This window comes from Eggerthella guodeyinii (assembly GCF_009834925.2).
GTDB lineage: Bacteria > Actinomycetota > Coriobacteriia > Coriobacteriales > Eggerthellaceae > Eggerthella > Eggerthella guodeyinii.
Genome location: NZ_CP063310.1, coordinates 1,895,113 through 1,952,783, shown reverse-complemented (window position 1 = coordinate 1,952,783; position 57,671 = coordinate 1,895,113). Strand labels below are relative to the sequence as shown.

Annotated in this window: 40 protein-coding genes (2 of these 40 only partly in view); 12 read left to right on the top strand and 28 right to left on the bottom strand. The window is 69.4% G+C overall.

Annotation, left to right across the window (positions count from 1 at the left end; translation table 11 throughout):
• Positions 1-2,224: the 3' portion of an oxidoreductase gene (locus GS424_RS08050; RefSeq protein WP_193666558.1), read on the top strand. Its footprint begins 5 nt before the window's first position; only the last 2,224 of its 2,229 coding nucleotides appear in the window; the start codon falls outside the window, past its left edge; it ends in the stop codon at positions 2,222-2,224.
• 58 nt (positions 2,225-2,282) lie between these two features.
• Here the strand turns inward: GS424_RS08050 and GS424_RS08045 are convergent, their stop codons facing one another.
• The 4 genes from GS424_RS08045 to GS424_RS08030 are packed head-to-tail and all read right to left on the bottom strand — an operon-like array spanning position 2,283 to position 7,536.
• Entirely contained in the window at positions 2,283-2,909 is a 627-nt protein-coding gene (locus GS424_RS08045; RefSeq protein ID WP_160941633.1) for a molecular chaperone TorD family protein, read from the bottom strand.
• A gap of 17 nt (positions 2,910-2,926) precedes the next feature.
• Positions 2,927-3,787, bottom strand: coding sequence for an NrfD/PsrC family molybdoenzyme membrane anchor subunit (gene nrfD / locus GS424_RS08040; protein WP_160941634.1), 861 nt, complete (start codon positions 3,785-3,787; stop codon positions 2,927-2,929).
• Positions 3,787-4,416, bottom strand: coding sequence for a 4Fe-4S dicluster domain-containing protein (locus GS424_RS08035; RefSeq protein ID WP_160941635.1), 630 nt, complete (start codon positions 4,414-4,416; stop codon positions 3,787-3,789). The genes nrfD and GS424_RS08035 overlap by 1 nt, the downstream gene beginning before the upstream one ends.
• A 12-nt stretch (positions 4,417-4,428) precedes the next feature.
• Positions 4,429-7,536, bottom strand: a complete 3,108-nt coding sequence (locus GS424_RS08030) for a molybdopterin dinucleotide binding domain-containing protein (RefSeq protein WP_160941636.1) — start codon at positions 7,534-7,536, stop codon at positions 4,429-4,431.
• A 235-nt stretch (positions 7,537-7,771) separates the two neighbouring features.
• On the opposite strand from GS424_RS08030, the gene GS424_RS08025 reads away from it, so the two are divergent.
• The 6 genes from GS424_RS08025 (at position 7,772) to GS424_RS08000 (ending at position 18,053) form a co-directional block, all read left to right on the top strand.
• A complete protein-coding gene (locus GS424_RS08025) occupies positions 7,772-9,313 on the top strand; it encodes a helix-turn-helix transcriptional regulator (protein WP_160941637.1) in 1,542 nt (513 codons plus the stop codon).
• A 214-nt stretch (positions 9,314-9,527) separates the two neighbouring features.
• Positions 9,528-11,777, top strand: coding sequence for a lectin like domain-containing protein (locus GS424_RS08020; RefSeq protein ID WP_218958892.1), 2,250 nt, complete (start codon positions 9,528-9,530; stop codon positions 11,775-11,777).
• Positions 11,778-11,826: 49 nt separating this feature from the next.
• On the top strand, positions 11,827-13,137 hold the full coding sequence (locus GS424_RS08015) for a sensor histidine kinase (protein ID WP_160941639.1): 1,311 nt from the start codon (positions 11,827-11,829) through the stop codon (positions 13,135-13,137).
• Positions 13,134-13,928 carry a response regulator gene (locus tag GS424_RS08010; RefSeq protein ID WP_160941640.1) on the top strand — a complete coding sequence of 265 codons (795 nt, stop codon included), beginning with the start codon at positions 13,134-13,136 and terminating at the stop codon, positions 13,926-13,928. Before GS424_RS08015 ends, GS424_RS08010 begins: the two co-directional genes overlap by 4 nt.
• A 100-nt stretch (positions 13,929-14,028) precedes the next feature.
• Entirely contained in the window at positions 14,029-17,460 is a 3,432-nt protein-coding gene (locus tag GS424_RS08005; RefSeq protein ID WP_160941641.1) for a S8 family serine peptidase, read from the top strand.
• A gap of 170 nt (positions 17,461-17,630) precedes the next feature.
• Positions 17,631-18,053, top strand: a complete 423-nt coding sequence (locus GS424_RS08000; RefSeq protein ID WP_160941642.1) for a C-GCAxxG-C-C family protein — start codon at positions 17,631-17,633, stop codon at positions 18,051-18,053.
• A 60-nt stretch (positions 18,054-18,113) separates the two neighbouring features.
• On the opposite strand, the gene GS424_RS07995 is transcribed toward GS424_RS08000, so the two are convergent.
• The 16 genes from GS424_RS07995 to GS424_RS07920 all read right to left on the bottom strand — a co-directional run bounded on the left by GS424_RS07995 (position 18,114) and on the right by GS424_RS07920 (position 41,534).
• Complete coding sequence (locus GS424_RS07995; RefSeq protein WP_160941643.1) at positions 18,114-19,406, bottom strand: dihydroorotase; 1,293 nt, start codon at positions 19,404-19,406, stop codon at positions 18,114-18,116.
• Positions 19,390-20,334, bottom strand: coding sequence for an aspartate carbamoyltransferase catalytic subunit (locus GS424_RS07990; protein WP_087189704.1), 945 nt, complete (start codon positions 20,332-20,334; stop codon positions 19,390-19,392). The genes GS424_RS07995 and GS424_RS07990 overlap by 17 nt, the downstream gene beginning before the upstream one ends.
• 3 nt (positions 20,335-20,337) lie before the next feature.
• Positions 20,338-20,925: a bifunctional pyr operon transcriptional regulator/uracil phosphoribosyltransferase PyrR gene (pyrR, locus tag GS424_RS07985; protein WP_154331851.1), complete on the bottom strand. Its 588-nt coding sequence runs from the start codon at positions 20,923-20,925 to the stop codon at positions 20,338-20,340.
• 431 nt (positions 20,926-21,356) lie between these two features.
• Complete coding sequence (locus GS424_RS07980) at positions 21,357-23,144, bottom strand: ABC transporter ATP-binding protein (protein WP_160941644.1); 1,788 nt, start codon at positions 23,142-23,144, stop codon at positions 21,357-21,359.
• 31 nt (positions 23,145-23,175) lie between these two features.
• Positions 23,176-25,362 (bottom strand): YhgE/Pip domain-containing protein, encoded by a 2,187-nt coding sequence (locus GS424_RS07975; protein WP_160941645.1) that lies wholly within the window; start codon positions 25,360-25,362, stop codon positions 23,176-23,178.
• The gene (locus tag GS424_RS07970; RefSeq protein ID WP_160941646.1) at positions 25,355-27,988 is read right to left on the bottom strand and encodes a YhgE/Pip domain-containing protein; all 2,634 of its coding nucleotides are present in this window, start codon (positions 27,986-27,988) and stop codon (positions 25,355-25,357) included. The genes GS424_RS07975 and GS424_RS07970 overlap by 8 nt, the downstream gene beginning before the upstream one ends.
• 230 nt (positions 27,989-28,218) lie before the next feature.
• Positions 28,219-29,421 carry an NADP-dependent isocitrate dehydrogenase gene (locus GS424_RS07965; RefSeq protein ID WP_160941647.1) on the bottom strand — a complete coding sequence of 401 codons (1,203 nt, stop codon included), beginning with the start codon at positions 29,419-29,421 and terminating at the stop codon, positions 28,219-28,221.
• Positions 29,422-29,607: 186 nt separating this feature from the next.
• A complete protein-coding gene (locus GS424_RS07960) occupies positions 29,608-30,555 on the bottom strand; it encodes an NAD-dependent epimerase/dehydratase family protein (RefSeq protein WP_160941648.1) in 948 nt (315 codons plus the stop codon).
• 275 nt (positions 30,556-30,830) lie between these two features.
• Positions 30,831-31,688: an ATP-binding cassette domain-containing protein gene (locus GS424_RS07955; RefSeq protein ID WP_154331845.1), complete on the bottom strand. Its 858-nt coding sequence runs from the start codon at positions 31,686-31,688 to the stop codon at positions 30,831-30,833.
• Between the two features lie 36 nt (positions 31,689-31,724).
• The gene (locus GS424_RS07950) at positions 31,725-32,501 is read right to left on the bottom strand and encodes a hypothetical protein (RefSeq protein ID WP_160941649.1); all 777 of its coding nucleotides are present in this window, start codon (positions 32,499-32,501) and stop codon (positions 31,725-31,727) included.
• Positions 32,498-33,172 carry a hypothetical protein gene (locus GS424_RS07945; RefSeq protein WP_160941650.1) on the bottom strand — a complete coding sequence of 225 codons (675 nt, stop codon included), beginning with the start codon at positions 33,170-33,172 and terminating at the stop codon, positions 32,498-32,500. The genes GS424_RS07950 and GS424_RS07945 overlap by 4 nt, the downstream gene beginning before the upstream one ends.
• Before the next feature lie 17 nt (positions 33,173-33,189).
• Complete coding sequence (locus GS424_RS07940) at positions 33,190-33,993, bottom strand: hypothetical protein (protein ID WP_160941651.1); 804 nt, start codon at positions 33,991-33,993, stop codon at positions 33,190-33,192.
• Entirely contained in the window at positions 33,990-34,550 is a 561-nt protein-coding gene (locus GS424_RS07935; protein ID WP_160941652.1) for an RNA polymerase sigma factor, read from the bottom strand. The genes GS424_RS07940 and GS424_RS07935 overlap by 4 nt, the downstream gene beginning before the upstream one ends.
• A gap of 219 nt (positions 34,551-34,769) precedes the next feature.
• On the bottom strand, positions 34,770-37,844 hold the full coding sequence (locus GS424_RS07930; RefSeq protein WP_160941653.1) for a mechanosensitive ion channel domain-containing protein: 3,075 nt from the start codon (positions 37,842-37,844) through the stop codon (positions 34,770-34,772).
• 10 nt (positions 37,845-37,854) lie between these two features.
• Positions 37,855-38,697: a transporter substrate-binding domain-containing protein gene (locus GS424_RS07925; protein ID WP_160941654.1), complete on the bottom strand. Its 843-nt coding sequence runs from the start codon at positions 38,695-38,697 to the stop codon at positions 37,855-37,857.
• Between the two features lie 215 nt (positions 38,698-38,912).
• Positions 38,913-41,534, bottom strand: a complete 2,622-nt coding sequence (locus GS424_RS07920; RefSeq protein ID WP_160941655.1) for a DEAD/DEAH box helicase — start codon at positions 41,532-41,534, stop codon at positions 38,913-38,915.
• A gap of 461 nt (positions 41,535-41,995) precedes the next feature.
• On the opposite strand from GS424_RS07920, the gene GS424_RS07915 reads away from it, so the two are divergent.
• Both GS424_RS07915 and GS424_RS07910 read left to right on the top strand, forming a co-directional pair.
• Positions 41,996-43,114: a putative NPN-dependent ornithine cyclodeaminase gene (locus GS424_RS07915; RefSeq protein ID WP_160941656.1), complete on the top strand. Its 1,119-nt coding sequence runs from the start codon at positions 41,996-41,998 to the stop codon at positions 43,112-43,114.
• A 130-nt stretch (positions 43,115-43,244) separates the two neighbouring features.
• Positions 43,245-44,075: an SDR family oxidoreductase gene (locus tag GS424_RS07910; protein ID WP_160941657.1), complete on the top strand. Its 831-nt coding sequence runs from the start codon at positions 43,245-43,247 to the stop codon at positions 44,073-44,075.
• A 107-nt stretch (positions 44,076-44,182) separates the two neighbouring features.
• Here GS424_RS07910 and GS424_RS07905 read toward each other — a convergent pair whose 3' ends face one another.
• From GS424_RS07905 to GS424_RS07895, 3 genes are all read right to left on the bottom strand, one after another.
• Entirely contained in the window at positions 44,183-45,745 is a 1,563-nt protein-coding gene (locus tag GS424_RS07905; protein ID WP_160941658.1) for an FAD-dependent oxidoreductase, read from the bottom strand.
• Positions 45,746-45,924: 179 nt separating this feature from the next.
• Positions 45,925-47,367: a helix-turn-helix transcriptional regulator gene (locus GS424_RS07900; protein ID WP_160941659.1), complete on the bottom strand. Its 1,443-nt coding sequence runs from the start codon at positions 47,365-47,367 to the stop codon at positions 45,925-45,927.
• Positions 47,368-47,455: 88 nt separating this feature from the next.
• A complete protein-coding gene (locus tag GS424_RS07895) occupies positions 47,456-48,910 on the bottom strand; it encodes a helix-turn-helix transcriptional regulator (protein WP_160941660.1) in 1,455 nt (484 codons plus the stop codon).
• A 259-nt stretch (positions 48,911-49,169) separates the two neighbouring features.
• Between GS424_RS07895 and GS424_RS07890 the strand changes: the two genes are divergently transcribed.
• Entirely contained in the window at positions 49,170-50,678 is a 1,509-nt protein-coding gene (locus GS424_RS07890) for an FAD-dependent oxidoreductase (RefSeq protein ID WP_160941661.1), read from the top strand.
• 3 nt (positions 50,679-50,681) lie between these two features.
• Here GS424_RS07890 and brnQ read toward each other — a convergent pair whose 3' ends face one another.
• From brnQ to GS424_RS07875, 3 genes are all read right to left on the bottom strand, one after another.
• Positions 50,682-52,037, bottom strand: a complete 1,356-nt coding sequence (gene brnQ / locus GS424_RS07885; protein ID WP_160941662.1) for a branched-chain amino acid transport system II carrier protein — start codon at positions 52,035-52,037, stop codon at positions 50,682-50,684.
• Complete coding sequence (locus GS424_RS07880; RefSeq protein ID WP_160941663.1) at positions 52,030-52,818, bottom strand: rhomboid family intramembrane serine protease; 789 nt, start codon at positions 52,816-52,818, stop codon at positions 52,030-52,032. The genes brnQ and GS424_RS07880 overlap by 8 nt, the downstream gene beginning before the upstream one ends.
• A gap of 175 nt (positions 52,819-52,993) precedes the next feature.
• Positions 52,994-54,262, bottom strand: coding sequence for a DUF3533 domain-containing protein (locus GS424_RS07875; protein ID WP_160941664.1), 1,269 nt, complete (start codon positions 54,260-54,262; stop codon positions 52,994-52,996).
• A gap of 140 nt (positions 54,263-54,402) precedes the next feature.
• Here GS424_RS07875 and GS424_RS07870 point away from each other — a divergent pair, with 140 nt between their 5' ends.
• A complete protein-coding gene (locus GS424_RS07870) occupies positions 54,403-55,044 on the top strand; it encodes a TetR/AcrR family transcriptional regulator (protein WP_160941665.1) in 642 nt (213 codons plus the stop codon).
• A 75-nt stretch (positions 55,045-55,119) separates the two neighbouring features.
• On the opposite strand, the gene thrH is transcribed toward GS424_RS07870, so the two are convergent.
• Positions 55,120-55,722, bottom strand: a complete 603-nt coding sequence (gene thrH, locus GS424_RS07865; protein WP_160941666.1) for a bifunctional phosphoserine phosphatase/homoserine phosphotransferase ThrH — start codon at positions 55,720-55,722, stop codon at positions 55,120-55,122.
• A gap of 170 nt (positions 55,723-55,892) precedes the next feature.
• On the opposite strand from thrH, the gene GS424_RS07860 reads away from it, so the two are divergent.
• Positions 55,893-56,336: a zinc ribbon domain-containing protein gene (locus GS424_RS07860; protein WP_160941667.1), complete on the top strand. Its 444-nt coding sequence runs from the start codon at positions 55,893-55,895 to the stop codon at positions 56,334-56,336.
• A 59-nt stretch (positions 56,337-56,395) separates the two neighbouring features.
• Here the strand turns inward: GS424_RS07860 and ettA are convergent, their stop codons facing one another.
• Positions 56,396-57,671, bottom strand: partial view of an energy-dependent translational throttle protein EttA gene (ettA, locus tag GS424_RS07855; protein ID WP_160941668.1) — the 3' portion only. The gene runs 404 nt beyond the window's last position; only the last 1,276 of its 1,680 coding nucleotides appear in the window; its start codon lies beyond the right edge, outside the window; its stop codon occupies positions 56,396-56,398.

Sequence of the window (57,671 nt, the reverse complement as noted above, 5' to 3'; positions counted from 1 at the left end):
AATCGAAGTATCGAGAAGGGGCTTTCTCGCAGGTCTCGGCGCGGCGGGCATCGCCGCCGCAGGCGCCGGGCTGGTCGGCTGCGCGCCGAGCGCGGGTTCCGGGGCGAAGGCCTCCGGCGACGCGGCGACGGCCGGCTCGGGCGCCGGGGCGGACGGCGCGGAGCTCATCGCGGCCGCGTACCTCAACCCGCAGGATTACGACTACCGGCAGAGCACGACCGACTTCTCGACGCTCTTCTCGCCCGTGAAGATCGGCGCCATGGAATCGAGCCATCGCATGATCAAGTCGGCGGCCGGCTCGGCGACGTACCTGGGCGGGCTCACCGACGAGTTCTTCCAGTACTACGTGAACCTCGCGAAGGGCGGCGTCGAGATCATCTGGGTCGAAGGCGAGCTCGTGTCGCTGATCACCGGGGACGCCGCCGCGCCCGACGCCGAGGAGTTCTGCAAGCGCCTCGTCGACGAATGCGCCCGGTACGGCGCCTCGCTCGGCCTGCAATGGGCCCAGTTCGCGCCCGACGTGGCCGAGCTCACCGTCGACGAGATCCTCGCCTTCGAGAACGTCGCCGCGGACCTCGCCCGAACCATCCAGGCCATGGGCTTCAAGGCGCTCGAGATCAACGCGGCGGGCTTCAACATCGGCGAGCACTTCCTCTCGCGCTTCCACAACACGCGCACGGACCAGTACGGCATCGGCAGCCTGGAGGACCGCGCCCGCTTCGCGACCGAGTGCATCGAGAAGATCAAGCAGGCGTGCGGCGACGACTTCGCCGTGCAGATGCTCATCGACTGCGTCGAGGAGAACGACAACCTCACCAACAACGCGACGCTCATGGACCTCGACAACACCCTGACCGCGCCGAGCAACCTCGTGATCACCATCGAGGAGGGCATCGAGTTCGCCAAGCTCTTCGAAGCCGCCGGATGCGACTCGCTGCACCTGCGCCTCGGGCCGCTCGGCAACCATCCCTGCCAGTTCGCGAGCGACCTGTACTTCATCCTGTACGGCATCGAGGGCGCGACGGGCTACGGGACGCAATGGGACTTCAGCCGCCACTTCCAGGGATCGCTCATCGCCGACCACAGCGGCGCGGGCATGCTGCTCGACGTCGTCGCGCGCTACAAGGAGGCCGTCGACATCCCCTGCGGCGCCGTCACCTACATGGACCCGGCGCACGCGCCCGACTTCTTCGAGCAGGCGCTCGCCGACGGCAAGGTCGACTTCTTCATGATGACCCGCCCTTTGACCGTGGACAACGAGTACGTCGCCAAGCTCCGCGACGGGCGGGCCGACGAGATCGCCCCCTGCACGCGCTGCCTGCACTGCCACATCGGGAGCAACGAGCTGAACCGCATGATGGGCTACTGCCGCGTGAACGCCCTCACGCAGCGCGTGATGACCGACAACGGGCCGGCCGCCTACGAGCTCGAGCCCGCGTCCTCGCCCAAGAAGGTCATGGTCGTCGGCGGCGGGCCGGCCGGCATGGAGGCGGCGCGCATCGCCGCGAAGCGCGGGCACGAGGTGTCGCTGTACGAGAAGAGCGGCACGCTCGGCGGCCTCTTGTCGTTCGCGAGCATGGTGAAGGGGCCCCACGAGAACCTCGACGACCTCGCCGCCTACCTCGAGCGCCAGCTCGAGCTCGCCAACGTGAACGTCACCACCGGCAAGGAGGTGGACCGGGCGTTCATCGAGTCCGAGGCTCCCGACGCCGTCATCTTGGCGGTAGGCGGAACGCGCGACAAAGCCGACATCGCCGGCGACGTGCCCGTCGTGGACTTCGACTCGTTCATGACGGCCGACCTGGGCGACGACGTCGTGGTATACGGCTCGAACGCCCAGGCCTTCGACTGCGCCCTGTGGCTGACCGTGCGCAAGAAGCGCGTCACCATCGTCACGCCCCACGCCAACGCGGACCTCGACATGCAGCAATCCCAGCACGCGATGCGCTTCATGACCACGGCGCTGTACTCGCTGGGCGTGAAGGTGTGGCCGGAAGCCTCGATCAAGGAGGCCACGGGCGGCAAGGCGGTCATCGCAACCGAGGTGGGGACCGAGGTGACCGTCGACTGCGACGCGATCGTCGACGGCGCCGAGATGGTGCCGAACACGTCTTTGCTCGACGGGCTGTCGGTTGCGGAAACCTACGCGATCGGCGACTGCGACGCCCCGTTCAACATCGCGCTCGCCATCCGCGCCGGCAACGACGTCGGCCGCGCCGTCTAAGCGCCGCGCGCACGAAAAGGGAGGGGCGCATCGCGCGCCCCTCCCGCATCCCGCTCGCTCAGGCGACGGCTTCCGCGGCCCGCGCTGCCAAGGCGCATACGCCGGCGTAGAAATCGTCGTCGGCGCGCGCGGCGCAGCGCGCCGCCGCGGCGAACCAGCCGACGGCGTGCTCGCGCGCGAACTGCCGCAGCAGGCAGGCCGACCGGCGCGCCGCGGCGGGGCCTTCGGCGCCGTTCGCGGCGGCCTCGGCGAGCGAGGCCATGAACGCCAGCTCGGCGACCATCGAGTCGGGCTTCAGCGTCCTGACGGCCAAATCGAAGCCGCCGACGCCGCGGTGCTCGAAGCCCGCGGCCCGATAGCACGCCAGCACGTGATCGGCCCGCGCGCCGCCGGCGGGCGCGTACCTCAGGCGCCCGCCCTCCTCCGCCGCGCCCCGCACGCTGCTCTCGCACAGCGGCAGGAAGAAGGGGCTCGCCGACACGAAGAACCGGTCGTAGTAGCGCTGCCGAAGAACCGCATCGGCCCTCGTCCCATCGAACCGCGCGTCGCCCACCGCCCGCGCCGCCCGGCGCACGCCGTCGACAACCTCCTCGTCAGGCTCGCTCGCCAGGGCCGCGGCGCACGCGCGGGCGATGACGGCGAACCCCCGGCACGCATCCGCCGCCAACGGCTTCTCCTCGTTCATCTTCGAACCCCCTTCCCTTAGGCGAACAGCGGCACGGCCGCCATCACGACGACGTAGCGGAACGCGAGGCCTCCGACGAGGATGCAGGCCCATTCGACCGGGCCCATCCAGCCGGGCGCCCCAACGCCCCGCCTGCCGCGCACGACGGCGAGCGCGCACGGCGCCGCCAATCCCACGGCCACGACGCCGCCCCAGAACGCCGTCGCGTACGCGCCCGTCAGCAGCTGGGCCACGGAAGCCGCCGCGGACGGGGCGGCGCTGCCCTGCGTCGCCGCCACCACGGCCAGGAGCGCGGCGACCAGCAGCGCCTCCGCCGCGGGGAGCACGATGCCCGCCTTGCCCATCCACGCGGGCGCAGCCTGGCCTTCCGCGCCCGCGAAGCGCGCGGCCAGGCCGTATGCCGCGTAGCCCGTGTAAGCGGCCGACACCACGAACGCGGCCGGCAGCACGGCGAGGTTCCACAGGGGGAACGCCGGGGCGGTGCTCAGCAGCACGCCCGTGTACAGCGACACGCCCACGCCCAGCGCCGACCCGACGAGCTCGAGGGCGCGCGGCGGATCCTCGCGCCGCGCCAGCAGCACGAGGCAGGCGAACGCCGTCGCCAGGAACAGGCTGATCAGCACCACGCCCCACGTCATCACCGACCCGAAGTTGCCCAGCAGGTTGAGGTAGCGCAGCGGGTTCAAAAGCCCGCCCCGCGCGTCCACCGCCAGGATGAGCGCGCCGAGCGCCACGGCGACGAACGCCGTCCCCATGCCGATCAGCTTCACCTTGCGCGCCGCCGCGCCCCTGCCGCCGGCCAGCACCGTGAACACGAACGCCCACGCGCCCAACCCGGCGAAGAACAGGTCGCAGGCGACGATACCGTCCCACACCATTACAGCCTCCCCTCGTACGGCGTTTTCACGTTGCCGCCCTTGTGCACGGCGGATACGCGCTCCATCGCCATCGTCTTGTCCAAGCCCAGGTAGTGCACCGACGGGCTCATGCCCATGTCGGCCAGTAGCACGCCCGCGTCGTCCGCCGCGGCCAGCCGCTTCGAGACGTCGCTGTCGGGGTCGTTCAGATCGCCGAACACGCGCGCATGGGTCACGCACGTCCCGGCGCAAGCCGGCAGCAGCCCGTTGGCCGTGCGGTGGTGGCAGAACGTGCACTTGTGCACGTCGCCCGTCTCCTCGTTGGCGTAGCGCACGCCGAAGGGACAGGCGGCCATGCAGTACTTGCAGCCGATGCACTTGCCGGCATCGACCTGCACCGAGCCGTCCGCGTCCACGTAGCTGGCGCCCGTCGGGCATACGTGCACGCACGCGGGGTTCGCGCAGTGGTTGCACAGCTTCGGCAGGTTGGCGCGGCGGATGCGCCCTCCGTCGTCCACGTCCCAGCTTTCCACCCACGTGTTGAATTTCGTCAGCGGCACGTCGTTCTCCTGCTTGCAGGCCACCGCGCATGCGTTGCAGCCGATGCAGAGCGCGAGGTCGACGACCATCCCCAATCTCCGTTCGCTCATGGGAGCTCCTCCTTACGCTTTCTCGATGTTGAACATGCCGCCGGAGCGCCCGGGGCATGAGGCGTCGTTGTCCGCGATGATGCCGAGCACGCCGTCGGCCGTGACGGTGGGATCGAGCATCGTCGTCACGTAGACGCCCGCGGCGATGGCGGGGTTGCCCTTCGCCAGCTTTCCGTCCACCTCGATGTCCTGCGCGCCGTAAGCGCGGTGCCCGTAGCCGAACGACGAGCTGAACGCGCCCTTCACCTGCCCGGCGCGCACCATGGCCTCGCCCGTGCTCACGTCGCCGATCGGGTTCGTGATCTTGACCTCGTCGCCGTCGGCGATGCCGAGGGCGGCGGCGTCCTCCTCGTTGATCTCGATGTAGTTGTGATCGCACAGGTCGCGCATGATAGGGCTGTTCGCCAGCATCGACACCGAGCGGAAGCGCGGCTTGTGCTCGGAAGCCGTGAACGGGAACTCGTCGATCGAGAACCGTTCGGTCATGGGCGACAGGTCGCTGAACGTCTGCGGCCGGTAGTGCAGCGTGCCGGGCAGCCGTTCGCCCGAGTAGCAGTTCTTCGCGAGCGCGCGCTTCTCGCTGTACACGAAGGCGCAGTAGTTGTCCTTGTACCACTTGCTGCGGCCGTCGTCCCCGAAGATGAACGACATGGGCCAGTAGCGCCCGCCGCGCGAGAGCACGCTCTGCACCTTCGGCCACTCCTCGGCCGACACCGCGTCGGCGAACGCGGGCGGAAGCTCGTCGAGGCCTTGCAGGCGCGCCTCCTCGGGCGCGATGTCCTCGACCGGCGTCTCGCCGTACGCGAGGTTCGCCACCGCCTTCAGGTAGTAGTCGACCGCGTCGTCGAGCGGCCACGCCTTGCCGTCAACGTCCTTGATGGCGCCCTCGCCCCAACCGGGCAGCTCGCACGCCTTCGCCACGTCCGCCAGGAACGCCTCCCAGCTCGCATGGCGGCCGTCGTCGAGCCGGATGCTCTCGGGCTCCTTCACCTGCCAGCGCACCGTGCTGCCGTAGCCCGTGAACGCGGTCCCCACCTGGGGGATGCCGAAGCTCTCGTACTGGCTGACGTCGGGCACGACGTAGTCGGCGTACTGGGTGCCCTCGCCGATGACGAGGTCGCAGGCGATATGCAGGGGCACGTACGCCGGATCCTTGAACCGGTCGATCACCTCGTCGCGCATCGCGCCCGGCGTGGCCTGCAGCACGTTGTTCATCCACGTGGTGAGGATCTTGGCCTGGTAGGGGTAGCGGTTGACGATGGACATGAGCGTCTGGGCGTCCGAAAGCGGCGCGTTGGGGTACCAGGGCAGCGCCGGCTTGGGATCCTTCTCACCGGCCGCGACGCGGTTGGCGTACTCGGCCGTGCCCTCCCATGCCTTGCCCGTGCGCGCGATGGCCGTGGCGTTCTTGGCCGACACGTCCGGCTTGCCCTCGATGTCGTTCAGCTTGTAGCGCGCGCCGTTGCCCATGGCCACGGGGGTCATGCTGTACGGCACGTTGCCGCCGGTCATCTGGTTCGACCCGATGAGGGCGCGCAGCACGACCGTGCCCATGGAGGCGTCCAGCCCGTTGACCGCGATGCAGGAACCGCCGTTGGCCCAGATGCACGCCTTGACGCCGTGGGAGGCGTACTCCTTCGCGATGCGCTCGAGCTCGTCGACGGAAACGCCCGTGATTTCGGCGTACTCGTCCATCGTGTAGGCGCTCACCGTCTCCTTGAGCAGGAGGAAGCCCGTGCGCACCTTGACGCCGTTCACCTCGCCCTCGTACTCGAGCGCGCCCTGAGAGCACTGGGAGTGCAAGGCCGGCTCCCCGGTGGCCGCGTCGACGACGACGTACTGCTCCACCGGCTTGCCGGCCTTGTCCTTGGCCTCGGGAGCGTCGATGCCGGCATCGGCCGCGCGCATGAGCTTGCGGTGGTTCGGATGCCCCTCGTCGACGATGACGAGGTAGGAGGCGTTGGTGTGCGAGGCATACCCGCCCGCGACGGCGGCCTCCTGGTTGGGGAACGCCAGGAACCGGGCGTTGTGGCGCTTGCCGTCGATGATGCTGCGCGTCAGGGCCGAAGCGAACGCGCCGTTCGTGGCCGGCTTGATGGGGACCCAGCTGATGCCCGGCATCGTGGGCGTCACGGCGCCGTTCGCCAGCGTGGGGTCGATGACGTCGATCTTGAGCTTGCCGGCGGCGAGGTTCTTCGTGGTGCGCTTGGCGGAGCTTTGGAAGTTGATCCCGCTCGCTCCGGGGAACCCGCCGAACCACAGCGCATACTCCGCCTCCTCGGGGTCGGGCATCATGGTGTTGACCGATTCCTGCAGAAGCGAGCCCGCGCCGTTGGCGCCGGCGCAGCTGGACACGTGCCCGTACTGGTTGAGCGTTCCGAACGAAGCGGCGAAGCGGCTGCTGAACGCGCCGCGCCCGTCGGCCCGGCCGCCCAGCATGACCAGCTGGTTCGACACGGGGCCCAGATCGGGCTGCTCGGCGTTCATCGGCGTCGACGCGTCGCAGAGCGCCTTGAACCCTTCGACGTCGCGATCCTCCCCGATGTCGGCGAACAGCTTGCCGCCCTCGGTCACCTCCTTGATAAGCTGGTCCCAGCCGATGGGCTTCCACTTCCCCTCGCCGCGCTTGCCGGCGCGCTTGAGCGGCACGGTGATGCGATCGGGCTGGCTGACGGCGTCGAGCGTGCCGTTGCCGCGCCCGCACACCGTGCCGTGCAGCAGGTTGCCCTTGCCGTTGGCGTAGCTCATCGAGCGGTACGCCTCCTCGAGCGGCTCCTCGTGGTTCAGGTACGGGTACGCGCACGCGGGGTTGTACGGGTTGCCGCCCACGCCCAGCACGCGCCCGGTTGCCCGGTCGAGCTTCACGCGGTTGCCGCACGAGCTGTAGCACCCCACGCAGCCCGAGTACCGCACGATCACGTCCTCGTTGACGGCGACGTCCCCTGTTTCGGGATCGATGCGCGCCTCGATGGGCTTGCCCGTCCCGGGTTCCGGGAAAGCGGTTTCGGCGGCGACGGCGACCGCCGGCTGCGCTCCCAGGCTCGCGCCTGCGAGCGACAGCGCGCCGAGCGCCCCCATCGCCTCGACGAACGTGCGTCGATCCATGTTCATGTCCCCCATTCGTTCTCCTCCTTCGACATTCGGGGTTCTCCGAGTGCGGAGTCTAGCGCCCCCGCAGCGGGCGCTTCATCACCTAGTCGAGGGATTTTTGGCGGGAAAATCGGGCGATCGAGCCTCACCTGATCAAGTGAGTTTTGCATCGTGCCTGGTCAGAGAATTACAACCGAGGTGGTGAGCTTTCCATCCCCGGGAGGCGCGGCCGCCCGATGCCCTATAATCGTGCGCGGGAGGAACCATGAGAGAATACTGCGCTCGCTACAAATCGCCATACCTGCGCGAAACCCTGGGATTCGCGCTCTTCCTCGCGTGGGTGTACTGCAGCCTGTTCGGCTGCGGCTTGGCCAGTTACGAGAACTCGCCGGTCGGCGTGACGACGGTGTACAACCTCGAGCACGTCTGGATGGTGAGCGGGCTCTTCGAAGCCCTGGGAGGCATCGCCGGCATCGTGGCCGCCCGCTTCGTCCCGATGCCCGACCGCCTGCTGAAAGGGCGCGTCCTGGGCGCGCTCGCGCTCGCGTGCGCGGTCGTGGGAAACTACGTCACCATGACCGCCTGGGCGGACTTCCCCGGCCTGTTCTGGCAGCTCTACCCGCTCGGCGGGGCGCTGACCGGCGCAGCCATCGCGCTGTTCATCATGCTGTGGGGCGTACGCCTCGGCTCCTACGACGAGGCGTACGCGGAATTCGCCATCCCGCTGTCGTTCACGCTGGCCTTCGCCCTGTACTTCGTGCTGCTGCTGACGAAGCAGGGTCACGTGCCCATGTTCGTCGCGCTCGCCCTCATGATCGCCGCTTCGACGTTCTTCGCCGTGCGCAGCAACGTCGCCGAGCGCGCGGAAGCCCCGAGGGCCGGGCGAGGCCGCCCGGAACGCGACGAGGGCGGTCGGCAGGGCCTGCTCTCGTTCGCCACGCTCATAGCGGTATCGTGGGTGCAGGTGGCGTTCTTCCGCATCATATCGACGCCGAGCCTCACCGGGGATCGCTTCACCCACTACCTGCTGCCGTTCTCGTGCGCCTGCGTGCTGTCGCTCGCCATGTTCCTGCTGTGCCTGCGCATGTCGCGCTACCTGAACATCTCGCTCGCCTACCGGTGGAGCCTGCCGCTGTTCATGCTCAGCTACCTGCCCATCTTCGCCGACTACGACAACGCCGAGCTGCGCATGCTGGCCTACGCCATCAACTTCCTCGGGATGTTCGGCGTGCAGTTCGGCAGCTGGGTGGGCATGTGCAAGCGCCTGCATCGCTCGCACGGCAACGCCCTGCGGCTGCTCGGCGCCTACGCGTTCGGCGAGGGGCTCGGCATCTTCGCCGGATGCGTCGTCGGCCTGTACGTGGTGGAGTCGATGGACGCGCACGGCATGATGGAAGTGTCCATCGCGCTCATGGCGGCCGTGATCTTCGCCGCCATGGTCACCGGGTTCAACCCCGCCTGGCTGTTCGACCGGCCGAGCGCCGCGCGCGACGGCGACCGCGACGGAATGCGCGCCGACGCGGCCGACGGCGGCGGCGAGGGCGGCATCGCCCTGCTGCACCGGCAGGAAGCGCAGGCCCTTCAGACGGCCTACGGCCTCACGAGCCGCGAAACCGACGTGGCCGCCCTCCTGCTGGCCGGTCGCAGCCGGCCCTTCATCCGCGACGAGCTCGTGGTGTCCATCAACACGGTGAGCACGCACGTGCGCAGCATCTTCTCGAAATGCAGCGTGCACTCGCAGCAGGAGCTCATGCTCCTCGCCCGCAACGGCTCGCCAGCGGCGAGCGAGGGCGACCGGCGCGCGTAAGGGGCCATCCGCGCCGGCAACGACGCCGCCCGCGCCGCCCAAGCGCCGCCGCCGCGCACGAGGGGGGGGGCTCCGCGCGGCCTCCGCTTCCAACCCGAACGCCGCCGGCCTCTCCTTCCCCGCCGGCGACGCTCCCCGTTTGTTGTACTTTTGTTGTTCGGCGGACGATATGGTGCGCTGGTCGCATCGAAAACAATCGCAATCGGAGGTTCACGTGACCGCAAGAACGCCCTTCCCGCGGCTGGCCCGCATCGTCTTGGCATGCGCGCTGGCGGCAGGGCTCGCCCCCGCCCTCGCCCATGCCGAGGAGGCGCCTCGCGAAAGCGACGTCGTCGACCGGTTCGCCGCCAAAAGCGAGCAGGCCTTGAACCGCTACGCCCTCACGGGCAACATCGACGACCTGCGCGACGTCACCGCCTACGCCAACGCGGACGCCGTCGTCGCGGCGCGCTCGAGCGAGGCGCTTCCCCCAACGTACGACCTGCGCGACGAGGGCTTGGTCACGCCCGTGAAACTCCAGAACCCGTGGGGCACGTGCTGGAGCTTCGGCGCCATCGCGGCGTGCGAGACGAGCATCATGTCCGAGCTGGGCTGGAACGCCGACGCCGGCCAGGTGCTGGATCTTTCCGAGCTGCATACGGCCTGGTTCGCCTACACGCCGCTGGCGGACGACGCGGGATCGCAGGCAGGCGAAGGGCGCCATTCCACGTCGAGCGACCCCAACGCCATCCTCAACGAGGGCGGCATGCTGTACACGGTCACCTCGGTGCTGTCTTCCGGCATCGGCCCCGTGCTGGAATCGGACGCCCCCTACCGGAACAAGGCGGGCGACGTCGAGTACGTCGAAAGGCCGACCGACGGGGCGAGGTTCCCCTACTGCTACTCCGCCGAAGGCGACTGGTCGGTTCCCGAAGACCAACGCTTCGCGCAGGTCATGGAACTGGAGGAGAGCTGCGTGCTCCCCTCGCCCGCCAGCAAGGACGCCGACGGCGCGTACCGGTACGACCCCGCCGGCACCGACGCCATCAAAGGCGAGCTCAAGGAGGGGCGCGCCGTCGAGATAGCCTTCGCCGCCGACCAATCGAAGCCGAACCAGGCCGATCCCGCGAAGTACATCAACGCGAACGACAACGCCTGGGCGCACTACACCTACGACGCCGATGCCGAGGCGACCCACGCGGTCGCCATCGTCGGCTGGGACGACGCGTACGGCGCAGACAACTTCCTCGAAGGCCACCAGCCCCCGGGCGACGGCGCCTGGATCGTCAAGAACAGCTGGGGATCGAGCTCCGAATCGTTCCCGAACGGCTTCGAGGGCACCCCGATCAACGGGTGGGGCGTCGACGGGGAGGGGTACTTCTACCTTTCCTATTACGACCGGAGCATATCAGTCCCCGAATCGTTCGACTTCTACACCGAGGGTTTCGAGCCCGACGCCGAGGCCGGCTACTACTTCGTCAACCAGTACGACTACATGCCCTCCGACGGCGTGGCGGCCATCCAGAAAGACGAGGAGGTGGCGATGGCCAACGTGTTCGAGGCCGAGGAGAACCAGCTCGTGCGCTCGCTGTCCTGCGAGACCGCGAGCCCGAACACGACGGCCACCTACGAGCTGTACCGTTTGAACGACGGGTTCGAGAACCCGACGGACGGCGAGCTCCTGACCGCGGAGAGCAGGACGTACGAGTACGGAGGCTACCACCGCATCCAGCTGGACGAAGGCGGTTTCCCCCTCGAGAAGGGGCAGCGCTTCTCGGTCGTGGTGACGCTTCGGCAAGCCGACGGCCAATACGCGGTGCTAACCGACCGGGCGCTCAACGAGGAGGGGCTGGAGAAGGTCAACGAGAACCTCCCCGAGGAGGATAAGGGCATCGTCTACTCCGTCGGCGTGGTGAACCCCGGCGAGAGCTGCCTTCTCGAGGACGGCGTTTGGACCGACTGGGCCGACGACGTCGCCGCCATCAAGGCGAAGGCCGTCGAAGAGACGGGGACCAGCACCTTCGACTACGACAACTTCGCCCTCAAAGCCTACGCCGACCCCATCGCCGAGCCGCCCATCCACGAGGCCGTCGCCGTCCCCGACCTGGTCGGGCTGACCGAAGCCGAAGCGTTGGCCGCGCTCGAGCGCGTCGGGCTGCGAGGAGAGGCGGGCGCCGCCGAGCATTCCGACGCCGTGGAGGCCGGGCGCGTCGCGCGCCAGGACACGGCGGCGGGCGCGGAAGCGGACAAGGGCTACCTCGTCACCTACTTCCTGTCGCTCGGGAAAGACCCCGCTGCCGCCCCTGGCGGGCCCGCGGGCGGCGGCGACGAGCAGGGCGCCGCCGCGCCCGTCGCGAAGCGCCTCGCCTCCACCGGCGACGAGGGATCGCCGAGCGCCGTCGCGCTGGCCGTCGTCGGCGCGATCGCGGCATGCTCCGCCGCCGCGGCCTTCGCGTTCGCCCGCAAGCGGAGACCGCGATGCTGAGCGGCGATCGCCGAGGGAAAGGTCGGCGATCGCCTGTAAGGAGGGCGTCTTGCACCAGCTCAACGTAGCGCTCGACGGGTACAGCGCCCTGCTCTGCGCAGTGCTGGGATCATACGTGCTGATCGGCGGCGATCGCCGCGATCAAGCGAACCGGTGCTTCGTCGGGATCTGCGCGTGCAACGCCGTCATGGCGCTCGGCGACCTGACGTCCTGGGCGTTCGCCGCGCCGCTGAACGGGACCGAGCACGCCGTCATGCTCGCGGGGACGTTCCTGTTCTACGCGGCTCCGGCGCCCCTCTTCCTGTGCTTCACCGGCTACATCGTCGCCTTCCTCTCGAAGCGCACCGCGCTGCCGCACAACTACCTCCGGCTGTCCGTCGTCCTGTTCTCGCTCTACATGGCGGGGTGCGTCGCCTCGCTGTTCAACGGGATGTTCTACTCGGTCGACCCCGCGACCGGCTACGCGCGCGGACCGCTGTTCTGGCTGGCGCAGACGGTGCCCGTCATCCTGCACCTGCGCAACGCCGCCATCGTGGTGCGCTACCGCTCCTGCCTCGAGCGCAAGGAGTTGCTGGGCTTCGCCGGCTACATCGCGCTGCCCATCGCGGCGGAGGCGATCCAGGTGGCGTGGTTCGGCATCGCGCTCATGAACACCGCCGTGGCCTTCGCCATCCTGCTCGTGTTCCTGAGCATCCAGTCCGAGCGCAAGGCGCTGCTCGCCCGGCGCGAGCAGGAGCTGGCCGAGGCGCGCTCCGACATCATGCTGAGCCAGATCCAGCCGCACTTCCTGTACAACACGCTGACCGGCATCCGCGAGCTGTGCTCGAGCGACCCCGCCGAGGCGGCGCGGGCGGTGAACGATTTCTCGCTGTTCCTGCGCGAGAACATGGCCTCGCTCACCAGCAAGGAGCCCATCCCCTTCGAGCGCGAGCTGCGCCACACGATGACGTACCTCAGCCTCGAGCAGCGCCGCTTCGGCACGAGGCTGCAGGTGGAGTTCGACATCGCCCATCGCGCCTTCAGGCTGCCGCCGCTCACCGTGCAGGCGCTGGCCGAGAACGCGGTGCGCCACGGCGTGTCCGCGCGGGAAGAGGGCGGGTGCGTGCGCATCGCCACCTGCGAGGACGGGGGCGTCAGCGTGGTGACGGTGAGCGACGACGGCGCGGGCTTCGACGCCGCGCGGGCCGCCGCGGGCGACGGGCGCGTGCATGTGGGCATCCAGAACGTGCGCGCGCGGCTGGCGGACGGGTGCCGGGGAACGCTCGAGGTGCGCAGCGAACCCGGCGCGGGCACGACGGCGACGATCCGCATCCCGCGCGCCGACGGCGATCGCGGCGGCGAGGAAGGAGGCCCCCGGTGAACATCATCGCCGTAGACGACGAGCCCCTCGCGCTCAAGGACCTGGTCCGCACCCTGCGACGCCTGCAGCCCGGCTGCGAGCCGCTCGAGTTCGCCACCTCCCGCGAGGCCCTCGAGCACGCGGAGGCCGATCGGGTGGACGTGGCGTTCCTCGACATCGAGATGCCGGGCATGGGCGGGCTCGCCCTGGCGAAGCGCCTCAAGGACCTGCAGCCCGACCTGCACGTCGTGTTCGTGACGAGCTACGAGCAGTACGCGGTGGACGCCTTCGCGCTGCACGCCACCGGCTACCTGCTCAAGCCGGTGCAGGCCGACGCCCTCGAGCGCGAGCTGACCTTCGTGTACGAGCATCGCACGCTCGACCGGCACGCCCGCGTGCGCATCCAGACGTTCGGGGGCTTCGAGGCGTTCGTCGACGGGAAGCCCCTCGCGTTCAAGCGCTCGAAGACGAAGGAGCTGCTGGCGCTGCTGGTGGATCGGCGCGGCGCGACCCTCACCGCGCGCGAGGCCTGCGCGGCGCTCTGGGAGGACAAGCCCTGCACCGCGTCGCAGCGCAGCTACTACCAGTCGCTCGTGGCCGACCTGCGCTCCACGCTCGCCGCCGCCCGCGCCGGCGACGTCATCGTGAAGGGCTGGAACAGCCTGGCCATCGACCCGGGCGCCGTCGACTGCGACAGCTACCGGTTCCTCGACGGCGACCCGGCGGCCGTCAACTCCTATCGCGGCACCTACCTCCCCTCGTATTCCTGGGCGGAGTTCTCCGCGGGCGCGCTCCGCTCCCGCTTGCGGTAGCGCCGTCGACGGGCGGCGCGGACGGCTCCCTGTTGCACTTTTGTTGCGCCCTTGCGCTTACAGTGATCGCGTACTCATCGATCGCGAGAAAGGACGCACCATGCGAGAGCTTCCGGGTTTGGCAAAGGCGGGCAACTTCCCAGCAGGGGCGCTCGGCGGCTTCGCGCGCCTCGCCTTGGCGCTCGCCCTGGCGCTGAGCCTCGCGCCTGCGGTGCCGGCATCGGCCGCGCAACCCGACGCCGGCTGGGCCGACGACATCCCGGCGATGCTCGCGTCCGGCCCCTACGCCGAAGGCGAGGCCGTGGCCTGCCTGGACGGCGCGGCCGTCGCGACCCTGTCCGACGAGGCCGGCGCCGAAGCCGTCATGGACCTCGACGCCGAAGCGATCGGCGCGGGGGCGGCGGACAGCCTGACGGTCGTGCGCAGCGACTCCCTGAGCACCGAGGAGCTGCTGAACGAGCTCGCGGACGACCCGTCGGTGCTATTCGCCGAGCCCAACTACACGGGCGCCCAGCCGGCCGACGGGGACGGGTCGGCCACGGCCGCCGTCGCGGCGAGCCTCGCCTCCGGAGGCGGCGCTGCCGCGACGGCCGCGTCCAAGGACATGACCGCCTACCAGTGGGGCTTCGGCAACGACGGCTCCACGCTGCAGACCCCCGGCGCCTCGGACGCGGCGAGCGCGAACCCGCCGAGCTGGAACGAGCCGGGCGGCAACATGGGCGGCGACGAGGCGGTCGTGGCCATCCTCGACGGCGGCATCGACGCGAGCCACCCCGACCTGGACGGGTCCATCTACCGCTTCTCGGCCGACCAGCAGCGCGCGCTCGGCTGCGGCGAGTACGGCTACAACGCCGAGGCGGCGGCCAACCCGGCGCTCGACGCGACCGACGTGACCGACAACGACAACCACGGCACCCACTGCGCCGGCATCATCGCCGCGGAATGGGACGGGGCCGGCACGAGCGGCATCGCCTCGAACGCCAAGCTCATGGTCATCAAGAACGGCGACGCCACCACGTCGCTCGTCGACCAGCTGAACGCCTACGCCTTCGTCAAGAAGGCCGTGCTGGAGCAGGGCATCGACGTGCGGGTGACGAGCAACTCCTGGGTGGTCGCGCAGGCCAGCCGCGCGCTCGACGCCGCCGTGCGCGATCTCGGCGAGAGCTGCGGCATCGTCTCGGTGTTCGGGGCGGGCAACTGGGCCCAGGACAACGACGAGAACCTCTACTCCGCGTCGACGCTCAAGGACAACCCCTACGCCGTGGTGGTCGCCGCGACGAATACGGCCGACGAGCTGTGGGATCGAAGCCATTACGGCGCGACCACCGTGGACCTCGGCGCCCCGGGCGGCGGCATCCTCTCCACCGTGCCGCTCTCGTGCTCCCGCTACCTGCCCGACGTCGTGGACGACGGCGCGAACCTGCTCTACGAAGGGTTCGACGGAGACGGCGCGTCGAGCGCCGTGACGTTGGCCGCCGTGACGGCGGAGGGCGGTACGGCCCCGCTGTCCGACGCCGACTACGGCGACGCGACCGCGTTCGCCACGGGCTCGGGCAGCTTCTCCGCGACGCTCGACCAACCGGTCGAAGTCCACGGAGCCAACGGCATGCACGTCGTGGAGTTCGCCGCGACCGACGTCGCGGCACCCGCGGAGGGAGCCGGCGCGTCCTTCGGCCTGTCGATGTACACCGAAGCGCTGGCAGCCCCCTACGCCGCCCAGGTGAAGCTCGCCGACGGCACCTGGGCTTCCATCGACGACTCCGAGCACGGGTCGGCAAAATGTCTCGGCCAGACCTGGGACGCGCTCGACCTCGACCTGCCCGCAGGCACCGATTTCTCCGACTTCCGCCTGCGCGTCACGTTCGTCGCGCCCCTCGGTACGCACATCTGGTTCGACTCCGTGGGCGTGGGCACCCAGAAGGTGCCCTACGATTACCTGAGCGGCACGTCCATGGCGACGCCGGCCGTCGCCGGCGCCTGCGCCGTCCTGGCCGCGCAGCACCCCGACGACACGGCCGCCCAGCTGGCCGCGCGCCTCATGGGCACCGTGCGGCCCAACGGCTCGCTGGCGGGCCGCACCACGACGGGCGGCGCGCTCGACCTGTCCGTCGTCGGCGACCCCTCCGCGCCCGAGACCGCGCTGAACCCGGTCATCGACTCGTTCGCGGCCGAGGGCGCGACGCTGTCCGTCGCGGGCACCGCGTTCGGCGCGAGGGCGGGCGCGGTCGAGGTGAGGCAGGCCGGGCTCGGCGACGACGGCGAAAGCCTCCCGGCGGCGATCGACGCCTGGGACGACTCGTCCGTCCTGCTCACGGCGGAGGAGCCGCTGTCGGGCATCGTGGACGTGCGCGTGACCACCGCGGCGGGGAAGACCTCGCATCGGTCGTTCTTCGTGAGCCAGGGCCGCACGGTGTACGAGCTCGCGTGCTCGCTGCCCGCCTCCGCGGGCGACGACTACGCGGTCGACGACTTCGTCGACTACGAGACCTCGGGCATCCTCCAGCCGTTGCAGGGCGGCCTGCTCGCCCTGCCCCAGACGGCGCTCATCGAAGGGTCGGCCTTCGTGCAGCGCATGTGGCGCTACGACGTCGCCGCCGACGCCTGGCAGGAGCTGGCCGCGCTGCCCGAGCCCCTCCAGGACGCCTCGGCGGCGCTTTGGGGCGGGAAGCTCCTGGTGAAGGGCACGTCCATGGAGCTCGTGGGCGACGGGGTGCCCCGCTCCTGGGGAGCGGTCGATCCGGCCGACGCCGACAAGGCCGAGACGCGCCTGTACGCCTACGACCCGGACGCCGGCCGCTGGGACGAGCTTCCTGCCGCAGGCGTGCCGCGCGGCTCGACGCTCGCGAACGCCGACGGCGCGCTGCTGCTCGTGGGCGGCGACGGCGGCGCGGCCTCCGCTTCGGCCATCCTGTCCTACGATGCGGAACGCGGCGCGCTCTCCCCCGCGGGCACGCTCGCCGTCGCGCGCACGAACCCGCAGGTGGTGGCCAGCGGCTCCACCGTGTACGTCTACGACGCGGAGAACGGCTCGCTCGAAGCGGTGCGCGACGGCGCGGGGACCGTGCTCGAGAACGCGTTCCCCGCCTTCAGCGAGGGCGCCGACGACGCCCGCTCGTTCGCCGCGGTCGACGGGGGCGTCGCCATGGTGGGACCGCTTTCCGCCGACGGCAAGGCCGACACGTACTTGCTGCTCGACGGCCGGTCCTCGTTCGAGCCGTACGCCAAGCGCTCATCTGACGGGAAGGCCCTCTCGCCCACGGCGGCGGCCTGCGACGGCAAGCTGTTCGTGCTGGCCTCCTCGTTCGTCGAGCCGAACGGCCGCTACTTCCGCGCAACCGCCCTCGCCGCCGACGAGCCGTCCGTCGCGCCCGGCGCAGGCGGCGCGACGGACGGCCGAACCGGCAGCAGCGCGCTCGCGAAGACGGGCGACGGGACGCTTCCGGCCGTCCCGCTCGCCGTCGCCGCCGCGGCGCTCGCCGCGAGCGCGCTCGGGGCGGCGGCCGCAAGGCGCCGGAGGGACGGCGCGGACTAGCCAGCGCGCCGCCCCGCGCTCCCGGCGCGTGGAAGGGCCCGGCAACCGGGCCCTTCCACGGTGCGCACGGTACGCGCAGCTGATCCTTCTGCCAGGTTTCTGTTGCGGTTTTCCGCCGCGATTCCTATCATGGGAGGCACAGACGGCAACGAGCCAAGCGAGGTGTTCCCGTGGGAGACAAGGCGAAGGAAGCGGTCAGGCTGTATGCGAAAGGATGCACGTGCGCCCAATCGGTGCTGGTGCCCTTCGCCGACGAGCTCGGCCTGGACGAGGATGCGGCCTTGAAGCTGGCCGAGGGGTACGGCGGCGGGTTCGCCGCCACCCAGGAAATGTGCGGGGCGATGGTTTCCGCCACCGCCATCGTCAGCCACCGGTACAGCACCGGCGTGCCCGGCGACCTGGAGGGTCGCGCGGTGGTGTTCGGCAAGGTGCGCGCGGCTTTGGGGGAGTTCGAGCAGAAGTACCACGGCGTCACGTGCTTCGACGTGCTCAAGGGCGAGCGCCCCGTGCCGTTCAAATGCGCCGAGAAGGTGAAGGATGCCGCCCTCATCGTGGAGAAGATGCAGAAGGAAAGCGACGCCGCAACAGCGTAACAGCCTGCGCCGGACGGTTCCGGCGCAGGCTGTCGTATCTGCGATGAGGCGCTCTTCGCGTTATTCGACGATCACGCCGTCCTCGAGGGTGGCGTAGCCGCCCACGTAGACGTCGGTGGCGCGGCCCGTGAGCTCGGCGCCGATGAAGCCCGAGTTCACGGCCTTCGAGAGGAAGTCGGCCGCGTCCACCGTCCAGGCGGCGTCCGGGTCGATGACCGTGAGGTCGGCCGTCGCGCCCGGCTCGAGGGCCACGCGCTCGACGCGCAGGATCTCGCGGGGCTTCGCGGCCATGAGCTCGATGGCGCGCTCCCAGCTGATGATGCCGGGCGCGACCAGGTTCGTGATGACGAGCGCGAGCGACGTCTCCAGGCCGATCATGCCGAAGGGCGCCAGCTCGAACTCGGCGTTCTTCTCGAAGTCGTTGTGCGGCGCGTGGTCGGTGACGATGGCGTCCACCGTGCCGTCCTTCACGCCCTCGACGAGCGCGGCGGCGTCGTCGGCCGTGCGCAGCGGCGGGTTCACCTTGAGGAAGGTGTTGTAGTCGTCGCCGATGGCGTCCTCGGTGAGGAACAGGTGGTGCGGCGTGACCTCGCAGGTGACTGCTAGGCCCTCGGCCTTCGCGGCGCGCACGAGCTCGAGCCCGCGGGCGGTGGTGAGGTGCTGCACGTGCAGCGGGCAGCCCGTGAGGCGGCAGATAGCGATGTCGCGGGCGATCTGGATCTCCTCGCCCTCCGCCGGCCAGCCCAGCATCCCGAGGCGCGTGGACACGACGCCTTCGTTCACCTGGCCGGCGCCGACGAGGTCCTCGTCCTGGCAATGGCTCATCACCACGCGGTCGAACTGCGCGGCGTAGTCCATGACGCGGCGCATCGTGCCCGCGCCCTGCACGCCGCGGCCGTCGTCGGTGAAGGCGACGGCGCCGTGGGCCACCATGTCGCCCATCTCGGACAGCGTGTCGCCCGCGAGGCCCTGCGAGCAGGAGCCGGCCACGTGCACGCGGCACTTGCCGACGGCCGCGGCGCGGGCCTTGACGTACTCGACGCCCACCGCGTTGTCGATGACGGGCTTCGTGTTCGGCATGCAGCACACCGCCGTGAAGCCGCCGTGGGCCGCGGCGCGCGTGCCGGAGGCGATGTCTTCCTTCGTCTCGTAGCCGGGCTCGCGCAGGTGCACGTGGATGTCCACGAGGCCGGGGACGACGATCTTGCCGCCCAGGTCGCGCTCGACGCCCTTCTCCATCGCGAGGTTCTGGCCGATCTCGACGATCTTGCCGTCGCGCACGAGGATGTCGGCCGTTTCGTTCAGACCGACCTGCGGGTCGATCACATGGGCGTTCTTAAGCAGTAAGGCCATCTTCGCTCCCTCCCAGAAGAAGATACATTTCCGCCATGCGCGTGAGGATGCCGGCGTAGACTTGATCGAGAATGACCGAGCGCTTCGGATGGTCGGCCATGTAGCTGTCCAGCTCGACGCCGCGGTTGATGGGGCCGGGATGGCAGATAAGGGCGTCGGGCTTCATGAGGGGCTCGCGCTCCTTCGTGAGGCCGTACAGCATGTTGTACTCGCGCAGCGACGGGTACGGCGCGCCTTCGAGGCGCTCGCGCTGGATGCGCAGCATGTACACCACGTCGAGGTCGGGCAGCACCTCGTCGAGCTTCGTGGTGACGTGGTCGGCGCCGAGGATGTCGGGACGCGCCGGCAGCAGCGTCGGCGGGGCAACCACCGTCACCTCGCAACCCATGATCTTGAGCGCGGGGATGAGCGAGCCGCACACGCGGGAGTGGCCGATGTCGCCCACGACGCCCACCTTGAGGCCGGCCAGGTCGCCCTTGACCTCCCAGATGGAGTACAGATCCAACAGCGCCTGCGTCGGGTGCTGGTGCTTGCCGTCGCCCGCGTCGATGACGTGCGCGCCGGAGACGTCGGCGATCTTGCGGGGCACGCCCGCGTGCTTGTCGCGGACGATGATCATGTCGATCTTGTAGGCGCACAGCGTCTCCACCGTGTCCACGAGGCTCTCGCCCTTCACCGTGGAGGTGGAGCTGCCGCCGAAGTTCAGGCTGTTGGCGCTCAGGCGCTTCTCGGCGATCTCGAACGAGGAGCGCGTGCGGGTGGACGGCTCGTTGAACATGTTCACGACCGTGACGCCCTTGAGCGTGGGGACCTGCTTGATGCGGCGCTCGTTGACTTCCTTGAAGCGCGTGGCCGTCTCGAGGACGGTCATGATATCCTCGGCGGAGTACTCCGTGATATCGATCAGATGCTTGTGATTGAAGGCCATGCCCTATTCACCTCCCAGCGGTGCCGAACCCGCGCGGGAGCCCGGTGCGATTTCCAGAATCTCGACCTCGGACTTGCCGTCCGTCTCCTCCAGGAAGAGGCGCACGTTCTCGTCCGCCGAGGACGGCACGTTCTTGCCCACGAAGTCGGCGCGGATGGGCAGCTGACGGTGCCCGCGGTCCACCAGCACGGCCAGCTGCACCGTGGCCGGGCGGCCGATGTCCATGAGCGCGTCGAGCGCGGCGCGGATGGTGCGGCCCGTGTACAGCACGTCGTCCACGAGGACGATGTCCTTGCCGTCGAGATCGAAGAAGATGTCGGTGGAGTGCACCTCGGGAGCGAGATGCGTCGCGAAGTCGTCGCGGTAGAAGCTGATGTCGAGCTTGCCGAGCGGCACCTTCGTGCCCTCGATCTGCTCGATCTTCTCGGCCAGGCGCTTGGCGAGCAGGTCGCCGCGCGTCACGATGCCGACGAGCGCGATGTTGTCCGCGCCCTTGTTCGCCTCGAGGATCTGATGCGCAATGCGCGTCAACGACCGCTCGATCTCGTCCGCGTCCATGCAGACGGTCTTGACTGTTGCTGCGTCGTTCATACACACCCTTTCTGTTCGAGTGCGTACAGACGGACCTGCGTACCGCCGGGTTCCGCGCCCGCTCCGGCAAGGCCGGGCGTCCGCGTCGCCCCCGAGTTGGCGGCGTCCGCGCGAGGGCATGAAAAAAGCCTCCGCGACAGACAAAGGCTTCGACTCGTTCGCGTTCTTGTTCAGCTGAACGCTTGGGGTGTTACCTTGTCGGTCTCTCTGTACCGCTTTTAAAGGACTGCTCGCAGTATATGCGGTTCGAACCGGATATGTAACCCCTTTTATGCAGAAACTTGTAAGAATTTGCATAGGAGGCGCGCCCGGAGCGCGGCGGAGGGCGCGAGGCGGAGGGCGACCGGGGACCCGAGGCGGCCGAGGCGCGGGGGCGCGCAGGACGGGCGGGCGCGACGCCCCCCGGTGCCCAAGCGCGCACCGGGCGGCCCCTACTCCAGGTACGCGCCCGTCTGGCGGCTCCACAGGTTCGCGTAGGCCCCGCCGGCCTCGATGAGCTCGGCGTGCGGGCCGTCCTCCACCACGCGGCCGCCGTCGAGCACCACGATGCGGTCGAGGCTGGCCACCGTCGACAGGCGGTGCGCCACCACGATGGCCGTGCGCCCGCGCATGAGCGTGGCCAGCGCGTCCTGCACAAGCTGCTCGCTCTCGGAGTCGAGCGCGCTCGTGGCCTCGTCCAGCACGAGCACCGGGCAGTCGGCCAGAAGCGCCCGCGCGATGGCGATGCGCTGGCGCTGCCCGCCCGACAGCTTCACGCCGCGCTCGCCCGTGACGGTGTCGAAGCCCTGCGGCAGCCGCTCGATGAACTCCAAGGCGTTCGCCTGGCGCGCCGCCTCGCGGATCTGCTCCATCGTGGCGTCGGGCCGCCCGTAGGCGATGTTCTCCGCGATGGAGCGGTGGAACAGCAGCGCCTCCTGCGGCACGTAGGCGATCTGGCGGCGCAGCGATTGCTGGGTGGTGTCGGCGATGTTCTGGCCGTCCACGAGGATGCGCCCCTCCTGGATGTCGGACAGGCGCAGCAGCAGCTTCGTCAGGGTGGTCTTCCCCGCCCCGCTCGATCCCACGAGGCCCACGCGCTGGCCGGCGGGGATGTGCAGGTCGAGGTCGTCGAACACCTGCGTGCGAGTGTCGCCGTCGGTGTACCAGAAGCCGATGTCCTCGAAGTCGATGGCGCCCTCGCGCACCTCGAGCTCGGGCGCGCCCGGCCTGTCGGCCACGAGCCGCGGCTCGTCGAGGATGACGGTCATGCCGCTGGCGTCCCCGAAGGCGCGGTTGAAGCGCTGCAGGCCGTTGTTGATGAAGTTGAACTGGTTCGTCACCGTGTAGGTGTACGTGAACATCACCACGAGCGTGCCCGGCGTGATGCCGTACCACGCGTTGCCGCCCGCGATGAACACGGCCACCACGCTCATGATGGCGATGGTGATGCACGCCGTCACGATGCCGCGCGTGAGCGACGCCCACATGCGCTTCGAGTCGCGCGCCACCACTTCGCGGTTCGCCTGGTCGAACAGCCCGCGCTCGTAGTCCTCGCGCCCGTAGGTCTTCACCGCCAGGATGTTGGCCACCGAGTCGGACAGCTCGCCCGACAGCTGGTTCTGCGCGCTGGCCGCCTGCTCGTTGAGGTGCAGGATGCGCTTGTACATGAAGTAGGACACGCCCGCGTACACCGCCAGCAGCACCATGAGGATGGCCACGTACACCGGCACCCGCGGCGCCAGGATGGCGCAGGTGAACACCACCGAGCAGACGACCGGCAGAAACGGGAACGTGAGGGTTTCCAGCAGCAGCTGGTAGGCGCTCATGAACTTGGTGGTCTGGCTGACCAGCGTGCCGCCGAAGCGGTTGGAATGGAACGACATCGACTGGTTGGACAGCGCGTCGAACGACATGGTGGCCAGGTCGTAGGAGGCGGCGATCTCCAGCCGGTACATCGTGTAGTCCTGCACCTTGCTGGCCGCCTGGCCGGCCACGTTGATGAGGACGAGCGCCGCGATGTACGGCCCGAACACGGCGAACACCTCGTCGGGAGCCACCGAGCCCGCGCTCACGCGGTCCACCACGAGGCTCATGACGTAGGGGTTGCCGTACGACAGCAGCGCGACGAACAGAAACGTCGCGGTCATGAGCGCGGCGAACAGCCCGAGGTGCTTTCGGGTGACCAACCAGAAGTAGTGGAGCGTGCGACGCGTCGTCGACGGTACGCCGGTTCGTGCCATGCGGAATTCCTCTCTCATCTCTTCCGCACGATTATCCCACAAGTTTGGAGGACTCCACCTGCTCGACGTACCACGTCATGAACTTGGCAAGCGGCCCCCGCAGCACGAGGCCGACGAGCGCGGCGGGGATCAGGAACAGCAGGAGCAGCCCGATCTCCGTCCAGAAGTCGCCCCCGTACGTGCCGAACATAGCCGCGCGCATGGCGTTCACCACGTGCGTCGCGGGCAGCCAGGGGCTCAGGGCTTGCACGAACGGCGGCAGCAGCTGCAGCGGGAACGAGCCGCCGCACCCCGTCACCTGGATGATGAGCAGCAGCACCGCCACGGCCTTGCCGAGGTTCGCGAACGCCGCCACCAGCGCGTAGATCAGGAACGTGAACACGAGCCCGGCGATCCAGAAGCACAGCATGAACAGCAGCGGCTCGGCCACCTGCACCTGCAGGAACAGCAGGTTCCCGAGGCCCATCACCGTCGTCTGCGCGAGCGACAGGAAGGCCAGCACGCCGAAGCGCCCCATGAACAGCTGGCGGGGCTGCGGGTCGTCCAGCTGCTCGCGCGTGCGCTCGGACACCGTGGGCTTCACCACCACGAGGATCAAGAGCGACCCGATGAACAGGGCGAGCGTCGTGTAGAGCGGGGCCATGGCCGAGCCGAAGTTCTCGGCCGGGAACACGGCCTCGCGCTCGATGCCCACCGGCGCCGCGAGCGCCCGCGACAGCAGCTGCGCGTCGGCGCCGAGCACCGCGCGCAGCGCGCCCGCGTCGCCGGCCGCCAGAGCCTCGTCCACCGCGGAGCCCAGCGCGTCCAGCTCGCGCGCCGTCTCGCGCAGCTTCTGCGCCGCCGCGTCCACCTCGGTCCTCGCGCCGCCCAGCACGTCGGCGGCCGAGCCGGCCGACGCGGACAGGTCGGCCCCTGCCGCGCGCAGGCTGTCCAGGCCGTCGCCCAGGGCGGCCGCGAGGACGCCCGCGCTGTCCGCGAGCTGCTGCAAGCTCGGCTTCAGCCCGCTGTCGAACGAGGTTGCGAGCGCCTCCGAGCCCTGCCGCGCCTCGTCCGCCAGGCGCTCGACCTCCGCGCGCTCGGCCTGCACGTCGGCGTTGCCCGCCTCCAGCTTGCCGGCGGCGGCCGCCAGGTTGTCGCGCATGCCCTCCATGAGCCCGGCGACGGCGTTCAGCCGCGCGACGACGGCGTCGAGCGCCGGCTGGCTTTCGGACGGCAGCGAACCGCGCAGCTCCTCGAGCTGGGCGGCGAGGTCGCGGTACCGCGCGATCTGCGCGTCGAGCGCCTCGGCCTGCCCGCGCAGCCCCGCCGCGCCCTGCTCGGCGCCCGCCGAGGCGGCGTCGAACAGTGCGCCGGACGCCGCAGACACCTCCGCGAACGCCTCGTCGCTCGCGCCGAGCGCCGCCGACAGGTCGTCGACCGACCCCTTCACGGCCGCCACCATGGCGGAGGCGGACGACGTTCCCTGCGACGCCGCGGCCCCGGCGTCGTCGGCCGCGCCCCGCGCGGACGCGATGAGCTTCCCCGAGTCGCTCACGAGCGCCTGCGACGCCCCGGCCAGCGACGAGTACAGCTCCAGCACCGACGCCATGCGGTCCGCCTGCGCGCCCATGTCGCGCACCTGCCCGGACACGGCGGCGATGCGGCCGTCCGCGTCGGCCTCGTCGGCAAAGCTCGACACCGACTCGGCGATGCCGAGCGCCACCTCGGACAGCGTTTGGGCGAACACTTCGTTCACCTGGTACGACACCGAGTCGGCACCCTTGTCGGTGATCTTCGGCGCGATGGCGCTCTTCTTCTCGTTGGCGTAGTAGACGATCTTCGCGTGTTGGACGTCGTCGGAGTAGAACGTCAGCATGTCCTTGCTGAAGCCCTCCGGGATGACCACGGCCGCGTAGTACCGGCCCGAGCGCGCGCCGTCCACCGCGTCCTCCTCGGTGGTGAACGTCCAGTCGATCTCGTCGTTGGCGCGCAGCGCCGACACCACGCGCTCGCCGACGTTCACGCGCAGGGGCACGAGCTCGCTCTCGTAGCCGTCGTCCACGTTCGCCACCGCCACGGTGAGGTTGCCCGTGTTGTCGAACACGTTCCAGCACGCAATGACGTTGTACCACGCGAAGATCGACGGCATCACCACGAGGCCGACGACGATGATCGTGCTCATGACGTTCGCGAACAGGCTCTTGAAGTCGCTGCGCACGATGCGCGCCGCGTTACCCATGCGCCACGCCCCCTTCCGCGTCCCGGACGTCGGGCGCGCCGGGCGCATCCGGCGCTCCGCCGTCGGCGCCGTCGTCGGACGAGCGCGCCATCCGGTTGCGCGCGCTGCCCAGCTGCAGCAGCCCCGCGTCGCTCATGCCGTCGAGCCTCATCTGGCGCGCGAGGCCCGCGCGCAGGCTCTCCACCACCACGAGGAACACGAACACCGCCACGAGCCACCCGAGCCACGCCGTGAGCAGCCACACCTTCTCGGCGGGCGTGAGGGCGAACACCACCGTGAGCGCGACGGGCACCGCGAGCCCGAGGGCAACCGCCCCGCGGATGAGGCGCGGGTACCAGCGCGCGAAGCGCATCGTGCGCGCCCGCAGCTCCTCGCGGTACTCCTCCTTGTCCGACAGCGCCCTGAACAGCTGCGACGCCCGGTACGGGCGCGCGGGTATCTCCACGTCCTCGCCGTTGAAGAGGCCGCTCTCCCGCACCTGGCAGGCCACCATCCGGTTGACGTTCGCCATGAGCGGCCGCACGAGGATGCCGAAGGCCATGGACAGCGCGAAGAACAGCGCCAGCATGCCCAGCGCGTCCGCGTACTGCGAGCCGTAGAAGCCGAAGATGGCCTCGCGCAGGGCGGAAATGCCGTAGGTGAAGGGGAAGAACGGGTAGACGGCCTGGAAGAAGCCCGAGGTCATCTCGATAGGGTACAGCCCCGTGGCGCCGGGGATCTGCGCGAACACGAGCACGATGCAGATGCCCTTGCCGATGTGCTGCAGCGTCACCGACAGCGCGTAGATGATGCTGAGGTAGGAAAGCGAGGCCACGGCGGCCGCGAAGAACAGGGCGGGCGCGTCGGCGGCCTGCACCCCGATGGCCAGCACGCCGGCGCAGCAGATCGCCGCCTGCAGCACGGCCATCACGGCCAGCAGCAGGAAGCGCCCGAGGTAGCGCTGCGTCACGGTGAGGTGGCGCACGCCCTCGCCGTCCACCTCCTGCTTCATGATGACCAGCAGCATGAACGCCCCGATCCAGAACGTCAGGTTCATGAACAGCGGGGCCATGGCCGAGCCGTACGCGTTCAGCTCGTAGAGCTGCTCGGTGACCAGCTCGGTGGGCGACCCCATGAAGTCGGCGATCTTGGCCGCGTCGAGGCCGCCCCCGCCGAACGCCTGCGCGAGCGCGCCCGATTCGCCGAGCGCCAGCACGTCGGTCTGCACGGTGCCGAGGCCCTGCTCGAGGTCGGCCAGGACGGCGTCCGTCTGGCCGAGCGCCTCGCGGGCGGTGGTCAGCGTGGAGGCCAGCTGATCGAGCACGAGCCCGGTCTGGTCGACCAGCAGGCGCTGGTTCGACACGGCGGCCGACAGCGACGCCGACGCGGCGCTCAGCTGCGCGAGGCTGCCGTTGACCGTGGGCACCGTCGTGGAGAACAGGCCGTCCGCGTACGCGCCTGCGGCGCCGGCCGCCCCCTGCGTCGCGGCGTCGAAGGATGCTCCCGCCCGCGAAACCTCCTGCGCGAGGTCGCCCGCCTGGGCGTTCGCCTCGGCGAGGCCGTCGAGCGTCGCCTGCGCGTCGTCCGCGCGCTGCTCGAGCGCGTCGGCGACGGCGACGAGCGGCTCCTTGGCCGGGTCGCCGTCGGACAGCGCTTGCGCCATCTGGCGCACCTGGGCGGCCAGCGCCCTGCTCTCGTCCACAGCGGCCTGCCCCTGCACGATGGTCGCGCCGATGCCCGCCTGGGTCTCGCCCACCGCCGCGGCCATGCTGCCGACGGCGCCGTTCGCCTTCGCCGACGCCTCCGACACCGCGCGGACGGTCCGGTTCACGGCGGGCATCGCCGCCGACGAGAGCTCCGCCGCGTCGCTTTGCAGCTGGGCGGCGATGCTCGCGATGGAGCCGAGGGCGTCGCTCGCGGCGGCGATCTCGGTGCGCGCGCGGCCGAGCGCCTCCTTCGAGCCGCCCACCTTGGCCTGGGCCTCGTCGGTGGCCGCGACGATGCACCCGAGCGAGGCGCGCGCGTCGGACACCACCTGCACGGCGCCCGCCACCTTCGCCGCGGCCCTGCTCCTCGACGCCTCCACGGCGTCGCCCGACGCGCCGATCGCCTGGTCGACGGCATCGGCGGCGACGTCGCTCACCGTGGAGACGAACGTGGAGTTGATGGTCTCGTCGAGCGTGCTCGCGCCCGTGTCGGTGATCTTCGGGGCCACGGGCCCCGTCTTCTCGTTCACGTAGTAGGAGAGCTCGGGCTGCTCGAAGCTTCCGGTGGTCAGCGACAGCAGCCGCTCGGTGAAGTCCTCGGGGATGACGAACGCGGCGTAGCTCGTGCCCGCGTCGAGCTCGTCCATGGCGGCGGCGCGGTCGACGAACGCCCAGTCGAGCTGGGTGTTCCCGTGCAGCTCCTCCACGATCATGTCGCCCACGCGCAGCTCGCCGGTCAGCTCGCTCGACCCGCCCGCGTCCTCGTTCACCACGCACACGCGCAGGTTGCCCGTGTTGTCGTAGGGATTCCAGAATCCGACGACGTTGTACCAGGTGTACACCGACGGCAGCACGAGCAGCGCGACCACCACCACGAGCGCCGGCGGCACCTTGAGCAGCCGCAGCACATCGCGCTTGAACACGCGCAGTACGTTTCCCATGCCCGCCGGCTCCTCTCATCGCTCGCCCGAAACAACCCGAGCAATGATACCCCCTCCGTTGACGCTCCGTCAGCCTCGATTGACGCTCGCGCAGGTTTCGTCAATCGAACGCGCGCAGCGAGGGGCGGGCGCGGTCGGGCTTCGCCGGTGCGCCGCGAAAACGCCGCTGGGGAAGCGCCTCCGCGCTTCCCCAGCTAGCGTACCGTATTTTGTTTGCCCGCAGGCGCGCGCTACGCCGCCAGGCGCTTGGCGATGGCGAGGATGAAGTCGCGGGTGCTGAGCTTCGTCGGGTTCGGCAGCGTGGTGATGAGCGCGAGGTCGCCCGTCATCTCGCCGGCCTCGATGGTGTCGAGCGTGGCGCGCTCCATCTTGTCGGCGAACGCCACGAGGTCGTCGAGGCCGTCCAGCTCGCCGCGCTTGCGCAGGGCGCCCGACCACGCGAAGATGGTGGCCACCGAGTTCGTGGACGTCTCCTCGCCCTTGAGGTGCTTGTAGTAGTGGCGCTGCACGGTGCCGTGCGCGGCCTCGTACTCGTAATAGCCCTGCGGCGACACGAGCACCGACGTCATCATGGCCAGCGATCCGAACGCGCTGGACACCATGTCGCTCATCACGTCGCCGTCGTAGTTCTTGCAGGCCCAGATGAAGCCGCCGTCGGCCTTCATCACGCGCGCCACGGCGTCGTCGATGAGCGTGTAGAAGTACTCGATGCCGGCTTCCTCGAAGCGCGCGGCGTACTCGGCGTCGTAGATCTCCTGGAAGATGTCCTTGAAGCGGTGGTCGTACTTCTTCGAGATGGTGTCCTTCGTGGCGAACCAGATGTCCTGCTTGATGTCGAGGGCGTACTCGAAGCAGCTGCGCGCGAAGCTCTCGATGGACGCGTCGAGGTTGTGCATGCCCTGGGCGATGCCGGGGCCGTCGAACTTCTGCACGAGCTCGCGCGTCTCGGCGCCGTCGGCCGCGGTGTACACGAGCTCCACCGTGCCGGGGCCGGGCACGACCAGCTCGGCGTTCTTGTACACGTCGCCGTAGGCGTGGCGCGCGATGGTGATGGGCTTCACCCAGTTGCGCACGCAGGGCTCGATGCCCTTCACCGTGATGGGCGTGCGGAACACGGTGCCGTCGAGCATGGCGCGGATGGTGCCGTTGGGGCTCTTCCACATGCTCTTGAGGTCGTACTCGTCCATGCGCGCAGCGTTCGGCGTGATGGTGGCGCACTTCACGGCCACGCCCAGGCGCTTGGTGGCCTCGGCGGAGTCCACGGTCACCTGGTCGTCGGTGGCGTTGCGGTGCTCGAGGCCCAGGTCGTAGTACTCGGTCTTCAGATCGATGTGCGGGAGCAGCAGCTCGTCCTTGATCATCTGCCAGATGATGCGCGTCATCTCGTCGCCGTCCATCTCCACGAGCGGCGTGGTCATCGCTAGTTTCGCCATAGTCAACCTTTCCGTGTCCAAAGAGCCTCACGCTCCCCCGTTTTCTCGTACGGGGATATGATACCGTTGCCGTGGCGCGGATGCCGCGCAACCCGCCGATTTCGCCCCGAAAACACGCCTCGGGAAACGCAGCGGGCGCAAGCGCGGCAACGACGCGGCGCGCAGGGACGCTTGGGAGGAAGCCCCTCACCGCTCCGAAAGGCGCAGGGCTTCCTCGATGCGGGCCATCTTGGGGTCGGAAAGGGCCGGGCGACGCTCGCGATACCAGGCGTACGTCCGCCCCATACCCTCCTCGAGGGCGGTCTGGGGAGACGGCAGCCCGAATCGCGCGGCCTTGCGCACGTCGAGCAGATACGTGCAGTCGCGAAACGGGAAGAACGAACGCGCCTCGAGCGCGTCGGAGCAGCCGACGTGCGCAATGCGCGGCTCGACGCCCGCCGCGCGGGCGGCCGCGCGAACGAGGGCGTCCCAACCGATCGCCTCGGGATGCGCGCAGTTGAACGCCTCGGCGCTCCAGCGGACGGGCTCGGCAAGCGCAGCCAGCATGCGCGCCGCGTCGTCGATGAGCGCGAACTGCGTTCGCGTGCCGCCGCTCGGCACCGGCACGGGCAACCCCCTTTCGAGCCGGTCGAACAGGTAGGCCTCGCGGAACAGGTTGTTGCCGGGCCCGTACAGATACGCAGGCCGCACGATGGAGAGCGCGTAGCCGCAGCGCGGCTGGCGATCGACGAGCAGGCGCTCCGCTTCGAGCTTCCCCAGCCCGTATGGGCCCCAGCGCTCGTTCTCGCCCGTCGGCGCGTTCTCGGCGAGCGGTCGATCGCTCGGCCGGTACACCGCTCCCGAGCTGACGAGCACGTAGCGCGCGCCGTCGTCGAAGCGCAGCGCGTCGAGCACCGGCTCCACGTCCGCCGCCGCGTAGGCGGACACGTCGACGACCGCGTCGAAGCGCTCGCCCGCGAGCGCGCCCCAACCCGACGCGTCGCGCCGATCGGCGCGGTACCAGCGGTTGATGCCCGCAGGCGCCGAAGGACGGATGCCGCGCGTGAGGATGGACACGTCCCAACCGCGCGCGACGAGCTCCTCGGTCACCGCCCTCCCGACGAACTGCGTCCCGCCCAACACGAGCACGCGCATGGCAGCTCCCTTCCCGACAGCGCTCACGCCCCCATGGTAGCGCATCGCGAACGCGAATGGTGCGCGCCGGACGCGTCCTTCGTGGCGGAAATTCGGAGAAATTCGTCGTCGGAGCTCCTTTGCGAGCGCGAAATCGGGAATCCGGCTTCAGGCCGACGGCATACGGCCTGGTCGGCAACGTGCATTCGCACGCCCGTCGGCCCGAAACGCGAAAACGCGGCGAATTTCTCCCAAAACCTGCCACGAACCGCAGTCCCGGCGAGGCGCCCGAAACCTCATCGGGTGCTCAGGGCCATGTAACCGTCTTCGAGGGTGGGTTCGACGGGCTCCGACCCTGCCGGCGGCGCGGCGGACACGATGCGGTAGCGCGTCCCCTGCGCCGTGGTGGCGGCGTTCACCACGACCGCCCCCTCCGGGGGCGCCATGAGCGGCGGCGTGAGCCACGTGCGGCCGTGCGCGCCGTCGATGAGGCCCGCGGTGGCGCCGTCGTAGCGCAGCCGCCCCGCGCGCAGCACGCATACGTAGGGACAGGTCTGCGCCACGTCGTCGAGGATGTGCGTGGACAGCACCACCGTGCGCTCGCCGCCGAGCGTGGCCAGCAGCGTGCGGAAGCGCATGCGCTCCTCGGGGTCGAGGCCGGCCGTGGGCTCGTCCACCACGAGCAGGCGCGGGTCGCCCATGAGCGCCTGGGCGATGCCCACGCGCCGCCGCATGCCGCCCGAGAAGCCGCCGATGCGCCGCCGGCGCACGTCGCCGAGCCCCACGCGCTCGATGAGCTCGTCGGCTTGGCGGCGCCGCGCGCGCCGGTCGTCCATGCCCTTGAGGACGCCCACGTAGTCGAGGAACTCGGGCGGCGTGAGGTTGGGATAGGGCTCGATGTCCTGCGGCAGGTAGCCGAGGGACTTCTTGAGCGCGCGGCGGTTGCGCGGCTCGGACAGGTCGCGCCCGTCCACGAGCACGCGCCCCGTCGTGGGCCCCACGATGCCGCAGAGGATGCGCATGAGCGTGGTCTTGCCGGCGCCGTTGGGGCCGATGAGCCCGATCATGCCGGAAGGCAGATCGAGCGTGAGGTCGTCGAGGGCGCGCGGCTTCTTCGGGAAGTCCTTGCCCAGGTGGTCGAGGGAGATGAACATGGAGATATCCTTTCTATGCGTCCGCCGGCGATGCGCTCAGCGGCGCCGGTAGGTGCGCCTGCGGGCGATGGCGCCGGCCACGGCCAGCAGCGCGACGGCGACGGCGAGCTTGAGCGCGAGCAGCGCGACGGCCTCGACGGGCGTGGCGGCGACGGCCGGGCCCTGGTAGTCGAGGAACGGGCTCGATCCGAAGAACGCCTGGCAGATCGGGTCGGCGACGACGTGGAACTGGACGCCGTTGACGCCCCCGTCCACCGGCACCCCGCGGAACGAGAACGCGAACAGCGCCGCGAACCACGCGACCACCGCCGCGATGCGCGCCAGCGCCCGCGGCAGCAGCGCGCCCGCCAGCGCCGACAGCGCCGCGGCGAGGGCGGCCGCCGGCAGCACCACGCCCGCGAGCAGCACGATCGCCTGGGGCAGCGCCCACGCGTTGCCGTGCAGCATCTGGCCGCCCGCGCACACCAACAGCACGGCGGCCGAGGGCAGCGCCATCACGGACAGCGCGCCCGCCACGCGCGCGGCGCTCAGCACGACGGGGCGCACGGGCGCCGAGGCCTCGACTTCCGAGACGCCGAGCCGCTCGGGCTCGGCGGCGAGGTCGGTGAAGGCCGCGGCGTACACGACGGGCGGCAGCATGGCCAGCACCTGCGCCAGGAACACGAGGTCGGCGACGTCGCCCGTCTCGAAGGGAAGCCCGTCGTTCACGGTGACCCCCAACGAGAGCAGCGCGAGCGCGAGCGACACGACCCACAGCGCCCGCTGCCGCGCCGCCATGCGGAAATGGGCGCGTGCCAGCGACAAGAACCTCATCGCGCGCCTCCCAACTTCCTCCACGCGTACTCGGGCGCGCCCAGCGCGCGCCAGACGCACGCGGCCGCCGCGAGCAGCGCCAGCAGCGGCAGCCCGCGCTGCAACGCGAGCAGCGGCACGTTCGGGTCCCATACGAGCGCGAAGAACAGCCAAACCGCCACGACCGCGAGCGAGGCGTTCCGGGAAGAGCCCGCGAGCGCCGCGGCGACGTACGCCGTCAGCACCATGAGCGCCGCGCCGCCCACCGGCGTGACGAGGCCCATCCACCCGACATCGCGGTACACAATGCCCAACGCTTGCAGTGGAACGAACATAACAAGGGCGCCTACGGCACCCGCCGCCAGCAAAATAACCGCGCGCAGCGTCTGCACCGCGCGGAACTCCACCGGCGAGGCCGCCTGCACCTCCACGAGCGGGTCGCCCGCGAGCACCGCGACGGTGCAGACGCCAACCGTCAGGGGGTAGACCTGCGTGAGCGCGAGCATCGCCATCGTCGCAGACGACGCTCCCGCCGCATGCGCCCAGCACACGCCGGCGGCCGCGATGCACGCGCCGGCGGCCACCGGCACGACGACGCCCACGGCGCGCACCCGCCGCGCCTGCGCGGCGACGAGCGCGCGCACCGCCGACCCCGTCAAGCGGCCGGAGCCGCTGCCATATCCTGCAATCATGCGAAACCTCCTCAGGTTCAAGCTGCCTGCATATGCGCGACCAGCGCCCGGCGCGCCGTGACCACCGCAGCCGCGAGCAGGAGGCATCCCGCCGCCGCCACTGCCTCGGGCGCGACGGCGCCCTGCAGCAGGGCGATCGCCGCGAACGCGCCGCCGTCCGCAGCCGCCTGCCCGGCCGGCACCACGAGCGGGACGAGGAGCGCCCCGGCCGCCGCGCCCGTCCACGACGCGTTCGACCACACGGCCACGAACGCCGAGGCGCCCGCGACGGCTGCGAGGGGGACGAGCCACGACGACACGAGCGCGCCCAGCTCCAGCGGCGCGCCCCACCAGGCGAAGGCCGCCGAGGCGGCGAGGCCCGCGAGCGCGTCGACGCCCAGCACCACCGCCAGGCGCGCGAGCAGCACCGTCTGCGGCCCCAGCGGCATGGCCAGCGCCAGCGCGTCGGCCGCGTCGGCGGAGAGCGCCGCCGTCACGGTGAGCGCCGCGCCCAGCAGCAGGAGCGCCGAGAACCACCAGGCGGCATCGGACGCTCCCCCGCCCGCGGCGACGAAGCACGCCGCGCCCGCCGCGAGCGCGGCCGTGACGAGCGCCGCCGGCAGCACCGCCCGCGGCATCGCGCGCACCTGCGCGGCCGCCAGGCTCGCCGCGAGCCGCGCGCTCTTGCGCGCCGGCCAGGCGGGCGCCTCGAAGACCGACGGCTCCTCCTCGATGCGCGCCGCGATGCGCGCGAACGGGGGCACGTCGGCCGCGCACGCCCGCTCCTGCCGTTCCATCGCCGCGCGCAACGCCGCGCGCGGCTCGGTTCCGTTCGTGCTCATATCCGCCTCCCCAAGGTCTTCTGCAACAGGGTTCGCGCGCGGGACACGCGCGACTTCACCGTGCCCACGGGCACGTCGGTCACCTGGGCGATCTCCGCGTAAGGAAGCTCGTGGAGCCAGGCGAGCCGCACCGTCTCGGCCAACGCGGGCTCGAGCGCGTCCAGCGCGGCCACGATCTCGTCCGCGCCCGCCTCGGCCAGGAGCGCGCCCGCGGGGTCGCCCGCCTCGTCGGCCAGCTGCCCCTCCACCTCGTCGAGCGCGCACTCGACGGGCCGGACGCGACGCATGCGCACGTACACCTGGCGCTTCGCGATGCCCAGCAGCCACGTGAGCACGCGGCTGTCGCCGCGGAACGCGGGGGCGGCGCGCCAGCAGCCCAGCCACACGTCGGCCGCCACCTCCTCGGCGAGCTGGCGATCGGGCAGGCGCGCCGCGGCGAACGCGAGCACGGCCGGCGCGTAGCGCCGGTACAGCTCCTCGAGCGCGCCTTCGTCGCCGCGCGCCATGCGCGCGATGGCGGCGCGCGCCCGCTCCTCGTCCGCTTCGCGCTCTCCCATGCCACCGCCTCTCGTTCCCGTCGTCCCGTTCAACCCCTTAGTAGCGCCGGCGAGGGCCGAGGTTCGCCGAAATCGATGGTTTCGCGCGAACCGCCCTGTTTCGCCGCAGCGGGGGCGTCGAGACCAGCGTACCGCAAGCCGCAGGCCTGCGGCCGCCGCCGCAACGAAAAGGGCCCGGAACGATCGTTCCGGGCCCCGATTCCGTGCGTTCGAGCGAGCTTAGCGCGACGCGTTCTCGTCGTCGTTGCCGAGATCCTTCGCCACTTCCTTCTGCTCCTCGTTGAAGCGGTCGGCGCGGAAGCGCTCGGCCGCCGTCGCCTTCTTGTACTCGCTCGCCTGGTTGATGACCACCTGCGGGTACGGGATGCTGATGTCGTACTTGTCGAACAGCATCTTCATCTCGCGGTTCAGGTCGCGCTCGAGCTGCGCGCGGTCCGACTCGTCGCATTGCACCACGATGCGGATGTTCACGCTGTTGTCGCCCAGCTCCACCACGCCCTTGTAGAAGGGACCGTCGATGGCCTTCGGCAGGCGCTTGCGGATGGCCGGCAGCTCCTTGGACAGGATGTTCTCCACGCGCTCGAGCGATTCGCCGTACTCGATGCCGACGTCGCACGAGGCGTAGGACACTTCCTTGGTCATGTTCACGACGTTGCTGATGTCGCTGTTGCGGATGACCTTGATGTTGCGGGAGCCGTCCTCCACCTTCGTGGTGCGCACGCCGATCTCCACCACAGTGCCGCGCCAGTCGCCCACCTTGATGATGTCGCCCACGCGGAACTCGCCTTCGAAGATGATGAACAGGCCGCTCAGGATATCGGAGACGAGCTCCTTCGCGCCGAAGCTGATGGCGATCGACAGGATGCCGGCGGAGGCCAGCAGCGTGGTGGTGTCGACGCCGACGAGCATGAGGCTGTAGTACAGCATGCCGATGATGGTGGCGTACTTGATGAAGCTGCTCAGCAGGCGGCACACCGTCTCGCCGCGCGCTCCCAGCACCGTGGACAGCAGGTTCAGCAGCTTCTGCACCACGGTGACCACGGTCATCGCCACGCAGATGAACATGATGCACGCCGTGAGCGCGAAGATGTTCAGGCCGCGCTCCCACTCGCCGCCCAGGATGTAGGAGAAGATGGACGCGCTGCCGAAGAAGCGGTCCTGGAACACCACGGCCACGCAGACCACGATCACCGAGGCGCCCAGGAGCCATTTGACCACGGCGGCCGTCTTCTGCTCCGCCGTGCGCTCGCTCCACTTGAACGACCGGTCGAGCCAGCGGCTGGCGGCGGATTCGGTCTTGATCTTGCGGCCGCTCGGCATGGTCACGTCGAACATGCGCGACTCGGCCTCCTCCTCGGGCCGCTTCGGCACGGAGAAGCCCCGCTTCGGCTCGAAGGCCAGCAGCAGGAAGATCACCGCGAGGCACACGAGCGCGATGCCGCCCGTCGTCAGCGTCAACGGCACCCGCTCGGCCATGAGCTCGCCTTCGGTGCCCGCGATGTAGAGGTAGTAGTCGTCGGTCTCGGCGGACGAGGCGTAGTACGTGACGCCCTCGATGGTGACGTAGTCGCAGTAGCCGCCCTTCAGCTGGTTCTCCGCCATGCCGTGCTCGAGCGCGGGCTTGCCCACGAGGCGCTGGTCGGGGAAGTACGCGAACGTGCCGTCGCCCTTGTTCACCGCGAAGGCGAACCCGTCGGCGCCCGACTTCATGCCGTCGAGCACGCTGTCGATCTGCACGCTGGACAGCAGGTTCTCCAGACGGGTGGCACGGATGCCGAGCTGCACGAGGCCGTTGGCGGTGCCGTCCGCATCGTGCAGCGCCACGCCGATGTACTGGCGCAGCTGGCCGGAGATCTCGTCGGCCTGCGGGTCCTGCACCACCGAGTCGGCGCCCTGGAGCAGCTTCCTGAACTCGGAGGACTGGTCGTCCGGGTTCTCGCTCAGCACGAAGTTCGCGTACGAGGAGTTCGTGGCCACCATGGTGCCGGTCTCGTCGTAGGTGAACACGTACTGGATCTGCAGCACGTCGGCCAGCTTCTGCAGGTCGGCCCTGTTCTCGAGCGCGGGGTTCTGGTCGATGATGTAGCCGGCCACGCGCGCCTTGCCGAGGTAGCGCTCGCTGTACTGGTCGTTGAGGTCCTCCATGCGGTCGGTGGAGCGCTGGATGGTCTCAACCACCTCGTCGACGCGCTCGTTGTTGGCCACCGATTCCGACGACAGCGCGAACAGCGTCTGCATGTAGAACGTCACCAGCAGGATGGCGAGGAAGCCCACGAACGACAGCACGGCCGCCTTCCGGCCGATGGCCTTGTTGTACAGCAGCGGCCCCACCGTGCGGAAATGCCCCTCGTCGTAGCCCTGCCGCTCGTCCTCGCGCATGACGAAGATGCCGTACATGATGACCACGGTCATCACCGCGAAGAAGATGAAGAGGATGACGCCCACCGTGATGTTGCGGGTGGCGGCCATGTCGCTCTCGGGCACGGCGGCGATGTAGTACAGGTCGCCGATCTTGCTCACGTTGCAGTACAGCGACTCGCCGTTCAGCTCCATCCAACCGACGTTGCCGTCCTCCAGCTCGGTCACGTCGATGCCGCCGTCGATGGCGTCGGTGCCGACGAGGTTCGAGTTCGGGTGGTACTCCACGAGGTAGTCCTGGGCGGACACCGCGAACATGTAGCCGTGCTGGCCGATGGCGACGTTCTCGAGCACGCTCTTCGTCGAGCCCGTCACCTCCACGAGGTCGCGCAGCTCGGCCGGGTTCTGCTCGACGACCACCATGGTGTCGGCGTCGATGGCGGCGGCGTAGTAGCGCTGCAGCCAGTTCTGCTCGGGCAGCTCGACCTCCACCGCCTGGGAGGGCTTGCCGTCGTCGAACACCGTGCGCAGCTGGTTGAAGCGCGGGTACGCGAAGTTGGCGAGGGTGTCCTGCGCCTTCGCGATGAGGCTGCCGTCGCGGCCGACCACCATGACGTTGTCCACGCCGAGGAGGTCCTTGTACTCGGCCATCTTCGCATCGGTGGCCTCGAAGCCCGCGTTGTTGTTCGCCATGAAGGCGACGCTCTCGGCCTTCGACTGGAATATCTCGTCGTAGGTGACCGTGTTCTGGTCGACGCTCTCCTGCGCCGATTCCAGCAGCTCGGGAAGCGCGTCGGCCTCGAGCTTCATCTCGCTCGTGTAGCCGTCGAGCGACAGGTCGTTCTGCATCGTGGACAGCACCACGCCCATGACGGCCATGCTGACGGCCGCCACCGCGATGAGGACGACGATCTTCACCTTGAGTTTCGTAGACATGCGGCCTCCCCTAGTCCCATTTATCCGTCAGCTGGGCGATGGTGCCATCGTCGAGCATGCCCTGGATAGCGGCGGAAACCGGCTGGCTGAGCGCGGAGTCCTTCTGCGTGGCGACGCCGTACTCCTGCGTGTCGATCGTGAAGTCGAGGATGCTGCGGTCGGCGTCCAGGTAGGTCTTGGCGATGCTGCCGTCCATGCAGGCGGCGTCGATCGCGCCCTCTTCGAGCGCCTTGCTGAGCTCCTGGTACGACGCCATCTGCACGAGATGGAACGTGTCGAACACGACGTCGGAGTTGTCCTCGTTGGCCGACAGGGCCTCGCCGGACGTGAAGCCCGCCTCCGTCAGCTTGATCACGAGCTGCGGGGCGGTGTTCGAGCCCGACATGGTGCCGAGGGTCTTGCCCTCGAGCGCGTCGACGCCGTCGATGAGCGCGCTGTTCTCGACCATGACGATGGAGTCGTCGGAATAGTACGCCGGCGAGAAGTCGAAGTTCTTCTGCCGCGATTCGGCGATGGAGTAGCACGCCACGAGGCAGTCGACCTCGCCGTTCTGCAGCATGTCCTTGCGGTTCTCGGGCAGCACGCTCACGAACTCCACCGCGCCGTAGCCCATGCGCTCGGCCATCTCGTTGGCGATGTCGATCTCGAGGCCGTAGTACTTGCCCGTGTCGTCGTTGAGGTAGCCGAAGCCCACCACGTCGCTTCGCACGCCCACGCGCAGCGTCTCGCCGTTCGACGCGGTCCCCTTATCGTCGCTCGCGCTCGCGCACCCCGCAAGGCCCGCCAACGCGCACGAAAGCAGCAGGACAGCGAGCAGCAACGTGGCGCGCGCTCCCCCTCTGATCTTCCTCATCCGTCTCCTCCTATCGCACAAAAAACCTCCGGTCGCCTCGCCCCGAGGCGAAGAGACACCGAAGTGTTAAGTATGGCAAAAAGTCAACGGAGCAAAGACCTGATCAATCGGTTCAAAATATAGTTGAGGACGGGGAGGAAGGGGCGCATGCGCCCGGGGAGACGCGCGCACCGGAAGACGCCCGGGGCGCGCACGAGGCGAGGCGGAGCCGCGCGTCAGGCGAGCCGCTCCTCCCCCAGGTCCTCCACGAAGCCCACGCGGAGGTTCTTGAACACGGCCTCCCCCTCCTCCTGGCTGGCGTCGAGGTCGACGTCGGCGACGAGGGCGAAATCGTGGTCGCCTTCGGGGTCGCTGAATATCTGGCGCACGTGCCACACGCGGTCGGTCGCCTCGTCCGCCTCGTCGATGGCGAGGTAGGCCGTCGAGCGGGCGTCGGCGTCGATCTGGACGGCCTCGTGCACCTCGAAGTAGGCGTCGAGCGCGCGCTGCCAGCGCGGCTCGCCGCAGCCCCATTCCTGGTCGAGCTTGCCCAGCTCGGCCGCGCGCCCCTGCGAGGCCAGCCGCACGCGCTGGAACAGCGCGTTGCGCACGAGCACGGTGAGGCCGCGGCGGTCGGCCACCACGACGTCGCCCGCCGACGGCGGCGCGGCGTCGGCCGCGGAGCCCGCGCTCTCCCATTCGTCCACGAGGCTCGAGTCCACCGAGCGCACGACGAAGCCGAGCCATGCGATGACGTCCACGAGCCGCTCGTCGCGCTTGTCCGCGGGCACCGTGCGGTCGAGCACGCGGTAGGCGTCGGACAGGTAGCGCAAGAGCGTGCCCTCCGAGCGCGCGATGCCGTAGCGCTGCACGTAGCCCTTGAAGTCGGACGCGCCCTCCAGCATGTCGCGCAGCACCGACTTCGGCTCCAGCTGGAAGTCGCGCGCCCAGGGCACGTCGGCGCAGTAGCGCTCGAACGCGGCGTCCAGCAGCTCCTCGAGCGGGCGCGGGTACGTGATCTCGGCGAGGCGCTCGAGGCGCTCCTCGTACTCGACGCCGTCGGCCTTCATGTCCTGCATGGCGCGGTCGCGCGCGGCGCGCTCCTGGGCGCGCAGCACCTGGCGCGGGTTCTCCAGCGTGGCCTCGGCCATGGAGATGACGTCGAGCGCGTACGTGTCGCTTTCCGGGTCGAGCAGCTCGAGCGCCGCCAGCAAAAACGGCGACAGCGGCTGGTCGAGCGCGAAGTCCTCGGGCAGGTCGACCGTGGTCACGTACGCGGTGCCCCCGTCCTCGCCCTCGACGCTCTCGATGACGTCGGCGTTCACGAGCGTCTCGAATATCTCGTCGGCGCGCACGACGAGCGCGGCCTTCTCCTCGGCGGTCTGCGCCGAGTCCTCGATGAGCCGGCGCACGCGGCTGTACGCGTCGCCGCCCTGCACCACCTCGGACAGCACCATGGAATGGGTGATCTTCATGCGCGGCTTCAACGTCTCGGGCACCGCCGCGATGAGGCGCTCGAAGGTCTGCTTGTTCCAGGTGACGAAGCCCTCGGGCGGCTGCTTCTTCTTGACCTTGCGGATCTTCTTCGGGTCGTCGCCCGCCTTCGCCATGAGCTTCGCGTTCTCGATGTCGTGCTCGGGGGCCTCGGCGATCACCATGCCCTCGGTGTCGAAGCCCGAGCGCCCCGCGCGGCCCACGATCTGATGAAACTCGCGGGCGCGCAGGCGGCGCATCTTGTAGCCGTCGAACTTCGTGAGCTGCGTGAGCACCACAGTGTGGATGGGCACGTTGATGCCCACGCCCAGCGTGTCGGTGCCGCAGATGACGGGCAGGAGGCCCTGCTGGGCCAGCTTCTCCACGAGCAGCCGGTAGCGCGGCAGCATGCCCGCGTGGTGCACGCCCACGCCGCTCGCCAGCAGGCGCTTGAGCGTCTTGCCGAACGCCGTGGTGAAGCGCGTGCCCTTCACGGCGTCCTTGACGAGCTCGCGCTGCTCCTTGGAGGCCACGCCGTAGCTCGACAGCGCCTGCGCTGTGGCCAGCGCCGCGTCCTGCGAGAAGTGCACGAGATACAGCGGTGCCTCGCCCTTGCGCAGGGCCAGCTCCACCGTGCCCTCGAGCGGCATCTCCACGTACTCGTACGACAGCGGCACCGGGCGCGGCGCGTCGGCGACGACGTCCACGTCCGTGCCCGTGCGCTCCTTGAGCGACGCCGCGATGGCGCTGACGTCGCCCAGCGTGGCGCTCATGAGGAGGAACTGCGTCTTCGGCAGCGTGAGCAGCGGCACCTGCCACGCCCAGCCGCGATCGGCGTCGCCGTAGAAGTGGAACTCGTCCATGGCCACGCAGCCCACGTCGGCGGCCTCGCCCTCGCGCAGCGCCTGGTTGGCCAGGATCTCGGCCGTGCAGCAGATGACGGGCGCCTCGGCGTTGATGTGCGCGTCGCCCGTGATCATGCCCACGTTCTCGCGGCCGAGCACCTCCACGAGGCTGAAGAACTTCTCGCTGACCAGCGCCTTGATGGGCGCCGTGTAGTACGAGCGCTTCCCCGTGGCCAGCGCCATGAACTGCATCCCCAGCGCCACGAGCGACTTGCCCGAGCCCGTGGGCGTGCCGAGGATCACGTGGTCGCCCACCATGAGGTCCATGAGCGCCTCCTCCTGGTGGGACCACAGCTCGATGCCGCGCGCGGTCGTCCAGTCGAGGAAGCGGTCGAGCGCCGCATCGGGCGAAAGCCACGGCTCCAGCGCCGGCTCGCCCTCGGCCGGCTCCCACCACGTCGGCGCGAGCCGGCCCAGCGAACCGGGAAGGTACGCCTCGTCGTCGGGCTCTGTCGTTGCATCCTGCGCGCGTTCAACCATGGGGGAAGGCCTCCGGGGATCTCGATCGATGTTCGAATGCGTATTCTACCCGCATGCGCCGCCTTGCGAGGTCCGGACGAGCAAAGTCCGTGAGTTTTGCACCCCTTTGGCACGCCTCTGAAAGCATACGACCAGAAAAATCGGAACCGTCCCACGCATCGCGCCTGATGGCGATTGTTTCGAGCCATGCATTTCGAAGCGAACCCGTCTTTCGAGGGTGCATTTCTCGGGAACCTTGCCTTTTCGAGGCGTATTCCGTGCCACGAGGGTGCATTTCTCGGGGACTATGCGAGACAGGGCGCAAAACGGTATGACCGCAAAACGCCGCTTCTCCAGGGATAAGAACGCGGCTCGCATCCGGAGGGGCGCGACCCGCCGCGCGAGCGTCTGCGCGGCGCGAGCGCCCCGTCTCCTGCTATAATCGCCCTCCGAGAGAGACGTACCCCGAAAGAAGGCCGCCCATGAGCTTCGCACTGAACCCCTACACCGCGCCCGACTTCGACCGCGAGCCGCTGGCCGGCGCGCCCGACGCCGTGCTGCTCCCCGCGCCGAAGGACGGCGTGGCGCCCGAGGGCTACCACGCCATGAGCATCTACCCCGAGTACTTCAAGATCGACGGCACGTGGCTGTTCGCGGAGGACAGCCGCATGGACTGCGTGCCCGTCTTCGAGGGCGGGCGCATCTTCGTGCGCGAGTTCCGCCACATCCGCGCGGGCGACGCCATCGTGTGCGGGCGCACCGAGTCGGGCGCGCAGGGCATCTACGTCCACACGAACGGGTTCGACGCCGCGCCGGACGACGAGGGCGAGCTGGCCGACGCCGGCAGGCATGCCGACAACTTCGCCTTCCGCCTGGGACGCTCGCGCGAGACCGCGTTCTCCCGCGAGTACGACGAGCTGTACGAGCTGCTGAAGCACGAGCGCGAGCACGGCTACATCGTGTGGGTCATGGGGCCGGCGTTCTCGTTCAACGGCTTCTCGCGCACGGCGTTCTCGAAGATCGTCGAGGCCGGCTACGCCGACGCGGTGTTCGCCGGCAACGCGCTGGCCACGCACGATTTGGAGGGCTCCTACTTCCACACGGCGCTCGGCCAGGACATCGAGACGCAGGAGAACCGCCCGCTCGGCCACTACAACCACCTCGACACCATCAACCGCGTGCGGCTGTACGGCTCCATCGGCCGGTTCATCGAGGAGGAGCAGGTGACGAGCGGCATCATGCACGCGCTCGAGAAGAAGGGCGTGCCCTACGTGCTGGCGGGCTCCATCCGCGACGACGGCCCGCTGCCGTGCGTGCTGGGCAACGCCTACGAGGCGCAGGACGCCATGCGCGCCCACCTGCGCAAAGCCACCACCGTCGTGTGCATGGCCACCATGCTGCACACCATCGCCACGGGCAACATGACGCCGTCGTACCGCGTGCTGGAGGACGGCACCGTGCGCCAGGTGTACTTCTACTGCGTCGACATCGCCGAGTTCGCCGTGAACAAGCTCATCGACCGCGGCTCGCTGGCCTCCCGCGGCATCGTGACGAACGTCCAGGACTTCATCGCCAACGTGGCGAAGGGCCTGGGGCTGTAGCGGGGCGCAGGAGCCCGCGCGCCCGCGCGCTCGCATGCGCGCGGGCTCCTAAAACGCCTCTTGACTTGGAGTCGGCTCCAAGCCGTATGCTCCTCGGCGACATCGAAGGACGAAACCTAAGGAGCACGGCATGAACGACGTGATGATACTCACCGGCGCGGGCCAGATCGGCTTGGCCATCGCGCGGCGCATGGGGTACGGCGCGACCATCGTGGTCGGCGACAAGCGGCTGGAGAACGCCCAGGCGGCGGCCCGCACCCTGAACGAGGCGGGGTTCGCCGCCGAAGCGTTCGAAACGGACATCTCCTCGCGCGATTCCGTGCGGGACCTCGTCGGCGAGGCGCGCGAGCGCGGCGAGGTGGCCATGTTCGTGAACGCGGCGGGCGTCTCGCCCAGCCAGGCGCCCGTCGAGGCCATCCTCGCGGTCGACCTCTACGGCACCGCCATGCTGCTGGAAGAGGTGGGCAAGGTCGTCAAGCGGGGCGGCGCCGGCGTCACCATCTCGAGCCAGTCGGGACACCGCATGCCCGCGCTCGGCGCCGAGGTCGACGAGCTGCTGGCCACCACGCCCGCCGACGAGCTGCTGGACCTGGACATCCTCCAACCGGAGAACATCGTCGACACGCTGCACGCCTACCAGCTGGCGAAGCGCTGCAACGAGAAGCGCGTGATGGCCGAGGCGGTGAAGTGGGGCATGCGCGGCGCGCGGCTCAACTCCATCTCGCCGGGCATCATCGTCACCCCGCTCGCCCTCGACGAGCTGGCCGGGCCGCGCGGCGACTTCTACCGCACCATGTTCGCCCAGTGCCCCGCAGGCCGCGCCGGCACGGCCGACGAGGTGGCGAACGTGGCCGAGCTGCTCATGCGCCCGCAGGGCGCCTTCATCACCGGGACGGACGTCCTCATAGACGGCGGCGCCACCGCCTCGTACTTCTACGGCCCCCTGAAGCCGCAGAGCTAGCGGCCGCCGCGCCCGCGGGGCGGGCCGACGCCCGAGGGAGTCGGCGCCGGCCCGCGTCCGGGAGGGGCCCTCGCAGGCGCGGATGCGCCCGGAGGATCGGGAGCCGATCAGCTCTTGCCCAGCGCGTGCCTCACCGCGGTGCGCGCGGAGTTGAGGTTGTGGCCGCCGATGGAGGCGGGCACCTCGATGGTGTACGTGCCGTCGTAGAGCATGCAGCTGTCGGTGCCGACGGCGTAGAGCCCGGGTATGGCTTCGCGCGCCGCGGTCACGGCCTGGTAATCGCGGTTGACCAGGATGCCGCCCATCGTGGTTCCCAGCATGATGACGTGCTTGAGCGCGTAGAACGGCCCGGTCTCGATGGCCGCGAGCAGCTCCGGCTCCTTGCCGAACGACCGGTCCTCGCCCAGCTCGCAGTAGCCGTTGTACTGCTCGACCGTCGCGGCGAACGCGGCCTTGTCGATGCCCATCGCGCCGGCAAGCCCCTCGACGGTGTCCGCCGAGTACAGCCCGTCGGCCCCCTGGGCCAGCGATTCCTCGAGCTCGGCCTTCAGATCGAACATGCTCTCGAACTTCTCGGCCAGCCGGTCGATGCCCGCCTGGTCGTACACCATGTACGATCCCGTCTGGGTCAGCACCGTGTTCGACGCGCAGATCATGGCCTTCGCGCCGCAGTTCTCGTTCGTGTAGCGCATGCCCTCGGAATTCACCCACAGGCCCGACCCGTCGATGGCCACTTGGAACGCGCTCATCGTCGGGATGCCGTTCAGGCACGCGTTGCTGAGGTAGGCGGTATGGTTGCGGTTGTCGAAGGCGCCCGCCTCGAGGGCCATCTCCAAACCGTCGCCGATGTTGGTGGGGTTGCCGGTCAGCGACACCGTGTCCAGCACGATGCCCTGCTTCTCCACCAGGTCGCGGTTGCTGCCGAATCCGCCCGATGCCAGGATGACAGCCCGGGCGTTCACCTGCAGGATCGACCCGTCGCCCTGCTCGGCGTAGAAACCGGTGACCGCCCCGTCGCCGTCCACGATGAGCTGGCGGGCGCGCGTCTGCGTGCGGATCTGTGCGCCGTACTCCTCGGCTTTCGCCTTCATCGGCGGGATGTAGCTCTCGGACGCCAGGCCCTTGTACCAGTGGAACGTGGGCACCTGGCCTACCCCGCCGTAGTCGTCGACGACGCCGGAGAACTCCACGCCCTTCTCGACGAGCCAGTTGAGGTTGTCGCCCGAGCGCTCCACCTGATCGCTCCAGAACGTCGCGTTGATCCGGTAGTTGAAGAAGTCTATCTCGTGGGCCACGATCTCCGCGAGCGTGATCTCGATGCCCTGCTCTTTCTGCATGTCGCTGTTCACGCCGAACATGCCTTCCGTTCCCGTGCCGTTGCCGCCCACGTCGCCGCCGACCTCCACCAGAACCGTGGACGCGCCGTACTCGGCCGCCTGCACCGTGGCCGCGAGACCCGAGATGCCGCCGCCGATGACGGCCACGTCGGCATCGATGGTTTCGGCAACCTGGTCGGCGTAGCCCGCCCCGTCGGCGGCGTCGGCCCCGTCGGCCTTCCGGCCGCCCGTGGACGAGCAGCCCGCCATCAGCCCCGCGAACGCCGTGGCGGCGCCCGCCGCGAGGGCTCCCGTGCAGAACCCTCGACGCGTCAATCCCTTCGTTTCGTTCATGGCAATTCCCTCCTGGGTAGCGCTGACTCCTGCCCGCGACGATCCGCGGGCGCCGTTCGCCTCCATGCGAACGACAAGGCGCAGCGTAGGCGACGCCCGTGCGGCCGCCTATCCCAGTTTTGGATGGAACCGGTGGATTCCGCCATCCCCCGATTGGATGGAGCGCGTTCTACCAGGCGTTACGCGTTCGGATTCTCGTCCGAAACATCCGCGCCGTCCACGACGTCGAGCAATTCCTGCCGCGTTGCCACGCCCACCTTGCGGTAGATGTTGTGGGTGTGGGTCTTCACCGTGCTCTCGGCGATGACGAGCTGCTTGGCGATTACGGGGCCGCTGCGCCCCTGCGCGATGAGCTCGAGCACGTCCATCTCGCGCGGGGACAGGCCGTAGCGCTGCCGCATGGACGCGCAGCGCGCACGGGCGTCGGCTTTGAGCGCGCCCCGGGAAAGGCCGCCTTTGCGCACGCGGAAGAACGAGCCGTCGAACGCGAAGCTACTGGCCAGGATCAGCACGTACACCACGACGAGCGCGACGGCCGCGAGGAACATGCCGTCGACGGAGAACGCGGCCGCGATGGTGGACACGAGCACGAACCCGACCGCCCTGCCGGCCTGGACGATCAGGCGCCCCCAGCTGAACACGGCGGCGGCCGAGTAGCGCGTCGACGCGGCGGCGATGTCGAGCATCACGATCCAGAGGACCATGTCGAACATCGTCTCACCCGCCTTCATGAGCCCGTACGCGAGCGAGTCGTTTCCCACGGGCAGCAGGATGAAACCGGCCGCCAGCAGGGGCAGGACCATCTTGGCAAGCGTTTCGAAGCGGAGGCGCTTGGGGAAGGCGAAGCTGCCGAGCGCGAAGGCGAGCGCCGTGGCGCCGGTGAACGCGAGCCCCACCCCGCTCGTGTCCAAGAACCCGTCGGCGTCGGAGAAGAAGAGTCCGGACATCAGGCCGAACACGGCGCCGTAGATGACGAGGCCCGCCATGAACGTCAGGGGGAGCGGGCAGCCGCGCTTGCCGATGGTCGGCGGCGCGTCCGCCGGGGAGCCGGCCGTCGTCGGCGCGCCCGCTTCGGGGCCCTCCCCTTCCGCGCGCTTTCTCGGGAGCGCGGCCAGCGACAGGCACGGCAGCGCCGCGGCGACGGCCAGGGCGGCGACGTGGGGAAGAGGGAGCGCGCCGAGCGCCATCGCGAGGCCCACGCCCAGCGCGATGGACAGCGACACGTAGCGCATCGCCTCCTGGGTGGGGTACTCGCTGTAGCGCTCGCTCCACATGATGAAGACGATGGAGTTCGCCACCGTCGAAAGGGCGACCCCCGCCAGGAACAGGGCGAGCCCCGCAGCCGAGCCGACGGTCGATCCCGCGAACACCGCGACCGTCCCCAGCGCGCCGCCAGCCGCCGCGATGCCGCAGGCGACCCTGCTCTCGCCGATGCGCCCGCGTCTGAACAGCAGGGCGAGCGCCAGCAAGCTGACGACGGAGACGCACGGCTGCGCGAACGAGGCGAGGCCCACGTCCTGCAAGGGGTCGGAGGCGTTCGCATACAGCACCGAGCTGTGCAGCGACAGGCATATCCACGCCCACTGCAGGCCGAACCCGAAATCGCGCCAAGAAATCCGCATGGTCTCCTCTCCCGTCGATCCTCCCATCGCCCTCTATTGTAAACGAGAACGCGCCGCCCCGGCCGCCGCGCCCGCGGGGCGGGCGCTCCTAATCGAGGAACAGGTCGATGAGCTCCTGCTTGCTGTGGATGTCCAGCTTCACGTATATCTTCTTGATATGGCCGCGCACGGTGTTCGGGGACAGCCAGAGCTGCTCCCCGATGTAGGTGGACGTGCGCCCGCGTGCGAGATGCGAGAGGATTCCCTGCTCGCGCTCGGTCAGACCGTACCGCTTCCCCAGCTCGGCGGCTTTTCGGCGGAACGCCTCGTCGTCGGTCGGCTCCGGCCGGGAACGCCGGCCCTTCCGCCCGTCACGCTCCGCCTTCCTGCCCCGCGACAGGTACAGCAGCACGAACGCCAGCGCGTACATGGCTATGGCGACGATCAGCATGGCCTTCGAGATCCAGTCGTAGGAGCGCGATGCCACGTCTCCGCCTATCAGCACGCCCGCCAGCACCGACAGCCTGATCATCACCGCCGAAGCGCCCATGAACACGTACGGGTTCAGCGAGCGGTCGTGCGACTCGCGCACGATCAGGTACATGACCCCCACCGACGCGAACTGGTAGCCCATGATGAACAGCACGCTGAACAGATAGCCGAACCGGAATCCCAAAAAGGGCCACGCGAGCAGAAGCGTAGCCAGCACGGGGAACAGGATGCGGTACGCGCGCTCCATGCCCAGCCGCCTCGGCATCGCATAGGCCACCACGAAGAACGCGCAGTAGCCCAGAACGACGCCGAGGCCGCCCGCCCTGTCCGAGCCCTCGAACGCGTACCCGTCGATCAGCATGAAGCTGTTCAGGATGCCCACCACGCACCCGAGCGCGAGCAGCACCGCCAGGCCGTTGCTGATGGACGCGAGCCCTTTCGCGTAGCGCCCCGCCGCCACCGGCGAAAACGAAGGCCGTCCCTCGCTCGCGAGCACGATCCGCTTCGCTTTCAGGTACAGCGCGACGCCCGCCAGGGACAGCGCGGCGACGCACACCATGACGGCCGACGGCGGCAAGCGCATGACGGCGTTGGAGAGCAGAGCGGAGAGCAGCGTGGCCGAAGCGAGCATCTGCATGCTCCTCACCACGTCCACCGACGCGAACACCTCCACCCAAGCCAAGGTGAGCAAGGCGGTGCCCACGCCGTACATCACGCACACGACGACGAGGTGGACGAACGGCTCGAGCGCATCGAAGACGCCGAACAGCGACAGCACGCCTCCCGACGCCAGGAGGAGGGCCGGCACGACGACCGGCAGCTTGAACGACGGCATCCACCCCTTGTAGGCGAGGACGACCGCGACGCAGTAGGCGACCACGATGGGAAACGAGGTCACGACGGCGAATGAAAGGTTCGACAGCATGATGAACGGGGTTCCGCCCGGAGACATGGCCGTCGCGTACGCCACGGATTGCGCGGACTTGAACGAGGCGAACCCCGCCACGACGCACGCCAAAAAGACCCACGACCCGGTGGAGCACGCAGATCCGTGCGCGCGTTGCGCTTTCATAGGCCCCCTCTCCCTCACCTTTCCACTTTCTCCTAAGGGAAGGCCGAAAGCAATCCTCATTTTGCCCCGAAACCCAAACAACCCATTTTGGGTCGCGCCGCATTCAACCCATTTTGGAAGAAGACGCCGCGAATCGGCGCCTCTATGCTGGTCGACGACGACCGGGGGCGGGTGCGCGAGCACCGGCAGCCCGACCGGCCGAAGGGGACGAAGCGGCACGCCGGCGAGGCGGCGCCGCACGCAAGGAAAGGGAGGGAACATGCACGAGCTATCACGACGCACTTTCTTGGGAGGCCTCGCTTTGGGAGGAGGGGCCCTCGCGCTCGCGGGGATCGCCGGCTGCTCGCCCCAATCAGGGCAGGAGGCGGCCACCTCGACGGCGGCAGGGACATGGGACGAGGAGGTCGATCTGCTCGTTTGCGGGTGCGGCGGCTCCGGCATGGCGTGCGCCATCGAAGCGAAGGACAGCGGCATCGAGAACGTCATGATCATCGAAAAGCGTTCGAACGTAGGCGGAACCACCACCACGTCGCAAGGCATGATCGCCGGGTTCGACACCGCCATCCAGAAGAAGCAGGGCATCGAGCTCACCTACGACGAGATGTACGCCAACCTCATGAACAACGCCTCGTACCGCCTCGATCCCGCCCTGACGAAGATCACGGTGGAGAACTGCGGCAAGACCATCGACTGGCTCGCCGAGCGCGTGCACGTCCCGTTCATCGACGACGTGGCCGTCTACTACGGGCCGCTGCAGATGATGCACACGGTCGACGGCGGAGGAGCCGGCTTCGCCGATGCTTTCACGGCGCGCCTCGACGAGCTGGAGGTCGAGATCAAGAAGGACACGAAGCTGACGGACGTTCTCCTGGACGGCGAGGGAAAGGTCGAGGGCGTCGTCGCCGAAAGCGGGTCGAAGACGCTGCGCATCAAGGCGAAGGCCGTCATGATCGCCACCGGCGGCTATGCGCAGAACCCCGAGCTCACCGCCCGGCTCGATCCGGAGAAGGCGGGAACCTTCGGAATAGGCTACCTGGGCTGCGAAGGCGACGGGCTGATAGCGGCTTCGAATGCCGGGGCGGGGCTCACGCACACCAACGACATGATGTGCGTGCTGAAGGACCACACCATCATGAGCGAGCACGACGGCACCTCCGCCTCGGCGAACGTCAAGGGCTTCACCAACCTCGCCAACATGATCCTCGTCGGCGCGGCGGGCACGCGCTTCTGCAACGAGGACGACAAGGGCTACATGTCGCAGAACCTCAACGGCCCCGTATTCGACCAGATGCACCGCGACGGGAAGGGCTTCGTCTGGATGGTGTCCGACCAGGCGACCATCGACGCGACCGACGGCAAGACCGCGCGCGGCGAAAACCTCGCCTACGCGACGGGAGCCGACGTTTCCGAATTCGCGCGGAGCCTCGGAGTGGATGAGGTCGGCCTGCAAGCAACCCTCGACGCCTACAACGCGGCGGTCGATTCAGGCGTCGACCAGGAGTTCGGGTGCTTCCCCACGGCGAAGATCAACCCGCCCTACGCGGCCCTGCCCGTCGTGCCCTGCGAGATCATCACGTACGGCGGCATCGCGCGAAACGAGGCGGGCGAGGTCGTGAAAGCGGACGGCACGCCCATCCCCGGCCTTTTCGTAGGCGGCGAGGCCGGCGGCAACTCCGCCTACATGGGCTTCACGCTGTCGAACTGCTTCACCTGGGGACGCATCGGCGGCAAGAGCGCGGCCCAGTACATCCAAAGCGCCACGGCGTAGACGCTACCCCGCATCCCCTCCCCGTGCGGGCCCGGCGTTTCGCCGGGCCCGCATCGACTGCGCCGCGCCGATCGCGGCGCCAGCGAGCGCGGGCAGCAGCCAGCCGAGGCCGGCGTCGGCGAGCGGGAGCGCGTCGAGGGGCAGCCAGAGCCCCGGGGCGAACGCGTCGCGCAGCGCCACGGCAACGCTGCAGGCGGCAGTGACCAGCACGGCCCAGGGCCACATGCGCGGCAGCCTATCGCAGCGCTTGTGCGCGAGGCCCATCGCCACGAGCACGATGGCCGGCGGGTACAGCGCGCCGAGCAGCGGCGCCGAGAACGCGAGGATGGCGTCGAGGCCCACGAGCGACACCGCGCAGCTGAACGCGGCGAACGCCGCCGCCCACGCCGCGAGCGGGATGCGCGGGAAGGCCTCGGAGAAGTACTCGGAGCAGCACGAGATGAGCCCCGTGCACACGTTGAGGCACGCGAGCAGGAAGATGGCCGCCACGATGACGGTGCCCGCGGCGCCGAAGTGCGCGCTCGCCGACGCCGTGAGGATGGACGCGCCGTTGGCCGCGTCGGACATCGAGGACGCCATCGCCGCGCCCACGAACGCCAGCCCGCAGTAGATCGCCATCATGAGCGCGCCGGCGATGAGGCCCGCGCCCGAGACGGAGCCCGCCACGCGCTTCGGGTCGCTCACGCCCAGCTCGCGCACGTTCGCGGCCACCACGATGCCGAAGCACAGCGCCGCCAGCAGGTCCATGGTCTGGTACCCCGTGAGGAAGCCGTGCGACACGGGGCTCGCGTCGTAGGGGGCGTGCGGCTGCGTCGGGGAGCCCGAGCCGCCCAGCAGCGAGGCGCCCACCACGAGCACGATGAGCGCGATGAGGGCCGGCGCGGAGAAGCGCCCGAGCACGCGCGACAGCAAACCGGGCCGCAGCGCCAGCGCGAACGCCACGCCGAAGAACGCCACGGAGAACACGGCCGCCGCGACGCCGAGGCCGGCCGCGTCCGTTGCGGGCAGCAGGGGCTTCAGCATCTCGAAGGCGGTCGAGGAAGTGCGCGGGATGGCGAGGAACGGCCCGATGGTGAGATACATGAGCCCGATGAACACCGAGGCGAACAGCGGGCTCACGCGCCCGGCCAGCTCGCGCACGCCGCCGCACACGGCCACCGCCACGATGCCGAGCACCGGCAGCCCGATGCCCGCCGCGAGGAAGCCCGCCATCGCGGGGATCGCCGCGTCGCCCGCCTGCAGGCCCAGCAGCGGCGGCAGGATGAGGTTGCCCGCGCCGAAGAACATCGAGAACAGCATGCCGCCCACCGCCAGCAGCTGAGCCGGCCGCAGGCCGGCGGCGCGGCGCTCGCTAGACACCGAGCACTCCCTGCGAGACGAGCAGGTAGACGAGCGCCGCCACCCACAGCACGGCCACGACGATGCGCACGGGCGTCGGCACGCGCAGGTTCTTCGCGGGGATCATGAACATGGCGATGAGGCCGCCCAGCGCGCCGCCGAGGTGCCCGCTCACGGAGATGCTGGGCACGAGCAGCGTGTAGGCCACGTTGACGCCGATCACGGCGAGCATGCTCTTGCTGTACTGCGCGAAGAACGAGCGGTTCCCCCTGTGCAGCAACCCCAGCAGCGCCACAGCCACGAACAGGCCGAACACGCTGGTCGAAGCGCCGGCGCTCACGGTGGGCCCGCCGCCCAGCAGCACGTCGGCGGCGTAGGACACCGCGTTGCCCGTGATGCCGGCGATGAAGTACAGCGCGAGGTAGTTCCCCTTGCCCAGCACGCGCTCGAGCACCTCGCCGACGCTGAACAGCGCCACCATGTTGAAGCCGAGGTGCATGAGGTCCATGTGCAGGAACATGGGCGTGACGAAGCGGTACAGGTCGACGGGCGATTGGACGAGCGGCGCGTACATCGCGCCCATGTCGACGAGGGTGCGCGTGGATACGTCGACGCGCATGCCCGACAGCAGCACCTCGACCGCGAACACCAGCACGTTGATCGCGATGAGCGCGAGCGTGACGAGGCGGTAGCGGTTGCGCTCGAAGAAGCTCGGCTGGTTGTTCGCCATCATCCGCTTCAGCCGCTCGTCGTCGATGACCCGCCTCGGCTCTCCCACCGGCTCGTTCACCTTGTATGGCACGTCTGTCTCCTCGATCGTGTGTTGGTTCGCTTGAACCGGAACATACTACCACGAGGAGCCGGGCGGTCACCGTTTTGAAGCATTCCGCCCCGCCGGTCGTTCGCCGAATCGACACACACGAGGAAGGGGGCGCGCCGAAGCCCGCCCCCTTCCTCGCGGCCCCCGAAGCGCGCGCCTAGGCGGCGGCTCCCCCCTTCGCGGCCTTCCCGCCCGGCACGAGGGCGGCGATGCAGGCCAACACGGCACCCACCGCGCCTATGACCAGCAGCGGCAGGCTGCCCGCATTCCAAGCCCCCTCCTCGAGGAACAGGACGGCGCGCACGCCCTCGCCTATGAAGCGCTGCGGGGCCCACGGGTACACCCAGTCCTGCCAGAACGCCGGCAGGACCTCGAAGGGCAGCGTCCCCGTCATCATGCCGAAGGCGAATCCCGCGATCACCACCAGCCCGCCGAGCGCCGTGGAGACGTTGAACGCTCCGATGAACAGCAGCATCACGCAGAAGCTGGCGAGCCACAGGAACAGCACGAAGTCCATCATGGGAGCCTCGATTCCCTCGATCCACAGCAGGATGCAGTACACGCACAGGCTCGCGACGAGCGATGCCGCGACAGCGTAGGCCGCCTGCAGCCCGACGGACTTCCACCGCTCGGAGCGCGGCGCGCCGGGCCGCTTCTTGAACACGCGGCTCAAGACGAGGGCCGTCAGCACCGAGACCATGAACAGGGGCATGATGGAAAGCTGGAGCGACATCATGCCGGCCATGGGGTTGGCCGCGGCGGCACCGTCGCCTGCGGAAGCCGTGGCTCCCGTATGAATCGTCTCGGTTTCAACCTCGACGCCCAGCTGTTGGAACATCGAGGAGATGCTCGTCCCCATCTGACCTGCCACGAGCGGGCTCTTCGCCTTGTCGAGGATCACCTTGAGCGCGGGGGCCTCGACCCCTTCGGCCTCGGCGGCGGCACCCTGGGCGGCGGCCGGGGACGCGGCCGACGCCGCGGCCTCGCCCGGGACGGCGGCGCCCCTTCCCTGCGCCTGCGCGGCCATGAGCGCCTGGGCCTGGGCCATCAGCTCCTGCGTCTCGGCCTGCTTCGCCGCGGCCTGGCGGGCGCTGAAATCGGCCGGCACGACGAGCGCGCCGTAGAACTCCCCGTTCTCGAGCGCCTCGTCCAGCTCCTCCTGGCTTCCCACCCGCGTCCAGGCGATGGGCGAATCCTCCCCGTCACCCGCCGCCGTCGCGGACACGATGCTCTCGACGATCGCGTCGCCGGCGCTCACCGTGCCCTGCGGCGTCTCCACGCCCTCGTCGAGCGAGAGCACGGCGAACGGCAGCTCCTTCATCTCCATGTTTGCCATGGGAAAGAACATGATCGACATGACGCACGACACCACGATGCCGATCGCCAACGGCACCGCGTACTTCTTGTTCCCGAGCTTCTCGAGCATCGGAAGCCTCCTTTCGAATGCGCTGCGGACGCTTGACCGGACCCGCAGCATCGCTTATCCTCAGGATGCTATTTTATTGGTTGCTGTGTCTAATAAAAATGGTTGATATTGTACTCATTGGCTAGTTTTGAGGTGAAGGAATGCCGCGTCCGCGCAAAGACCAGGAGGGGCCCAGCGCCGTCGAGCGCATGGAAGAGGCGTTTTGGGACGCCCTCGCCGAAAAACCGTACGATCAGATCACCGTTGGGGACATCGCGAAGCGCGCGCAGGTCAACAAGAACGCGTTCTACTACCACTTCGAGGGATTGCACGCTCTGGCGGCCCAGGCCATCGACCACACGCTCCTGCGCGAGATGGCCCGCATGCTCCTGCTGAGCGGCGAGATGGAGAACGGGCCGAGCAGCGCCCAGCTGGCCGCCCTGGCAAGCAGGCCGGACTTTTCGAAACGAACGTACCGAATCGGGCTCGTAGCCGGAAAGCACGGCTCGCGAAAGCTCACGGTCGTCCTCAAGCACCTGATCCTGGACGCCTGGTTCGATCTGTTCGACATCGAGGCATCGGACTTGAGCGCCGAGACGATGGCGACGGTCCGCTTCGCCTTGGGCGGCATGCTGGAACTCATGGGCGACGACGGTTACCTTCCCGACAACGCCAATCTCGTCCAGACCCTCCTCGCCTCCGGCATAGCGGAAACCGTCGCGGCGAGCGTCGTCGCCGCGTTGCGCTCGGCCGCCCGCGAGCGCCCGCACGGCACGGCGCTCCCCCGGCAACCGGAGCGCTAGCCTGTAGCCGACATCATTCCAGGGCCCCACCTGGGGCCCATAGATTCCCTCGGCCGAAGATCGTCGGCCCGTTCGCTACGCCAGGGCCCCTGCGATGGCGGCCATGAGCTCGTCGTACTCCTCGTAGGCCGGCAGGTCGGGGTTGTCCTGCTTGATGGAGTCGGGGCTCTTGAACAGGAAGCCCGCCTTGCTGGCGCGGATCATCCCCAGGTCGTTGTGGCTGTCGCCCGCCGCCACGGTGTCGAAGCCGCACGACTGCAGCGCGCGCACCGTGGTGAGCTTCGACTCCGGGCAGCGCATGCGGAACCCGCTGATGGACCCGTCGTCGGCCACCTCCAGCTCGTTGCAGAAGATGGTCGGCCAGCCCAGCTTCTCCATGAGGGGCTGGGCGAACTGGGTGAACGTGTCGCTGATGATGATGGCCTGCGTCGTGGCGCGCAGCTCGTCGAGAAACTCCTTCGCGCCCGGCAGCGGGTCGATGCGCGCGATGGTCTGCTGGATCTCCTCGAGGCCCAGGCCATGCTGCCTGAGGATGTCCAGGCGGTAGTTCATGAGCTTGCCGTAATCGGGCTCGTCGCGCGTCGTGCGCTTGAGCTCGGGGATGCCGGCCTCCTCCGCGAACGCGATCCAGATCTCCGGCACCAGCACGCCTTCCAAATCCAGGCAGACTACGTACATCTCTCATCTCCTTCTCGGCCGCGCGGCCGTCCGACAGGCTCCACCGTCTCGTCGTGACATCATACCTGCAAACGCCCGCGAGCGGGCGACGCAACGCTTTGTTTCTTTACGGCAGGCGCGCTCGCATGGTTCAATGGTCGCACCGCATCAGCCCGACGAAAGGAGCCCCCGTGGCCATCGGAGACGCCCTCATCCGCATCCGCAAGGAGCGGAACCTCACCCAAGAGGAGCTTGCGCGCAAGCTCTTCGTCACCCGCCAGGCCGTCTCGCGCTGGGAGAACGGCGAGACCTCGCCCGGCATCGACATGTGCAAGCTCATCGCCGCCACCTGCGACGTGCCCGTCACCCTGCTGCTGGAGATGCCCGACGGCGACTTCTGCCAAAGCTGCGGCATGCCGTTCTTCCAGGAGAAGGACCACGGCACCGAAGCGGACGGCTCGCCGTCGGGCGAGTTCTGCTCGTGGTGCTACGCGGACGGCTCGTTCATCCGGGACGAGACGCTCGAGGAGCTCATCGAGCGCTGCGCCCCGGGCATGGCCGAGACGTGCCACATCACGCGCGACGAGGCCGTGTCGTTCATGGGCGCGCTGCTGCCCACGCTCAAGCGCTGGTAGCGCGCCCGCCCCGAAACGCAGCGAGGCCCCGGGATCCCGGGGCCTCGCTGCGCGATGCGCTAGTTGCGGGTGAGCTTGCGGTGGACGCGGTGGGGCTTGGCGGCCTCCTCGCCGAGGCGCTCGATGCGGTTCTTCTGGTAGGACTCGAAGTTGCCCTCGAACCAGTGCCAGGTGCCCGGGTTCTCGTCGGTGCCCTCCCACGCCAGGATGTGCGTGGCGATGCGGTCGAGGAACCAGCGGTCGTGGCTGACCACCACGGCGCAGCCCGAGAACGCCAGCAGCGCCTCCTCCAGGCTCTCGAGCGTCTCCACGTCGAGGTCGTTCGTGGGCTCGTCGAGCAGCAGGAGGTTGCCGCCCTGCTTGAGCGTGAGCGCCAGGTTCAGGCGGTTGCGCTCGCCGCCCGACAGCACGCCGGCCGGCTTCTGCTGGTCGGGGCCCTTGAAGCCGAAGCTGGCCACGTAGGCGCGGCTGGGGATCTCCTGGTCGCCCACCTTCATGAAGTCGAGGCCGTCGGACACGACCTCCCACAGCTTCTTGTTCGGGTCGATGCCCTCGCGGTTCTGGTCGACGTAGGAGATGCTCACGGACTCGCCGATCTCCAGTTCGCCGCCCGAGAGGGGCTCGAGCCCCACGATGGTTTTGAACAGCGTGGTCTTGCCCACGCCGTTCGGGCCGATCACGCCCACGATGCCGCCCTGCGGCAGCGTGAAGGACAGGTCGTCGATGAGCACGCGGTCGCCGAACGCCTTGTGCAGGTGCTTCGCCTCGATCACCTTCGCGCCCAAACGCGGCGGCACGGGAATGGTGATGTCGGACACGCTCGTCTTCTCGAACGAGCGCGCCTCGGCCGCCATCTGCTCGTAGCGCTCGATGCGGGCCTTGCTCTTGGCCTGGCGCGCCTTGGGGCTCGAGCGCACCCACTCCAGCTCGGAGCGCAGGCGCTTCGCCAGCTTGTCCTCGCGCTGGCCCTGGCCCTCCAGGCGGGCGGCCTTCGTCTCGAGGTACGTGGAGTAGTTGCCCTTGTAGGGGAAGAGCTGGCCGCGGTCCACCTCGCAGATCCACTCGGCCACGTTGTCGAGGAAGTAGCGGTCGTGCGTGACGGCCAGCACCGCGCCGGGGTACGTGCGCAGGAACTGCTCGAGCCACAGCACCGACTCGGCGTCGAGGTGGTTGGTGGGCTCGTCGAGCAGCAGCAGGTCGGGGGCCTGCAGCAGCAGCTTGCACAGCGCCACGCGGCGCCGCTCGCCGCCGGACAGCACGCTCACCTGCATGTCGGGGTCGGGGCACTGCAGCGCGTCCATGGCCTGCGACAGCTGGCTGTCGAGGTCCCACCCG

Excerpts from the sequence above, each read along its gene's own strand:
- GS424_RS08045 (WP_160941633.1), bottom strand. The coding sequence starts at position 2,909 with ATGAACGAGGAGAAGCCGTTGGCGGCGGATGCGTGCCGGGGGTTCGCC.
- nrfD (WP_160941634.1), bottom strand. The coding sequence starts at position 3,787 with ATGGTGTGGGACGGTATCGTCGCCTGCGACCTGTTCTTCGCCGGGTTG.
- GS424_RS08035 (WP_160941635.1), bottom strand. The coding sequence starts at position 4,416 with ATGAGCGAACGGAGATTGGGGATGGTCGTCGACCTCGCGCTCTGCATC.
- GS424_RS08030 (WP_160941636.1), bottom strand. The coding sequence starts at position 7,536 with ATGGGGGACATGAACATGGATCGACGCACGTTCGTCGAGGCGATGGGG.
- GS424_RS08025 (WP_160941637.1), top strand. The coding sequence starts at position 7,772 with ATGAGAGAATACTGCGCTCGCTACAAATCGCCATACCTGCGCGAAACC.
- GS424_RS08005 (WP_160941641.1), top strand. The coding sequence starts at position 14,029 with ATGCGAGAGCTTCCGGGTTTGGCAAAGGCGGGCAACTTCCCAGCAGGG.
- GS424_RS07995 (WP_160941643.1), bottom strand. The coding sequence starts at position 19,406 with ATGGCCTTACTGCTTAAGAACGCCCATGTGATCGACCCGCAGGTCGGT.
- GS424_RS07990 (WP_087189704.1), bottom strand. The coding sequence starts at position 20,334 with ATGGCCTTCAATCACAAGCATCTGATCGATATCACGGAGTACTCCGCC.
- pyrR (WP_154331851.1), bottom strand. The coding sequence starts at position 20,925 with ATGAACGACGCAGCAACAGTCAAGACCGTCTGCATGGACGCGGACGAG.
- GS424_RS07980 (WP_160941644.1), bottom strand. The coding sequence starts at position 23,144 with ATGGCACGAACCGGCGTACCGTCGACGACGCGTCGCACGCTCCACTAC.
- GS424_RS07975 (WP_160941645.1), bottom strand. The coding sequence starts at position 25,362 with ATGGGTAACGCGGCGCGCATCGTGCGCAGCGACTTCAAGAGCCTGTTC.
- GS424_RS07970 (WP_160941646.1), bottom strand. The coding sequence starts at position 27,988 with ATGGGAAACGTACTGCGCGTGTTCAAGCGCGATGTGCTGCGGCTGCTC.
- GS424_RS07965 (WP_160941647.1), bottom strand. The coding sequence starts at position 29,421 with ATGGCGAAACTAGCGATGACCACGCCGCTCGTGGAGATGGACGGCGAC.
- GS424_RS07960 (WP_160941648.1), bottom strand. The coding sequence starts at position 30,555 with ATGCGCGTGCTCGTGTTGGGCGGGACGCAGTTCGTCGGGAGGGCGGTG.
- GS424_RS07955 (WP_154331845.1), bottom strand. The coding sequence starts at position 31,688 with ATGTTCATCTCCCTCGACCACCTGGGCAAGGACTTCCCGAAGAAGCCG.
- GS424_RS07950 (WP_160941649.1), bottom strand. The coding sequence starts at position 32,501 with ATGAGGTTCTTGTCGCTGGCACGCGCCCATTTCCGCATGGCGGCGCGG.
- GS424_RS07945 (WP_160941650.1), bottom strand. The coding sequence starts at position 33,172 with ATGATTGCAGGATATGGCAGCGGCTCCGGCCGCTTGACGGGGTCGGCG.
- GS424_RS07940 (WP_160941651.1), bottom strand. The coding sequence starts at position 33,993 with ATGAGCACGAACGGAACCGAGCCGCGCGCGGCGTTGCGCGCGGCGATG.
- GS424_RS07935 (WP_160941652.1), bottom strand. The coding sequence starts at position 34,550 with ATGGGAGAGCGCGAAGCGGACGAGGAGCGGGCGCGCGCCGCCATCGCG.
- GS424_RS07930 (WP_160941653.1), bottom strand. The coding sequence starts at position 37,844 with ATGTCTACGAAACTCAAGGTGAAGATCGTCGTCCTCATCGCGGTGGCG.
- GS424_RS07925 (WP_160941654.1), bottom strand. The coding sequence starts at position 38,697 with ATGAGGAAGATCAGAGGGGGAGCGCGCGCCACGTTGCTGCTCGCTGTC.
- GS424_RS07920 (WP_160941655.1), bottom strand. The coding sequence starts at position 41,534 with ATGGTTGAACGCGCGCAGGATGCAACGACAGAGCCCGACGACGAGGCG.
- GS424_RS07915 (WP_160941656.1), top strand. The coding sequence starts at position 41,996 with ATGAGCTTCGCACTGAACCCCTACACCGCGCCCGACTTCGACCGCGAG.
- GS424_RS07910 (WP_160941657.1), top strand. The coding sequence starts at position 43,245 with ATGAACGACGTGATGATACTCACCGGCGCGGGCCAGATCGGCTTGGCC.
- GS424_RS07905 (WP_160941658.1), bottom strand. The coding sequence starts at position 45,745 with ATGAACGAAACGAAGGGATTGACGCGTCGAGGGTTCTGCACGGGAGCC.
- GS424_RS07900 (WP_160941659.1), bottom strand. The coding sequence starts at position 47,367 with ATGCGGATTTCTTGGCGCGATTTCGGGTTCGGCCTGCAGTGGGCGTGG.
- GS424_RS07895 (WP_160941660.1), bottom strand. The coding sequence starts at position 48,910 with ATGAAAGCGCAACGCGCGCACGGATCTGCGTGCTCCACCGGGTCGTGG.
- GS424_RS07890 (WP_160941661.1), top strand. The coding sequence starts at position 49,170 with ATGCACGAGCTATCACGACGCACTTTCTTGGGAGGCCTCGCTTTGGGA.
- GS424_RS07875 (WP_160941664.1), bottom strand. The coding sequence starts at position 54,262 with ATGCTCGAGAAGCTCGGGAACAAGAAGTACGCGGTGCCGTTGGCGATC.
- GS424_RS07870 (WP_160941665.1), top strand. The coding sequence starts at position 54,403 with ATGCCGCGTCCGCGCAAAGACCAGGAGGGGCCCAGCGCCGTCGAGCGC.
- thrH (WP_160941666.1), bottom strand. The coding sequence starts at position 55,722 with ATGTACGTAGTCTGCCTGGATTTGGAAGGCGTGCTGGTGCCGGAGATC.